General features: G+C 63.9%; 62 protein-coding genes and 1 tRNA gene (2 of these 63 cut by a window edge). 14 read left to right on the forward strand and 49 right to left on the reverse strand.

What is annotated here, in order from left to right:
• The 5 genes from msrQ to LO55_RS05240 all read right to left on the reverse strand — a co-directional run.
• Window positions 1-573, reverse strand: partial view of a protein-methionine-sulfoxide reductase heme-binding subunit MsrQ gene (gene msrQ, locus LO55_RS05220; protein ID WP_071360710.1) — the 5' portion only. The gene continues 51 nt to the left of window position 1, outside the view; only the first 573 of its 624 coding nucleotides appear in the window; it begins with the start codon at window positions 571-573; the stop codon falls past the left edge of the window.
• On the reverse strand, window positions 573-1,550 hold the full coding sequence (gene msrP, locus LO55_RS05225; protein WP_071360711.1) for a protein-methionine-sulfoxide reductase catalytic subunit MsrP: 978 nt from the start codon (window positions 1,548-1,550) through the stop codon (window positions 573-575). Before msrP ends, msrQ begins: the two co-directional genes overlap by 1 nt.
• Before the next feature lie 132 nt (window positions 1,551-1,682).
• A complete protein-coding gene (gene ccsB / locus LO55_RS05230; protein ID WP_071360712.1) occupies window positions 1,683-2,861 on the reverse strand; it encodes a c-type cytochrome biogenesis protein CcsB in 1,179 nt (392 codons plus the stop codon).
• A 24-nt stretch (window positions 2,862-2,885) separates the two neighbouring features.
• Complete coding sequence (locus tag LO55_RS05235; protein ID WP_071360713.1) at window positions 2,886-4,979, reverse strand: cytochrome c biogenesis protein ResB; 2,094 nt, start codon at window positions 4,977-4,979, stop codon at window positions 2,886-2,888.
• Window positions 4,980-5,098: 119 nt separating this feature from the next.
• Window positions 5,099-5,773 carry a c-type cytochrome gene (locus LO55_RS05240; protein ID WP_005663386.1) on the reverse strand — a complete coding sequence of 225 codons (675 nt, stop codon included), beginning with the start codon at window positions 5,771-5,773 and terminating at the stop codon, window positions 5,099-5,101.
• Window positions 5,774-5,916: 143 nt separating this feature from the next.
• On the opposite strand from LO55_RS05240, the gene yihA reads away from it, so the two are divergent.
• The gene (yihA, locus tag LO55_RS05245; protein ID WP_071360714.1) at window positions 5,917-6,672 is read left to right on the forward strand and encodes a ribosome biogenesis GTP-binding protein YihA/YsxC; all 756 of its coding nucleotides are present in this window, start codon (window positions 5,917-5,919) and stop codon (window positions 6,670-6,672) included.
• Window positions 6,673-6,691: 19 nt separating this feature from the next.
• Entirely contained in the window at window positions 6,692-7,699 is a 1,008-nt protein-coding gene (gene hemB, locus LO55_RS05250) for a porphobilinogen synthase (RefSeq protein ID WP_071360715.1), read from the forward strand.
• A 62-nt stretch (window positions 7,700-7,761) separates the two neighbouring features.
• Here the strand turns inward: hemB and LO55_RS05255 are convergent, their stop codons facing one another.
• The 5 genes from LO55_RS05255 to LO55_RS05275 all read right to left on the reverse strand — a co-directional run bounded on the left by LO55_RS05255 (window position 7,762) and on the right by LO55_RS05275 (window position 15,440).
• The gene (locus LO55_RS05255) at window positions 7,762-8,703 is read right to left on the reverse strand and encodes a hypothetical protein (protein WP_071360716.1); all 942 of its coding nucleotides are present in this window, start codon (window positions 8,701-8,703) and stop codon (window positions 7,762-7,764) included.
• 201 nt (window positions 8,704-8,904) lie between these two features.
• Window positions 8,905-12,039 carry an efflux RND transporter permease subunit gene (locus LO55_RS05260; protein WP_071360717.1) on the reverse strand — a complete coding sequence of 1,045 codons (3,135 nt, stop codon included), beginning with the start codon at window positions 12,037-12,039 and terminating at the stop codon, window positions 8,905-8,907.
• Window positions 12,036-13,214, reverse strand: a complete 1,179-nt coding sequence (locus LO55_RS05265; protein ID WP_071360718.1) for an efflux RND transporter periplasmic adaptor subunit — start codon at window positions 13,212-13,214, stop codon at window positions 12,036-12,038. The genes LO55_RS05260 and LO55_RS05265 overlap by 4 nt, the downstream gene beginning before the upstream one ends.
• A 130-nt stretch (window positions 13,215-13,344) precedes the next feature.
• Window positions 13,345-14,715, reverse strand: coding sequence for an ATP-binding protein (locus LO55_RS05270; RefSeq protein WP_071360719.1), 1,371 nt, complete (start codon window positions 14,713-14,715; stop codon window positions 13,345-13,347).
• Window positions 14,712-15,440, reverse strand: a complete 729-nt coding sequence (locus LO55_RS05275) for a response regulator (protein ID WP_005663395.1) — start codon at window positions 15,438-15,440, stop codon at window positions 14,712-14,714. The genes LO55_RS05270 and LO55_RS05275 overlap by 4 nt, the downstream gene beginning before the upstream one ends.
• Window positions 15,441-15,636: 196 nt before the next feature.
• On the opposite strand from LO55_RS05275, the gene LO55_RS05280 reads away from it, so the two are divergent.
• On the forward strand, window positions 15,637-16,170 hold the full coding sequence (locus LO55_RS05280) for a Spy/CpxP family protein refolding chaperone (protein WP_005663397.1): 534 nt from the start codon (window positions 15,637-15,639) through the stop codon (window positions 16,168-16,170).
• Window positions 16,171-16,209: 39 nt separating this feature from the next.
• On the opposite strand, the gene dsbD is transcribed toward LO55_RS05280, so the two are convergent.
• The 30 genes from dsbD to LO55_RS05425 form a co-directional block, all read right to left on the reverse strand.
• Window positions 16,210-18,033, reverse strand: a complete 1,824-nt coding sequence (gene dsbD / locus LO55_RS05285) for a protein-disulfide reductase DsbD (protein WP_071360720.1) — start codon at window positions 18,031-18,033, stop codon at window positions 16,210-16,212.
• 127 nt (window positions 18,034-18,160) lie between these two features.
• Window positions 18,161-18,556: a 50S ribosomal protein L17 gene (rplQ, locus tag LO55_RS05290; RefSeq protein WP_005663400.1), complete on the reverse strand. Its 396-nt coding sequence runs from the start codon at window positions 18,554-18,556 to the stop codon at window positions 18,161-18,163.
• A 118-nt stretch (window positions 18,557-18,674) separates the two neighbouring features.
• Window positions 18,675-19,652: a DNA-directed RNA polymerase subunit alpha gene (locus LO55_RS05295; protein WP_005663401.1), complete on the reverse strand. Its 978-nt coding sequence runs from the start codon at window positions 19,650-19,652 to the stop codon at window positions 18,675-18,677.
• Between the two features lie 247 nt (window positions 19,653-19,899).
• Window positions 19,900-20,523: a 30S ribosomal protein S4 gene (gene rpsD, locus LO55_RS05300; protein ID WP_005663403.1), complete on the reverse strand. Its 624-nt coding sequence runs from the start codon at window positions 20,521-20,523 to the stop codon at window positions 19,900-19,902.
• Between the two features lie 260 nt (window positions 20,524-20,783).
• Entirely contained in the window at window positions 20,784-21,188 is a 405-nt protein-coding gene (gene rpsK, locus LO55_RS05305; RefSeq protein ID WP_005663404.1) for a 30S ribosomal protein S11, read from the reverse strand.
• Window positions 21,189-21,202: 14 nt separating this feature from the next.
• Window positions 21,203-21,568: a 30S ribosomal protein S13 gene (gene rpsM / locus LO55_RS05310; protein WP_005663405.1), complete on the reverse strand. Its 366-nt coding sequence runs from the start codon at window positions 21,566-21,568 to the stop codon at window positions 21,203-21,205.
• Window positions 21,569-21,582: 14 nt separating this feature from the next.
• On the reverse strand, window positions 21,583-21,696 hold the full coding sequence (gene rpmJ / locus LO55_RS25690) for a 50S ribosomal protein L36 (protein WP_005663407.1): 114 nt from the start codon (window positions 21,694-21,696) through the stop codon (window positions 21,583-21,585).
• A gap of 37 nt (window positions 21,697-21,733) precedes the next feature.
• Window positions 21,734-21,952 carry a translation initiation factor IF-1 gene (infA, locus tag LO55_RS05315; RefSeq protein WP_005663428.1) on the reverse strand — a complete coding sequence of 73 codons (219 nt, stop codon included), beginning with the start codon at window positions 21,950-21,952 and terminating at the stop codon, window positions 21,734-21,736.
• A 21-nt stretch (window positions 21,953-21,973) separates the two neighbouring features.
• Window positions 21,974-23,308 carry a preprotein translocase subunit SecY gene (secY, locus tag LO55_RS05320; RefSeq protein ID WP_005663430.1) on the reverse strand — a complete coding sequence of 445 codons (1,335 nt, stop codon included), beginning with the start codon at window positions 23,306-23,308 and terminating at the stop codon, window positions 21,974-21,976.
• 28 nt (window positions 23,309-23,336) lie between these two features.
• Window positions 23,337-23,768 carry a 50S ribosomal protein L15 gene (gene rplO, locus LO55_RS05325; protein WP_005663434.1) on the reverse strand — a complete coding sequence of 144 codons (432 nt, stop codon included), beginning with the start codon at window positions 23,766-23,768 and terminating at the stop codon, window positions 23,337-23,339.
• Window positions 23,769-23,796: 28 nt separating this feature from the next.
• The gene (gene rpmD, locus LO55_RS05330; protein ID WP_005663436.1) at window positions 23,797-23,976 is read right to left on the reverse strand and encodes a 50S ribosomal protein L30; all 180 of its coding nucleotides are present in this window, start codon (window positions 23,974-23,976) and stop codon (window positions 23,797-23,799) included.
• Window positions 23,977-23,987: 11 nt separating this feature from the next.
• On the reverse strand, window positions 23,988-24,506 hold the full coding sequence (gene rpsE, locus LO55_RS05335) for a 30S ribosomal protein S5 (RefSeq protein ID WP_005663437.1): 519 nt from the start codon (window positions 24,504-24,506) through the stop codon (window positions 23,988-23,990).
• Between the two features lie 12 nt (window positions 24,507-24,518).
• Window positions 24,519-24,881, reverse strand: a complete 363-nt coding sequence (gene rplR, locus LO55_RS05340; RefSeq protein ID WP_005663438.1) for a 50S ribosomal protein L18 — start codon at window positions 24,879-24,881, stop codon at window positions 24,519-24,521.
• Window positions 24,882-24,892: 11 nt separating this feature from the next.
• On the reverse strand, window positions 24,893-25,426 hold the full coding sequence (rplF, locus tag LO55_RS05345; RefSeq protein ID WP_005663440.1) for a 50S ribosomal protein L6: 534 nt from the start codon (window positions 25,424-25,426) through the stop codon (window positions 24,893-24,895).
• Between the two features lie 10 nt (window positions 25,427-25,436).
• A complete protein-coding gene (rpsH, locus tag LO55_RS05350) occupies window positions 25,437-25,832 on the reverse strand; it encodes a 30S ribosomal protein S8 (RefSeq protein ID WP_005663442.1) in 396 nt (131 codons plus the stop codon).
• A gap of 14 nt (window positions 25,833-25,846) precedes the next feature.
• Window positions 25,847-26,152 carry a 30S ribosomal protein S14 gene (gene rpsN, locus LO55_RS05355; RefSeq protein WP_005663444.1) on the reverse strand — a complete coding sequence of 102 codons (306 nt, stop codon included), beginning with the start codon at window positions 26,150-26,152 and terminating at the stop codon, window positions 25,847-25,849.
• A 4-nt stretch (window positions 26,153-26,156) separates the two neighbouring features.
• Window positions 26,157-26,696, reverse strand: a complete 540-nt coding sequence (gene rplE, locus LO55_RS05360) for a 50S ribosomal protein L5 (RefSeq protein WP_005663447.1) — start codon at window positions 26,694-26,696, stop codon at window positions 26,157-26,159.
• A gap of 6 nt (window positions 26,697-26,702) precedes the next feature.
• Window positions 26,703-27,017 carry a 50S ribosomal protein L24 gene (rplX, locus tag LO55_RS05365; protein ID WP_005663448.1) on the reverse strand — a complete coding sequence of 105 codons (315 nt, stop codon included), beginning with the start codon at window positions 27,015-27,017 and terminating at the stop codon, window positions 26,703-26,705.
• A 9-nt stretch (window positions 27,018-27,026) separates the two neighbouring features.
• The gene (rplN, locus tag LO55_RS05370; protein ID WP_005663451.1) at window positions 27,027-27,395 is read right to left on the reverse strand and encodes a 50S ribosomal protein L14; all 369 of its coding nucleotides are present in this window, start codon (window positions 27,393-27,395) and stop codon (window positions 27,027-27,029) included.
• Window positions 27,396-27,633: 238 nt separating this feature from the next.
• Window positions 27,634-27,906, reverse strand: a complete 273-nt coding sequence (gene rpsQ, locus LO55_RS05375; protein ID WP_005663453.1) for a 30S ribosomal protein S17 — start codon at window positions 27,904-27,906, stop codon at window positions 27,634-27,636.
• Window positions 27,903-28,094, reverse strand: coding sequence for a 50S ribosomal protein L29 (gene rpmC / locus LO55_RS05380; protein ID WP_005663455.1), 192 nt, complete (start codon window positions 28,092-28,094; stop codon window positions 27,903-27,905). The genes rpsQ and rpmC overlap by 4 nt, the downstream gene beginning before the upstream one ends.
• A gap of 12 nt (window positions 28,095-28,106) precedes the next feature.
• Complete coding sequence (gene rplP, locus LO55_RS05385; RefSeq protein WP_005663456.1) at window positions 28,107-28,526, reverse strand: 50S ribosomal protein L16; 420 nt, start codon at window positions 28,524-28,526, stop codon at window positions 28,107-28,109.
• A 2-nt stretch (window positions 28,527-28,528) separates the two neighbouring features.
• On the reverse strand, window positions 28,529-29,326 hold the full coding sequence (rpsC, locus tag LO55_RS05390; protein ID WP_005663458.1) for a 30S ribosomal protein S3: 798 nt from the start codon (window positions 29,324-29,326) through the stop codon (window positions 28,529-28,531).
• A gap of 11 nt (window positions 29,327-29,337) precedes the next feature.
• The gene (gene rplV / locus LO55_RS05395) at window positions 29,338-29,670 is read right to left on the reverse strand and encodes a 50S ribosomal protein L22 (RefSeq protein WP_174348348.1); all 333 of its coding nucleotides are present in this window, start codon (window positions 29,668-29,670) and stop codon (window positions 29,338-29,340) included.
• Window positions 29,667-29,942, reverse strand: coding sequence for a 30S ribosomal protein S19 (gene rpsS / locus LO55_RS05400; protein ID WP_005663463.1), 276 nt, complete (start codon window positions 29,940-29,942; stop codon window positions 29,667-29,669). The genes rplV and rpsS overlap by 4 nt, the downstream gene beginning before the upstream one ends.
• Before the next feature lie 9 nt (window positions 29,943-29,951).
• The gene (gene rplB, locus LO55_RS05405; RefSeq protein ID WP_071360721.1) at window positions 29,952-30,779 is read right to left on the reverse strand and encodes a 50S ribosomal protein L2; all 828 of its coding nucleotides are present in this window, start codon (window positions 30,777-30,779) and stop codon (window positions 29,952-29,954) included.
• A complete protein-coding gene (gene rplW, locus LO55_RS05410; RefSeq protein ID WP_005663466.1) occupies window positions 30,779-31,096 on the reverse strand; it encodes a 50S ribosomal protein L23 in 318 nt (105 codons plus the stop codon). Before rplW ends, rplB begins: the two co-directional genes overlap by 1 nt.
• A complete protein-coding gene (gene rplD / locus LO55_RS05415) occupies window positions 31,093-31,713 on the reverse strand; it encodes a 50S ribosomal protein L4 (RefSeq protein ID WP_005663467.1) in 621 nt (206 codons plus the stop codon). Before rplD ends, rplW begins: the two co-directional genes overlap by 4 nt.
• 2 nt (window positions 31,714-31,715) lie before the next feature.
• A complete protein-coding gene (gene rplC / locus LO55_RS05420; RefSeq protein WP_005663469.1) occupies window positions 31,716-32,372 on the reverse strand; it encodes a 50S ribosomal protein L3 in 657 nt (218 codons plus the stop codon).
• A 274-nt stretch (window positions 32,373-32,646) separates the two neighbouring features.
• A tRNA-Val gene (locus LO55_RS05425) sits at window positions 32,647-32,723 on the reverse strand.
• 405 nt (window positions 32,724-33,128) lie between these two features.
• On the opposite strand from LO55_RS05425, the gene ggpS reads away from it, so the two are divergent.
• The 3 genes from ggpS to LO55_RS05440 are packed head-to-tail and all read left to right on the forward strand — an operon-like array spanning window position 33,129 to window position 37,528.
• Window positions 33,129-35,447, forward strand: coding sequence for a glucosylglycerol-phosphate synthase (gene ggpS / locus LO55_RS05430; protein WP_143054456.1), 2,319 nt, complete (start codon window positions 33,129-33,131; stop codon window positions 35,445-35,447).
• 36 nt (window positions 35,448-35,483) lie between these two features.
• The gene (locus tag LO55_RS05435) at window positions 35,484-36,614 is read left to right on the forward strand and encodes a mechanosensitive ion channel family protein (RefSeq protein ID WP_229410080.1); all 1,131 of its coding nucleotides are present in this window, start codon (window positions 35,484-35,486) and stop codon (window positions 36,612-36,614) included.
• Window positions 36,615-36,649: 35 nt separating this feature from the next.
• Entirely contained in the window at window positions 36,650-37,528 is an 879-nt protein-coding gene (locus LO55_RS05440) for an AraC family transcriptional regulator (protein ID WP_071360722.1), read from the forward strand.
• Window position 37,529: 1 nt separating this feature from the next.
• Here LO55_RS05440 and LO55_RS05445 read toward each other — a convergent pair whose 3' ends face one another.
• Complete coding sequence (locus LO55_RS05445) at window positions 37,530-38,285, reverse strand: SDR family NAD(P)-dependent oxidoreductase (RefSeq protein ID WP_071360723.1); 756 nt, start codon at window positions 38,283-38,285, stop codon at window positions 37,530-37,532.
• A gap of 288 nt (window positions 38,286-38,573) precedes the next feature.
• Between LO55_RS05445 and LO55_RS05450 the strand changes: the two genes are divergently transcribed.
• The 7 genes from LO55_RS05450 (at window position 38,574) to LO55_RS05480 (ending at window position 45,505) form a co-directional block, all read left to right on the forward strand.
• Window positions 38,574-39,149 carry a TerD family protein gene (locus LO55_RS05450; protein ID WP_071360724.1) on the forward strand — a complete coding sequence of 192 codons (576 nt, stop codon included), beginning with the start codon at window positions 38,574-38,576 and terminating at the stop codon, window positions 39,147-39,149.
• Window positions 39,150-39,242: 93 nt separating this feature from the next.
• Complete coding sequence (locus LO55_RS05455; protein WP_005663480.1) at window positions 39,243-40,262, forward strand: ATP-grasp domain-containing protein; 1,020 nt, start codon at window positions 39,243-39,245, stop codon at window positions 40,260-40,262.
• Window positions 40,259-41,446, forward strand: a complete 1,188-nt coding sequence (locus tag LO55_RS05460) for a phosphoribosyltransferase domain-containing protein (RefSeq protein ID WP_071360725.1) — start codon at window positions 40,259-40,261, stop codon at window positions 41,444-41,446. The genes LO55_RS05455 and LO55_RS05460 overlap by 4 nt, the downstream gene beginning before the upstream one ends.
• Window positions 41,424-42,188 carry a hypothetical protein gene (locus tag LO55_RS05465; RefSeq protein ID WP_071360726.1) on the forward strand — a complete coding sequence of 255 codons (765 nt, stop codon included), beginning with the start codon at window positions 41,424-41,426 and terminating at the stop codon, window positions 42,186-42,188. Before LO55_RS05460 ends, LO55_RS05465 begins: the two co-directional genes overlap by 23 nt.
• Window positions 42,185-43,282, forward strand: coding sequence for a cysteine protease StiP family protein (locus LO55_RS05470; RefSeq protein WP_071360727.1), 1,098 nt, complete (start codon window positions 42,185-42,187; stop codon window positions 43,280-43,282). Before LO55_RS05465 ends, LO55_RS05470 begins: the two co-directional genes overlap by 4 nt.
• The gene (locus LO55_RS05475) at window positions 43,275-44,189 is read left to right on the forward strand and encodes an HpcH/HpaI aldolase/citrate lyase family protein (RefSeq protein WP_071360728.1); all 915 of its coding nucleotides are present in this window, start codon (window positions 43,275-43,277) and stop codon (window positions 44,187-44,189) included. Before LO55_RS05470 ends, LO55_RS05475 begins: the two co-directional genes overlap by 8 nt.
• Entirely contained in the window at window positions 44,186-45,505 is a 1,320-nt protein-coding gene (locus LO55_RS05480) for a TerD family protein (protein ID WP_071360729.1), read from the forward strand. Before LO55_RS05475 ends, LO55_RS05480 begins: the two co-directional genes overlap by 4 nt.
• A gap of 19 nt (window positions 45,506-45,524) precedes the next feature.
• Here LO55_RS05480 and LO55_RS26200 read toward each other — a convergent pair whose 3' ends face one another.
• From LO55_RS26200 to LO55_RS05520, 8 genes are all read right to left on the reverse strand, one after another.
• A complete protein-coding gene (locus LO55_RS26200) occupies window positions 45,525-46,091 on the reverse strand; it encodes a hypothetical protein (RefSeq protein ID WP_143054457.1) in 567 nt (188 codons plus the stop codon).
• The gene (locus tag LO55_RS05490) at window positions 46,088-46,990 is read right to left on the reverse strand and encodes a hypothetical protein (protein ID WP_071360731.1); all 903 of its coding nucleotides are present in this window, start codon (window positions 46,988-46,990) and stop codon (window positions 46,088-46,090) included. Before LO55_RS05490 ends, LO55_RS26200 begins: the two co-directional genes overlap by 4 nt.
• Before the next feature lie 205 nt (window positions 46,991-47,195).
• Window positions 47,196-47,513: a 30S ribosomal protein S10 gene (rpsJ, locus tag LO55_RS05495; RefSeq protein WP_005663509.1), complete on the reverse strand. Its 318-nt coding sequence runs from the start codon at window positions 47,511-47,513 to the stop codon at window positions 47,196-47,198.
• A 192-nt stretch (window positions 47,514-47,705) separates the two neighbouring features.
• Window positions 47,706-48,896, reverse strand: a complete 1,191-nt coding sequence (tuf, locus tag LO55_RS05500) for an elongation factor Tu (protein ID WP_005663511.1) — start codon at window positions 48,894-48,896, stop codon at window positions 47,706-47,708.
• Window positions 48,897-48,970: 74 nt separating this feature from the next.
• The gene (fusA, locus tag LO55_RS05505; protein WP_005663513.1) at window positions 48,971-51,076 is read right to left on the reverse strand and encodes an elongation factor G; all 2,106 of its coding nucleotides are present in this window, start codon (window positions 51,074-51,076) and stop codon (window positions 48,971-48,973) included.
• Between the two features lie 129 nt (window positions 51,077-51,205).
• Window positions 51,206-51,676, reverse strand: coding sequence for a 30S ribosomal protein S7 (gene rpsG, locus LO55_RS05510; protein WP_005663516.1), 471 nt, complete (start codon window positions 51,674-51,676; stop codon window positions 51,206-51,208).
• A gap of 137 nt (window positions 51,677-51,813) precedes the next feature.
• Window positions 51,814-52,197, reverse strand: coding sequence for a 30S ribosomal protein S12 (gene rpsL, locus LO55_RS05515; protein ID WP_005663517.1), 384 nt, complete (start codon window positions 52,195-52,197; stop codon window positions 51,814-51,816).
• Between the two features lie 320 nt (window positions 52,198-52,517).
• A complete protein-coding gene (locus tag LO55_RS05520; RefSeq protein ID WP_005663519.1) occupies window positions 52,518-53,399 on the reverse strand; it encodes a LysR family transcriptional regulator in 882 nt (293 codons plus the stop codon).
• A 103-nt stretch (window positions 53,400-53,502) separates the two neighbouring features.
• On the opposite strand from LO55_RS05520, the gene metE reads away from it, so the two are divergent.
• A protein-coding gene (metE, locus tag LO55_RS05525) for a 5-methyltetrahydropteroyltriglutamate--homocysteine S-methyltransferase (protein WP_071363691.1) crosses the window boundary here: on the forward strand, window positions 53,503-54,516 show its 5' portion. 1,278 nt of this gene lie beyond the right edge of the window; the window shows 1,014 of its 2,292 coding nt (coding positions 1-1,014); its start codon is at window positions 53,503-53,505; its stop codon lies off the right edge, out of view.

A 54,516-nucleotide genomic window follows, 5' to 3' on the forward strand; every position in this document is an offset into this window, starting at 1 on the left:
GCCCAGCAGCAGCGCCATGATCGCCCCGAACAGGATCGGCTGCGCGAAGTCGCTCTTGCCCTCTTTCATCCACCAGTAGTGCAGGATCGCCAGCGGACCGATCGCGTAGATCAGCCGGTGCAGCCATTGCCAGCGCTTGCCGCCCAGGCGCTTGATCATCGCATTGGTCGATGTGGCCGCCAGTGGGATCAGGAGCACGAAGGCGATGAAGCCGACCAGGATGAACGGCCGTTTCACCACGTCGGCCAGCATCGCCGACACGTCGAAGAAATGGTCGAACCACAGGAAGGCGATGAAGTGCACCAGCGCATAGAAGAAGGTGAACAGCCCGACCATGCGCCGCAGCTTCACCAGCCAGTTCCAGCCCGTCAGGCGCCGCAGCGGCGTGACCGCCAGCGTGATGCACAGGAAGTACAGCGCCCATTCGCCGCTGATGCCGGTGATTTCCGCCAGCGGATCGGTGAAGGCGCCGGTGGCGGTTCCCCACACCAGGCGCGCGAAAGGCAGCAGCGAGAGGATAAAAACGGCCGTTTTTACCCACCCGACCTGTTGATTGGAAAGCTGCAGCGCCATCAGTAATAGCGCTTCAGGTCCATGCCCGTGTACAGCGAGGCGACCTGGTCATAGCCGTTGAACATCAGCGTCTTGCGCTTCGGCTGGAACAGGCCGGTCTCGCCGATGCGACGTTCGCTCGCCTGCGACCAGCGCGGATGGTCGACGTTCGGATTCACGTTCGAATAGAAACCGTATTCGCGCGGCGCAGAATCGTTCCAGGCGGTGCCCGGCTGGCGACTCACCAGGCGGATGCGCACGATCGACTTGGCCGACTTGAAACCGTATTTCCAGGGCACGACCAGGCGCACCGGCGCGCCGTTCTGGTTCGGCAGCACCTGGCCGTACATGCCCATCGTGAGCATGGTCAGCGGATGCATGGCTTCGTCGATGCGCAAGCCTTCCACGTAGGGCCAGTCGAGCACGCCGCTCCTCAGGCCCGGCATCTGCTTGCGGTCAGCCAGGGTGGTGAATTCGACGAACTTCGCGTTGCCGGTCGGCTCGACCTGCTTGAGCAGGTTCGACAGCGAATAACCGACCCAGGGAATGACCATCGACCAGCCTTCGACGCAGCGCAGGCGGTAGATGCGTTCCTCGAGCGGGGCCAGCTTGAGCAGGCTGTCGATGTCGAGCGTGAGCGGCTTGTTGACCTCGCCCTCGATGCGCACGGTCCAGGGCCGGGTGCGCAGGGTGTGCGCGTTCTCGGCCGGATCGCCCTTGTCGAGGCCGAACTCATAGAAATTGTTGTAGCCGGCGGCGTCCTTGAACGGGGTCTGCTTCTCGTCGGTGGACAGCGCCACGTTGGCGCGCGCCGCCAGTTTCTGACCAGCGGTCTGGGCGAAGGCGTCGCGGTTGGCCATCTCCCACATGCCGCTGCCGACCGCCGCCGTGGCGGCCATGCGGGCAATAAATTGGCGCCGCCCGGTATAGACCTCTTGCGGCGTGATTTCGGACGGGAACGGAAGATCGAGTCCGTTGGGATGACGTTTGAACAGCATGGCTGGCCTCGGGAACTGGTGTTTTGCTTACATTACACGAAGTTCCCTTAAGCCAGCGTTAGGGTGGACGGCTACGCCGTCCACGCGGTGATGATTGGCCGCCCGGTCATCCGGCACGCGCACGGAGCCGGTTTACAGCTCGCCGTACGAGTGCAAGCCCGACAGGAACATGTTCACGCCCAGGAAGGCGAAGGTGGTCACCAGCAAGCCCACCAGCGCCCACCAGGCCGCCACGCGGCCGCGCAGGCCGGTCATCAGGCGCATGTGCAGCCAGGCCGCGTAGTTGAGCCAGACGATCAGGGCCCAGGTCTCTTTCGGGTCCCACGACCAGTAGCCGCCCCAGGCCTCGGCCGCCCACAGGGCGCCCAGGATGGTGGCGACGGTGAAGAAGGCGAAGCCGACCGAGATCGACTTGTACATCACGTCGTCCAGCACCTCCAGCGGCGGCAGGCGGTCGGCCAGGATGCCGTGCGACTTGAGCAGGTAAGCGGTGCCGACCATCGCCGCCAGGGCGAAGGTGCCGTAGCCGATGAAGTTGGCCGGGACGTGGATCTTCATCCACCAGCTCTGCAGCGCCGGGACCAGCGGCTGGATCTGGGCGGCGTCGCGCGACACCGTGTACCACAGCAGGAAGGCGACCGCGGCGCCGATGATCAGCATCACGAACGGGCCCAGCTGGCGAGTGGCGTAGTGTTCTTCGTAGTACAGGTGGAACAGCGCGGTGATGATCGCGAACAGGATGAACACTTCGTACAGGTTCGACACCGGGATGTGGCCCACGTCCGGCCCGATCAGGTAGCTTTCGTACCAGCGCACCATCATGCCGACCGAGCCGATCACGACCGCGGCCCAGCACAGGTTGGCGCCGACGCCGCCGCCGAACTTGCCGCGGCTGAACAGGCCGACCCAGTAGAACACGGTCGAGAACATGAACAGCGCGCTCATCCACAGGATGGCCGAGCCGCTCGACAGCATGTATTTCAGGAAGAACTTCTGCTCGGCCGCCGCCAGGTTGCCGTCATACATCGAGATCGCGGCCAGCGACAGCACGCCGACCAGCGGCACCAGCCAGCGCATCGGCTTCCAGTACCAGCCCAGCGCCGCGAATACCGGCGCGGTACAGATCAGGATGATTTCTTCATAGATGTCCATGAAATGGCCGTATTGGACCTGGGCGTACAGGGCTCCCGCCAGCAGCGCGATGCCGTACAGCCAGTCGGCCGCGGTCAGGCGGCGGAAGTAGCCGACCTTTTCCTGGTATTTGTCGGTCGAGCGCGCCGGGGCGCTATTTTTCGTTTGGGACAGTTCCATCATTTTCTCCAGATCGTCGCCAGCTTACGCCGGTTGCGGCAGCTTGACCGACAGCTCTTCGTATTCACGCTCGAAATCGAGCGTCTTGCGCTGGGTGCTCATCGCCATCAGGGCCTCGGCCCCGCCATCGACGTCGCGCACCCAGATCCAGACGCGCCGCTCGCGGATGTAGAACATCGCGAACACGCCCAGCGTCAGCAGCAGGCAGCCGAAGTAGACCACATTCTTGCCCGGCGAGCGAGTCATCTGCAGCACCGACGCCTTTACTTCGGTGAAATCGTCCAGCTGCAAATAGACCGGGGCGCCGTACAGGAAGCTGTCCGACAAGGCATTGGTGGCCAGTTGCAGGAAGCGGCCGTTGGCGTCGGTCGGCTCCGCCGCGGCATCGCCGTTCTTTTCGCGCGCCACCTGCCACAATTCCCACAGCGCGCCGTTGAGCATCTTCATGAAGATGCCGGCCGCCTTTTCCTGCTCGGCCTGCGGAATCTGTTCCAGGAAGCGGGCCACGCCGACGAAACCGCCGCGGCCGTCGCTGCCTGCGAAGATGTCGAGCGTGCGCGCGGCCGAGTCCTTCAGCTGGCCGGCCAGCGCGCCGCCGCCGCGCTGCTCGGCGCTCAGCGCGCGGCTGGCGTAGCGGCTGGCCGCCTCCTGGCGCGCGGCCGGATCGGACAGCGCCGCGCGCAGGCGCATCCAGTCGCCCACGCCGTGGCGCTCGTCGGACGGGATGCGCAGGAAGCTGAAGTTCTCGGACGGATTCGAGCGCACGCCGGCCAGGTAGACCTGGGCGCCTTCGAGGGTCAGCGGCTGCATGTAGTTCATGTATTCGCGCGCCTGGCCGGTGTGGTCGCGCAGCTTGTACTGCACGCTGGGGCCGACGTTTTTCAGGTCCTTGTTGGCGTCCGGGTCGGCCGCCGCGCCGGAGGCCTTGCCCAGCGTGGCCGACAGCTGCGCATTAAAGCCGACGTTCTTGCCCACCGCGCGCGCGTCGTTGCCCTGGGCGACGTTCTCGACGTTGAAGGGACGGAAGCCCGACCACTCGACGGCATAGGTATCCTTGCCGAAGGTGAGCTCGGTCGCGCCATTGACTTCGCCTTCGATCGGGAAGCTGGCCGCGCTGGCGCCCGTCATCGGGAAGCCGGTCAGCCTGAGCTTGCTGCCGCCATCGTCAAAGCTCGACTGGTAGACGGCGATGCCCTTGTAGATCAGCGGATGGTTGACCTTGATCGTCGACTCGAACTTGTGGCCGTTTTCCAGGTCGTGCACCACGACGTCGCTGGCGAACAGCTTGGGCATGCCGGTCGAATAGAACTCGATGTGGAATTTCTTGAGCTCGATCCCGAACGGCAATTCCTGCACCAGCACGCCGGACGGCTGGTTCAGGATCGCGGTATGGCTGGTCTGGCCCTCGGCGATCGCGGTATTGCCGCGGAAGCTGGGATTGCTGGTGCTCAGGCGATGCTGGGCCGGGATCTCGGCGATCACGCCGCTGCCGGTGAACGGCGTCTTGCCAAAGAACCATTGTTGGACACGCACGGGGAGTTCCGAATCCAGCATGCCGCCCAGCAGGATCACGATGATCGAGGTGTGGGCGAAGATATAGCCGAACTTGTTGCCGGCGCCCTTCTTGGCCGAGACCAGGACAGCGCCTTCCTTCTCGACGAGTTTGGTGGCATAGCCGGCGTGGCGCAGGCGCAACGCGCTCTGCTCGGCCAGCGCGGCGCGCGACAGCGGCGCCTGCCAGTCGGCCTTGTGGTGGAAATTGCGCAGCGATTCGACACGCACGTTCTCGCGCCAGCTGCGCATATCGCGCAACATCTTCGGCGTGTTGCGCACCACGCACAGCGCGGTCGAGACGATCAGCACCACCAGGATGACCAGGAACCACCAGCTCGAATAGACGTTGTACAGGCCGAGCTTGTCGAAGATCTCGAACCAGAACGGCCCGAACTGGTTCACGTAATTGGGCATCGGCTCGTTCTGCTTGAGCACGGTGCCAATGACGGAGGCGATGGAGATGATGGTGAGCAGGCTGATCGCGAAGCGCATCGAGGAGATCAGCTCGACCGCCTCGGCCAGCCAGGGGCGGCGGGTATTCAGTTCAATTCCGGTGGTGCTCATACTCTACAACTTTCATCCTGCGCGAAAGCGGGTCCGCGCGTGGAAAAAAGGGCGTCAGCTCGACGCTGCCGCCCTCTTCCGTTCATCTCATGCTCATGCGTAGCGCTAAAGCAACACTCTTAGCGTAAGCCGGCGATATAGTCTGCCACTGCACGCATCTCTTCCGGCGACATCCGTTGCGACAGCACCGTCATCTGCGGGCTGTTGGCGCGGGTGCCGGTCTTGAATGCTTCCAGCTGGGCCGTGGTGTAATCCTGGTGCTGGCCAGCCAGGCGCGGGTATTGCGCCGGGATGCCGTTGGCAGTGGCGCCATGACAGCTGGCGCAGGCAGCCACGCCTTTTTCCGCAATGCCGCCGCGATAGATCTTGCGGCCCAGCTCGACGGTTTCCTTGTTCTTCGCCGCGCCGGGCTTGTGCGCCTGCGTCGCGAGCCAGGCTGCGATATCCTTCTTCTCCTGCTCCGTCAGCATCTTGGCATAGGTCGTCATGATCGGCTGCTGGCGGTGCGCGGTCGTGAAGTCGACCAGCTGCTTGTGGGTATACGTCGCGAACTGGCCCGACAGTTTCGGATTGATCGCGATCGTCGAATTGCCGGCCGCGCCGTGGCAGGACAGGCAGGACGGCAGGCCGCGCGCGGCGTCGCCCGCTTCGTACAGGGCGCCACCTTTGGCTGGATCGGCTTTGACCGCTGGCGCGGTTGCGGCGGACGCCGCCATCGCCGCCGGTAGTCCCCCAAAAACAGTCAGCGAAGTAACCAACAGTGTTTTAAGCAAGGGGGACGTCAACCGATTCATAACTGGCACCTTATAAAGTCAAGATTGAAAGTTCAGTGCAGCGCTTTGATCTACCCGCCAGTGGGCGGAGCAGCAATCAACCCCTTATTGTACAATAGCTTTGTTTCCCCAACGCCATTTCATGGCCCTTAATCCCTCTCCCAATGTCCAGATTATGGCAAGCCCGGTTCTTCACGACCGTTAACCAGTTGCGCGATTTGCCAGGCACGCAAGTACCGGAAATCGCCTTCGCCGGGCGCTCGAACGCCGGCAAATCCACAGCGATCAATATCCTGACCAACCAGAAGGGTCTGGCGTTCGCGTCCAAGACGCCTGGCCGTACCCAGCACATCAATTACTTCTCGATCGGCGGCGCCCACGTGGGCCAGCACCGCAAGGATGCGGTCCGGGTCGACGAGATCGAAGCGCTGCTGGTCGACCTGCCGGGCTACGGCTATGCCGAAGTCTCGGGCACCGCCAAGCTGCACTGGCAGAAGCTGCTGGGCGACTACGTCCAGCGCCGCGACCAGCTGGCGGCGCTCATCCTGATCATGGATTCTCGCCGCCCGTTCACCGACCTCGACGTCCAGATGCTGGAGTGGTTCGCCCCGACCGGCAAGCCGATCCACTGCATCCTGACCAAGGCCGACAAGCTCAACCGCAACGAGTCGACCAATGCCCTGCGCGAAGCGCGCGCCGTGCTCGACAGCTATGTCGACGAGGAAGGCAATGGCTTCCCGTTCACGGTGCAACTGTTCTCGGCGCTCAAGCGCATCGGCATCGAGGAAGCGGACGCGAAGATCCTGGAACTGGCCGGACTCAGCGGCAGCGAGGACGAATACGAGGAAGAAGTAGAGGAAGACACCGGCAACGAAGAAAGTGCTGCGCCGTCGGCGGACGACGATAACCCTGCCGCCTGATTTTGCAAGGACGATCAAGATGACCATTATTACCTCCGCCTATCCGGCGGCCCGCCCGCGCCGCATGCGGCGCGACCCATTCTCGCGCGCCATGATGCGCGAAAACACCATCACCGCCGCCGACCTGATCTACCCGGTCTTCGTGCTCGAAGGCCAGGACCAGCGCCAGCAGGTGGCGTCGATGCCGGGCGTCGAACGCGTCTCGCTCGACCTGCTGCTGAAAGTCGCCGAAGAATGCGTTTCGCTCGGCATCCCGGCCATGGCGCTGTTCCCGCTGGTCGACCAGTCGGTCAAGACCTATGACGGCATCGAGGCGACCAACCCGGACGGGCTGGTGCCGCGCGTGGTGCGCGAACTGAAGAAGAACTTCCCGGAACTGGGCGTGATCAGCGACATCGCGCTCGACCCGTACACGACCCACGGCCAGGACGGCCTGCCGGACGAGAACGGCTACATCGTCAACGAAAAGACGATCGAGATGCTGGTGAAGCAGGCGCTCACCCACGCCGAGGCCGGCGTGGACATCGTGGCGCCGTCGGACATGATGGACGGCCGCATTGGCGCCATCCGCCAGGCATTCGAAGCGCAGGGCCACATCCACACCCGCATCATGGCCTATTCGGCCAAGTATGCATCCGCCTTCTACGGTCCGTTCCGCGACGCCGTGGGTTCCAGCGCCAACCTGGGCAAGGCCGACAAGAACACCTACCAGATGGACCCGGCCAACAGCGACGAGGCCCTGCGCGAAGTGGCGCTCGACCTGGCCGAAGGCGCCGACATGGTGATGGTCAAGCCGGGCATGCCCTACCTGGACGTGGTGCGCCGTGTGAAGGACGAGTTCAAGGTGCCGACCTTCGCCTACCAGGTCAGCGGCGAGTACGCGATGCTCAAGGCCGCCGCGCTGAATGGCTGGCTCGATCACGACAAGGTCATGATGGAGTCGATGATGGCCTTTAAACGCGCCGGCGCCGATGGCGTGCTGACGTATTTTGCGCTGGATATCGCGCGCAAGCTGAAGGCGGGCTGATCGCGCCGCGCGCATGAAAAAACCGTGCCGAGGCACGGTTTTTTGTTGGCGTCGACAATGCGTCAGCGTCCCGGCACCGGCCTGTAATCCGGGAACATCTCCTTGTACAGGAAGGTCATCAGCTGATCCGTATCCTGCGGCCTCGCACTGAGCTTCACCACGCGCCCCAGGCGGTGGGAATCCCACTCGAAATCGCCCTTCTTCTCGCGCCGGATCAGCTCGATCATCTTCTTGATGACGGCGGTCTCGATGTCGCGCTCGCTGCCCTGCTCCACCGTCACCGCCGTCAGCCAGCGCCGCTTGAAGCTCGGGTTCCAGCCGCGGAACTTGAGGTCCATGGTGTTGAAGGTCTTGTTCGAGACCGAGAAGATGCCGCCCGTCTCGTTGCTGTCGTCGGTGCCGCGGCCATTGATGGCGGCGATGTTCGCCAGCGCATTGCGGGTGCCGCGCGCGGCGTCGCTTTCCTCGGCCGGCACTTCGGCGCCGGTCGGGGCGCCGCGGCGCTCGCGCTGGGCCTTCACGTAGGCCGCCATGTCCATGTCGGGCGGGACTTCGGTGGGTGGCTGCTGGCGCTGCGGTTGCGGCGGCGCCGGCGGCGCGGGACGCTCGTCGGGCACCGTGATGGTGTCCGGCAGGCGCTGGACGATGATGCGCTCCTGCTCCACGCGCGGCACCGGCGGCGCCGGCAGGGGACGCGGCGTCGGCCGCGGCGCGGCCTCGACGGGTGAGGTTTCCTGCAATGGCGCCACATAGACCACCTGGCTGTCGCCCTGGTCTTCCGAGGCCGGCCGCGCCGTGCGCTGGTCCTGCTCCTTCGGTTCATAGAACCACAGCAGCACCAGCAACAGGTGGACGGCGATCGTGCCCGCCACGCCGAAGCGGTTCGGCTTCTTGCGCCCGTAGGCTAGCCCCAGCCCATAGCGCGGCCCCGTCGGCGGCAGTGGCTGCCCGCAATGGGAACACACTTCGCTGTCCTGGTCGTAGGTGTGGGAATGGTCACGCAAGATCGATCGATTTCCTGGAAGCCACGTCTAAAAAAACGGCAGAGAGCCGCAGTCTAACCGTTTTGCGGCGCCGACGCACCACGCGCGATGCCCGGGTGCCCTGTCCAGGCCGTTGATGGTTGTTACCAAATGTTTCCGGCCGCCAGTATCAGACAATGAATGTTCCGATACTGGCGGCCGGTCGGCGCACATGGTTGCCGGTCAGGCCGGGTGCACGGGGTGGGCCGGCGTGGCCGGAGGCGCCACGTGATGCTGGTCGGCCCTGGCGATCTGCTCGTCGGTCAACGGGCCGGTGCCGCTGTAGCGGTCCAGGTACAGGTAGATCACCGGGGTGATGTACAGGGTGATGACTTGCGAGAAGATCAGGCCGCCGCACACCGCCAGGCCCAGCGGCTGGCGCAGCTCGGCGCCGGCGCCGATGCCCAGCGCGATCGGCAGCGCGCCCATCAGCGCCGCCAGGGTCGTCATCAGGATCGGGCGGAAGCGCAGGATACAGGCCTCGCGGATCGCCTCTTGCGGACTCATGCCCAGGTTGCGCTGGGCGTCGAGCGCGAAGTCGATCATCATGATCGCGTTCTTCTTGACGATGCCGATCAGCATCAGGATGCCGATCATGGCGATCAGGGTCAGGTCCTTGTCGAAGAACCACAAGGTGATCAGCGCCCCGACGGCCGCCGACGGCAGGCCGGCCAGGATGGTCAGCGGGTGGATATAGCTCTCGTACAGCACGCCCAGCAACACGTAGATGACGCCGACCGCGGCGATGATCAGGATCAGCTGGCTCGATTGCGTATCCTGGAACACGGCGGCGTCGCCGCCATAGGTCGCGATGACCGAGGCCGGCAGCTTCATGTCGCGCCCCAGCTCCTCGATGTGGGCGGTGGCGTCGCCCAGCGACACGCCCGGGGCCAGGTTGAACGACAGGGTGATCGCCTGCAACTGGCCCTGGTGGTTGACCTGCAGCGGGCCGACCGTGCGGCGCACCGAGGCGATGCTCGACAGCTTGACCAGCTCGCCGCTCTTGCTGCGCACCGAGACCCGCGACAGCGCTTCGTCGTAGTAGCGGTCGCTCGCGGCCGCTTCCAGGATCACGTAGTAGCTCGCCGCCGTCGAATAAATGGTCGAGACCTGGCGTTCGCCGAAGGAGGCGTACATCACGGTGCGGATGTCGTCCATTTCCACGCCCAGCAGCGCCGCCTTGTCGCGGTCGATGTCCACCGTCGCCTGCAGCGCCTTGTTCTGGGAATCGCTGTTGACGTCGCGGAAGCGCTCGTCCTTGCGCATGCCTTCCAGGAATTTCTCGGCCCAGCCGCCGATCTCGCCGCCCGACACGCTCTGCAGCGTGTACTGGTAGCGCGCCTTGCTCTGGCGCCCGCCCAGCTGCAGGTTCTGCTGCGGCGACATGAACACCTGCACGCCCGGCACGGCGCGGGTGGCCTTGCGCAGGTCGTCGATCACCAGGTCCATCGGCGGACGTTCGCCGCGGTCCTTCAGCACCAGGAACATGCGGCCGGTATTGCCGCCGCCGCTGAACGAGGTCGTGTCCTTCACATAGGGATTGGCGCGGATGATGTCGACCACCTTGCCCTGCAGCTCGGCCAGCGCCATCGACGACGTGTCTTCCGACGCTTCGACCATCACGCGGATCTGGCCGATGTCTTCTTCGGGGAAGAAGCCCTTCGGCATGGTGGAATACAGCACGCCGGTCAGCACGAAGGTGCCCAGCGCCAGCATCAGCACCACGAAACGGTGGCGCAGCGCCAGGTCCAGCGTGCGTCCATAGCCGTTGCGCACGCGCGTGAAGCCGGCTTCGAAGCGGCGGCCGATCCACGACATGTCCTTCGGGTCGACGTGGCCGCCATCCTTGAGCAGGCGCGAGCACAGCATCGGCACCAGGGTCAGCGAGATCAGGGCCGAGACCAGCACCGCCAGGCCGACGATCACGGCGAATTCGCGGAACAGCAGGCCGATCACGCCCGGCATGAAGAAGATCGGGATGAACACCGCCACCAGCGAGATCGAGATCGAGATGATGGTGAAGCCCACCTCGCGCGCGCCGATGAGGGCGGCCGCCATCGGCTTCTTGCCCATCTCCATATGGCGCACGATATTCTCGAGCACCACGATCGCGTCGTCGACCACCAGGCCGACCGCCAGCGTGATGCCGAGCAGCGAGATATTGTCCAGGCTGTAGCCGAGCCAGTACAGCAGCGACAGCGCGCCCAGCAGCGAGATCGGCACCGTCACCGCCGGGATGAAGGTGGCGGCGGCGCGGTGCAGGAACAGGAAGATCACCAGGATCACCAGCAGCACGGTGCCGCCGAGGGTCAGGTTGACGTCGTGGATCGCTTCGCGGATCGACAGCGAGCGGTCGTTCACCAGCTCGATCTTGATCGAGGCCGGCAGCTGTCCTTCGAAGCGCGGGATCAGCGCGCGCACCGCGTCGACCACCTGCACGGTGTTCGCGTTCGGCTGGCGCTGCACCATCAGCGAGATCGAGCGCTCACCGTTCAGGCTGCCCATGGCCTTGACCGACTGGTAGCTGTCCTGCACGTCGGCGATGTCCTTCAGGCGCACCGGCAGGCCGTCGCGGGTGGCGATGATCAGGTTGGCGAAGTCGGCCGCCCGCATCAGCTGGCCGCCGCCCTGGATGGTCAGCGCCTGGGTCGGGCCGTCGAGGATGCCCAGCGGCGTGTTCGAGTTGGCCGCGCGCAGCGCCGCCGCCAGCTCGTCCATCGAGATATTGCGGGCGTTCATCAGGTCGGAACGGGCGCGCACGCGCACGGCGAAGCGCTTGCCGCCGTTGATCGACACTTGCGAGACGCCCTGCACGGTCGAGATCGCCGGCGAGATCAGGTTTTCGGCGTAGTCGTTCAGCTCCGACAAGTCCATCGACGGCGAGGTCAGGTGCATGAACAGGATCGGGGCGTCGGCCGGGTTGACCTTGCGGTAGGACGGCATCTCGGTCATCTCGAGCGGCAGGCGGCGCTGGGCTACCAGCAGTGCCGCCTGGACGTCCACCGCCGCCTTGTCGACGTCGATCTCGTTGTCGAACTCCAGCACGATATTGGTGTCGCCCTGGGTGCTGGTCGAGGTGATCAGCTTGATGCCGGCGATGGTCGAGAACTGCTTCTCGAGCGGCAGCGCCACCGACGACGCCATCGTCTCGGGGCTGGCCCCGGCCAGGTTGGCGTAGACGTTGATGACCGGCGTGTTATAGCTGGGCAGCGCGGCGACCGGGATCTGCATGTACGACAGGATGCCAACCAGCACCAGGCTGAGCGACAGCAGCACCACCATCACCGGACGGCGGATACACAGTTCGGACAGATTCATGCCTGCTCGCCCTGCTTGGCGGCTGCCGGCTTGCCAGGCTGGCCCGCCACGCGCACCTTGCCACCCGGCCGCAGGTTCTGCTTGCCCTCGGTAATGACCCGCTCGTCGCCCTCGAGGCCGGTGACGGCCGCCTGGTCGCCGAAGGCGTAGACGCGCTGCACCGGCACCTGGCGCGCCGAGCTGCCTTCGCCCAGCACATAGACGAAGGTGCCGTTGGTCGCCGTGATGATGGCGGTCTGCGGGATCACCACCGCATTCTTCAGCGTTTGCACCACCACGTTGGCGGTCACGTACTGCCCCGGCCACAGGGAGGTGTCGCGGTTGGCGAACTCGCCCTTCACGCGGATGGTGCCGGCCTGCGGATCGACCGCGTTGTCGATGAAGCTCAGGCGGCCGACCACCGGCGCGTCTTTTTCCTTGCCGCTGCCCGGGTTGACCCGTACCTCGACGTTGCCCTGCTTCTGGGCCGCCAGCAGCGCGCCCAAGGTCGATTCCGGCAGGGTGAACGACACGTTGATCGGGTCGAGCTGGGTGATGGTGGTGAGCGAGGTGCTCATCTGCACCAGGGTGCCCGGGTGGACGTCGATGGCGCCGACCCGGCCCGTCATCGGCGCCCGGATCGTGGTGTAGCTGGCGCTCACGCGCGTGGCGCGGGCCGCCGCCTGGTTCGACTGCACCAGCGCGCGCTGGGCTTCGACCTGGCTGAGCAGGGAGTCGAGGGCACTCTGGGCCAGGAAGTTCTGCGCCACCAGTTCCTGGCTGCGCTTGTACTGGCGCTCGAGGTCGGCCAGGGTGGCCGAGTCGCGCGCCACCTGCGCTTCGGCGCGGGCGACGTTGGCCATGTCGGCGCGGTCGTCGAGCGAGAACATCAGCTGGCCTTCCTTGACGAACTGGCCTTCTCGGATATGCACTTCGCGGATCGTGGTGACGGTCTGCGGATGCAGGTTGACCGTTTTCATTGGTGTCACGGTGCCGTTGGCGAACAGTTCGACGCCGACGTCACGCCGCTCGGGCGCGACCACGTTGACGGTCACCGGCGGCTGGCCGCCCGCGCCACCTGGCCCCTGGCCCGCTCCCGCCTCGGCCTTGGCATCGTTGCCCTGGCTCAGATACCAGCCGCCAGCCACGACCAGCGCCGCAATTCCGGCGATGACGCCGACATTCTTCTTTTTCATTCTCGTCCCTTGCCGCCCGTTGTCGGCGGCTCCATCATTGATCGTGGTGGCCCTGCGGCTCGCCCTGGATGAGGGCGCCGCATTGTCCCACAGTGTTGTTACGACTTCGTGTACTGCGCTTGTCTCTTCGCTATTTATTCACCAGTTTGTTCGGGTAGTAGGCCGGCAGCATCAAGGTCACTTCCAGCCCGCCTTCCGGGTGGTTGGTCAGGGTGATGCTGCCGCCGTGCTGCTCGGTGATGTTGCGCGCGATCGTCAATCCCAGGCCGGTGCCGCCCGATTCGCGCGAACGCGAGGTCTCGACCCGGTAGAACGGGTCGAACACCCGTCCCAGTTCGCTCCTCGGGATGCCCGGGCCGCTGTCGCGGATGCGCACCCGCGCCGTGCCGTTGACGCGGTCGACGCAGACGCGCGCATCGCGGCCGTACTTGACCGCGTTGTCGATCAGGTTGCCCAGGCAGCGGCGCAGGTCGAGCGGCCGGCCCAGCACCGCCATCGTGGCCTTGCCCTCCAGCGTGACATCCTGGCCGGCGTCGCTGGCGTCGGCGCACACCGCTTCCAGCAGCGAATCGAGGTCCAGCATCTGCATCGCCTCGGTGGTGTCCATGCTGCGCGCCAGCACCAGGCCTTCGCGCACCATTTCCTGCATGGCCGACAGGTCGCCGATCAGGCGTTCCTGCAGCTCGCCGTCGGACACTTTTTCGAGCCGCAGGCGCATGCGCGTGAGCGGCGTCTGCAGGTCGTGGGTGATCGCGGCCAGCATCTGCGTGCGCTGGAAGATGTACTGGCGGATGCGCGCCTGCATCGCGTTGAAGGCGGCGCTGGCCTGGCGGATCTCGCTGGCGCCGGTGAGGTCGAGCGGCGGACGGTTGATGTCCTGGCCCAGGTCTTGCGCGGCCTGGGCCAGCTGCTTGAACGGGCGGGTGGTCATGCGCGCCACCAGGTAGGCCAGCACGGCGATGCTGACCATGAACAGGGCGACCAGCGCGCGCAGGTCGAGGTCGCTTGGCGTGGACGGGCGTGGCGGCAGCACCGACAGGTGCAGCTCGGCGCCGTCGCGCAGATGCACGTTGAGCGATTCGCAGGCGCCGCTGTATCGCATGCTGAGCAGCCCGTACATCATGGGCAGGGGCGGCGCACCGTCGCAGGCGGCCGGACGCGCGGAGACCGATTCGACCCGGTAGCCCTTGCCCAGACGCGCGGCCAGCGACTTCGCGAACGGGGTGGCCGGCGCTGCCGCCGGAATCGTATCGCTGACCTGGAGCTCGAGTCCGGGGCGGTTGGCCACGTCGAGATAGATCGAGCGCGCCTCGGCCGGCACGATCTCGGTGGCCATGACGAGCTGCTCGGCGCGTTCCAGCAGGTGCTGCTCGCGCTGGCGTTCCCAGTCGCGCAGGCGCTGGTAGTCGGCCGCCAGCTGGGTCAGCGCGGCCGAGATCCACACGCCCAGCAGCAGCGTCAGGAACACCCGTCCCGTCATCGACCCGAAGAAATCCTTCACGCCGCCGGCTCCACCGTCACCTGGCCGGCCAGCACGTAGCCGCCGTTGCGGACCGTCTTGATGATCTGGGGCATGCGCGCATCCTCGCCCAGCTTCTGGCGCAGGCGGCTGATCTGGATGTCGATCGAGCGGTCGAACGGGTCGGCGTCGCGGCCCTGCGTGAGGTTGAGCAGCTGGTCGCGGTTCAGCACGCGGTTGGGATGCTCGAGGAACACGCGCAGCAGGCGGAATTCGGCGCCCGACAGCATGATCACGATGCCGTCCGGGTTGAGCAGGTGGCGCGCGGTGAGGTCGAGCGTCCAGCCCGAGAAACGCATCTGCTGCACGTTCTCGGACGGCGTGTTGGACGGCATGGCGTGCGAGCGGCGCAGCACGCTGCGGATGCGCGCCAGCAGTTCGCGCGGCTCGAAGGGCTTGGGCAGGTAGTCGTCGGCGCCCATCTCGAGGCCGAGGATGCGGTCCAGCGGCTCGTTGCGGGCGGTCAGCATGATGACCGGCAGGGTCGAGGTGGCGCGCAGCTTGCGGCACAGCGTCAGGCCGTCGTCGCCGGGCATGTTCAGGTCGAGCACGATGAGGTCGGGGCGGGTTTCTTCGAGCGCCTTCCACATCGCGTTGCCGTCGGCGGCGGCCAGCGTCCGGTAGCCGTTCGACTCGAGGTAGTCGGCCAGCAGGGTCCGGATGTCGCGGTCATCGTCGACGATCAGAATCGTAGAGGGAGTATCCATAACCTCAATTATCCGAGTTTATGACAAGCCCGGAGGAGCATTTTGTATCGCTGTGTATAAGCGAATAGGCCCGAAACATATTGATACAATGTACGAGACAGGGGAAACCCCACGGTTACAGTTTGTGCGCAAGATGGGAACCGTGCAGCGAGCGTTTCGGATGCACGTCAACCAGACACTCACAAAAGGAAGAACCATGAATACCCTCCGCAAGAACCTCGTGATCGCCCTCACCGCTGCCGGCCTGTTCGGCGCCACGATCGGCGCCCAGGCCCAGACCGCCGCCCCTGCCGAAGGCCGTCCAGCCTTGACCGCCGAGCAACGCCTGGCCAAGAAGGCCGAGTGGCAGGCCAAGGCCGGCGAGCGCCGCGCGAAGATGGAACAGAAGCGCGCCGAACGCCAGGCCAAGCTGCGCGATGCGCTCAAGCTGAATGCGCAGCAGCAGCCGGCCTGGGACGCCTTCGTCGCCAGCCAGGCGCCGCAGAAGAAGGGTGAACGCGCCGGACGTGGCGACCGCGCCGCCTGGGCCAGCCTGAGCGCCCCGCAACGCATGGAAAAGCAGATCGCGATGCAGAAGGAACGCACCGCGCGCATGGAAGCGCGTCTTGGCGCCCTGAACAGCTTCTATGCCCAGCTGACGCCGGAACAGCGCAAGACCTTCGATGAGCAGGCCAAGCACCGCAAGGGCCCGCGCCATCATGGTCACCACGGCCACCGCGCGAACGCGTAAGCGTGACAGATCCCAAGGTTGGCGGCGACGCCGCCAACCTTACCGCTGCAGCCGCTGCAGCGAGGCCAGGAACTTCTCCGCATTCTGGAAGCCGATCACCCGGCTGTCCGCGATTTCCTTCCCCTGTCCATCGAACAGGATGATGCCCGGCGGCCCGAACAGGCCGAAGCGCTTGAGCATGGCCTTGTCGTCGGCATCGTTGGCCGTCACGTCCACCTGCAGCAGCACGGTATCGGCGAGCTTTTGCTGCACGGCCGGGTCGACGAAGGTGAACTTTTCCATCTCCTTGCACGACACGCACCAGTCGGCATAAAAATCGAGCATCACGGTCTTGCCGGCGTTGGCGGCCAGCGCGGCGTCGAGCTGGTCCACGGTCTTGATGCGGGTGAACGCCAGGCCGTGGTTCTGCGGCGCGCCACCGAGGTGCGCCAGCGGCGCCCAGGCATCGCGCCCGCCGCTGGCGAGGCCAACCAGCTGGGTCGTCCCCAGCACCGCGAACGCCGCGCCGAAGGCCATCGCCGCCCAGTGACGGGTATGGCGCAGCAGATAGAAGCCATACCCCAGCAGCAGCGCCGCCCACAGCAGCATCTGGGCCAGGCCCGGAAGCACCGGCGACACGAGCCAGATCGCCATCGCCAGCATCAGCACGCCGAACAGGCGCTTCACCGATTCCATCCACGGCCCCACGCGCGGCAGCAGCGAGCCGGCCGACAGGCCCACCAGCAGCAGCGGGATGCTCATCCCCACCGCCATCGAGAACAGCGCCGCGCCGCCGATGAAGACGTCGCGCGTCTGGCTGATGTAGACCAGGGCGCCGGCCAGCGGCGCCGCCACGCAAGGCCCCACGATCAGGGCCGAAATGGCGCCCATGACGAACACCCCGAGCAGCTTGCCGCCCTGCTGGCTGTTGGATGCCTGCGTCAACCGGGTCTGCAAGGTGTTAGGCAGTTGTAACTGATAGAAACCGAACATCGACAGCGACATGGCCACGATCAGCAGCGCGAAGGCGCCCAGCACCCAGGGATTCTGCAGCGCCGCGGCCAGGCCTTCGCCGGCCAGGCCGGCGGCGATGCCGAGCAGGGTGTAGACGATCGCCATCCCCAGCGCATACGCCAGCGACAGTACGAAGCCGCGCGAACGGCTCACGTGCCTGCCCTCGCCCACGATGATCGAGGACAGGATCGGCACCATCGGCAGCACGCACGGGGTGAACGCCAGGCCCAGGCCGAGCAGGATGAAGGCCGGCACGATGGCCAGCAGGCTGCCGCCGCCGAGGATGCCGGCGATGGTCGACAGGTCCGATTGCGGTGCGGCGGGCGCCGCTGCCAGCGTATCGGCCAGGGGCGCGGACGCCGGCGTCGACATGCCGCCCAGCGCCGCGCCGCCCCCGATCGGCAGGCCGGACGCGGGCTGCGCGCCGCCGGCGCCGAGATTCACGCTGTGCTCCTGCGGCGGATAGCACAGGCCGGCGTCGGCGCAGCCCTGGCTGATGGCCGTCAGGGTGAACGGGCCGGTGCCCTCGACCGGGATGCGGATCGTCAGGGTGCCGGTATGGGTCTCCAGGTCCTTCTCGAAAGTCGGATCGTACTTCACCTTGCCCTGCGGGACCTGCGGCTCGCCCAGCGTGACGCCGGCGCCGCTGGCCTTGAAGGCGAAGCGCTCGCGGTACATGTAGTAGGCGGGCGCGATGACGTAGGTGATCTCGGCGGTCTGCGGATCCGCCATGCGCGCTTCAAAACGGAAGGCGACGGCGGGGTCGAGGAAGTCCTGCCCGGCGCGGGCGGGCAGCGCGGTGAACAGGGAAAGGACGGCGAACAGCGTCAGGCAGGCCTGCAGCAGGCGGCGGGCGGAAAATCGAACCATGGTATCTCGTGGAAAGTTACTGCACCGGGCATGGTACACCGCTTGCCCGCTTCGCGCCGGAACTCATCCTTGGCACGGGCGAAAAAAAACCAGGCGCGAGGCCTGGTCTTTTCAAGTCGACAGTCGATTACTCGGCGGTCGGTGCTTCTTCAGCCGAAGTGACTTCTGGACGGTCCAGCAGTTCGACGTAAGCCATTGGTGCATTGTCGCCAACGCGGAAGCCCATCTTCAGGATACGCAGGTAGCCGCCGTTGCGGTTTGCGTAGCGAGGACCCAGTTCAGCGAACAGCTTCTGGACCATTTCGCGGTCGCGCAGGCGAGCGAAGGCCAGGCGCTTGTTTGCCAGGGTGTCGGTCTTGCCCAGGGTCAGGATCGGTTCGATGACGCGACGCAGTTCCTTGGCTTTCGGGACGGTGGTCTTGATGGCTTCGTGACGCAGCAGCGAAACAGTCATGTTGCGCAGCATTGCCAGACGGTGGGACGAGGTACGGTTCAGTTTACGAAGGCCGTGACGGTGACGCATGGTATTTCCTTTCGGGTGTTTTCAAATCCAGTTCTTCGATCGTTCGTGCAAGCACGTCCGCGGACCGGTTCAGGGTTAAATCCGCCCGGACATCATGCCCAGGCGGGGTACGACAAAATTATTTTTCGAGACCGGCTGGTGGCCAGTTTTCGAGTTTCATGCCCAGGGTCAAGCCACGCGAAGCAAGGACTTCCTTGATTTCGTTGAGCGACTTGCGGCCCAGGTTCGGCGTCTTGAGCAGTTCGTTTTCCGAACGCTGGATCAGGTCGCCGATGTAGTAGATGTTTTCTGCTTTCAGGCAGTTGGCCGAACGGACGGTCAGTTCCAGGTCGTCGACCGGGCGCAGCAGGATCGGATCGACCAGCGGTGCGCGCGATGGCGCTTCGGCGGCGGCTTCGGTGCCTTCCAGGGCGGCGAACACGTTCAGCTGGTCGACCAGCACGCGGGCCGACTGGCGGATCGCTTCTTCCGGGGTGATGACGCCGTTGGTCTCGATGTTGATGATCAGCTTGTCCAGGTCGGTACGCTGTTCGACACGGGCCGATTCCACGGCGTACGACACGCGGCGCACTGGCGAGAACGATGCGTCCAGGATGATGCGGCCGATGGTCTTGTTGGTGTCTTCCGACAGGCGACGGACGTTGCCCGGCACGTAGCCGCGGCCCTTCTCGACCTTGATCTGCATGTCCAGCTTGCCGCCTGCGGTCAGGTGGGCGATGACATGGTCAGGGTTGATCAGTTCGACGTCGTGCGGCAGGTCGATGTCCGAAGCCAGGACGGCGCCTTCGCCTTCCTTCTTCAGGGTCAGGGTGACGGAATCGCGGTTGTGGACCTTGAAGACCACGCCCTTCAGGTTCAGCAGCAGGTCGACGACGTCTTCCTGCACGCCATCCAGCGACGAGTATTCATGCACGACACCAGCGATCGTCACTTCGGTCGGCGCATAGCCCACCATCGACGACAGCAGGACGCGACGCAGTGCGTTGCCGAGGGTGTGGCCATAGCCACGCTCGAACGGCTCCATCACGACTTTCGCGTGGCCGGCGCCCAGTGCTTCGACATCGATGATACGTGGCTTCAACAAACTATTTTGCATGAATGAGTCCTTTTCAATACCCTCGGCTCGTTACACCGATAAGGCTGATGGCTTTAAAGAGAACGCCTGCATCAGCAGGCGGTAAAACGAATCCAGTGCGACGGGAGTGATCGGGAGCCGAAGCCCGCTGCGGAGCCAACCCGGGGTTGCTGCATCCGCACCGCCACTCCCGTCGTTTCCGCACGGGCCTGGACGGCCCGGCGGAGAAGACGAAAAGGGAACGGCATAGCCGCTCCCCTCCCATCCATTAACGCGAGTACAGTTCGACGATCAGCGCTTCGTTGACGTCAGCAGCGATTTCGTTACGCTCTGGGAACGAACGGAAGGTGCCTTCCAGCTTCTTCGCGTCGACCGAGACCCAGCTCGGGAAACCGACTTGTTCGGCCAGCGACAGCGCTTCAGCGATACGCACTTGCTTCTTGGCTTTTTCACGAACAGCGATCACGTCGCCGGTCTTGACCTGGTACGAAGCGATGTTCACGACGTTGCCGTTCACGGTGAAGGCCTTGTGGCTCACCAGCTGGCGTGCTTCGGCGCGGGTCGAGCCGAAGCCCATGCGGTAAGCGACGTTGTCCAGACGCGATTCCAGCAGCTTCAGCAGGGTTTCGCCGGTGTTGCCCTTGCGACGGTTCGCTTCAGCGAAGTAGCGGCGGAACTGACGTTCCAGCACGCCGTAGATACGCTTGACCTTCTGCTTTTCGCGCAGCTGGTTGCCGTAGTCCGAGGTGCGGGCACCCGACTTGACGCCGTGCTGGCCTGGCTTGACGTCCAGTTTGCACTTCGAATCGAGCGAGCGACGTGCGCTCTTCAGGAACAGGTCGGTGCCTTCACGGCGCGACAGTTTTGCTTTTGGTCCGATATAACGTGCCACGTTAGATTTCCTTTAATATTTGATCACGCCCCAGAGATGCACATGCACCCAGGCGCTAGTCCAGCTCTGCAGTTGATAGCAACTCAGGCCGGACGTGGCTTACAACAGCGCCCGCCATCAAGATGGCAGGCGACAAGAGCCGGGCAGTATAACCCATTTCTGGGCAACTGCACCGGCGATCTTTTAAACACAACGGGGCGTGCGCCCCGTGCGTCGTGTTCAAGACACGGATCGGGCGGAGAACCGCCCTATTCGATGTCTTAGATACGGCGACGCTTCGGCGGACGGCAGCCGTTGTGTGGAACTGGGGTGACGTCCTGGATCTCGGTGATCTTGATGCCGAGGTTGTTCAGAGCGCGCACAGCCGATTCACGGCCTGGGCCTGGGCCCTTGATGCGCACTTCCAGGTTTTTCACGCCCGATTCCTGAGCGACCTTGCCTGCAGCTTCGGCAGCGACCTGAGCCGCGAACGGGGTCGATTTGCGCGAACCCTTGAAGCCGGCGCCGCCGGAGGTTGCCCACGACAGAGCATTGCCCTGACGGTCGGTGATGGTGATGATCGTGTTGTTGAACGAGGCGTGCACGTGGGCGATGCCCTCGGCAACGTTCTTCTTCACTTTCTTGCGCACGCGTGCTGCTGCTGCGCTGCTTTGTTGCTTGGCCATGGTCGGTTCCTAGATTATTTCTTGAGCGATTGAGCTGCCTTGCGCGGACCTTTACGGGTACGAGCATTGGTGCGGGTACGCTGACCGCGGACCGGCAGGCCCTTACGGTGACGCATGCCGCGGTAGCAACCCAGGTCCATCAGACGCTTGATGTTCATGGACAGTTCGCGGCGCAGGTCGCCTTCCACGACAAACTTGCCGACTTCGTCGCGCAGTTTCTCGAGTTCGTTATCGTCCAGGTCCTTGACCTTCTTGTTGGTCGCGATACCGGTTGCGTCGCAGATCTTCTGCGAACGCGGACGGCCAATACCGTAGATAGCCGTCAGGCCGATAACGGTGTGCTGATGATTTGGGATGTTAACCCCTGCAATACGTGCCATTCGTTATTCCTCGATTAACCTTGACGCTGCTTGTGACGCGGCTCGACGCAGATCACACGGACCACGCCTTTGCGCTTGATGATCTTGCAGTTGCGGCAGATCCGCTTGACTGAAGCGTTAACTTTCATTTTGCACTCTCTTCGGTTCGTTTACTTGATGATGTTTTTACTTGGTGCGGAACACGATGCGGGCCCGGGACAGGTCATACGGAGTCAACTCCACCGTCACCTTGTCACCCGGGAGGATGCGGATATAGTTCATCCGCATTTTACCCGAGATATGCCCCAGGACCACATGTCCGTTTTCCAGCTTCACGCGGAACGTCGCGTTTGGGAGATTCTCCAGAATCTCCCCCTGCATTTGGATGACGTCGTCTTTTGCCATTCGCTCTATGCACTCCCCCGCTTATCGCGTAGGAACTCCACCCTTGAAGTTAGCCTTACGCAGCAGGGAATCATATTGCTGCGACATGACGTAGTTCTGCACTTGTGCCATGAAGTCCATCGTCACCACCACGATGATCAGGAGCGACGTGCCACCGAAGTAGAAGGGAACCTTCCACTGGGCGGTCATGAACTCCGGCACCAGGCACACCAGGGTGATATAGACTGCACCGGCCAGGGTCAGGCGCATCAGGATCTTGTCGATGTAGCGTGCGGTCTGCTCACCCGGACGGATGCCCGGAACAAACGCGCCGCTCTTCTTCAAGTTGTCCGCCGTCTCCTTGCTGTTGAATACCAGCGCGGTGTAGAAGAAGCAGAAGAATACGATCGCCACCGCATACAGCAACGCGTGGATTGGCTCGCCTGGCGCCATCGACGCCGCCAGATCCTTCAGGAACCCGATCACGGGGCCGCTGGAATCCTTGCCGCGCGTGAACCAGTCGACAATCGTCGCCGGGAACAGAATGATCGACGAAGCGAAGATCGGCGGGATCACGCCTGCCATGTTCAGCTTCAAGGGCAGATGGCTGGTTTGGCCACCGTAGATCTTGTTGCCGACTTGACGCTTGGCGTAATTGACCAGGATCTTGCGCTGTCCGCGTTCCACGAACACCACCGCATACGTCACCGCAGCCACCAGGACCACGATCAGGATGGCCGAGAAGCTGCCGATCGAGCCGTTCGAGACCAGGGTGAACAAGCCGCCCAGGGCCGAAGGCAGACCTGCTGCGATACCGGCAAAGATGATGATCGAAATGCCGTTGCCAAGACCACGCTCGGTGATCTGCTCGCCCAGCCACATGAGGAACATGGTGCCGGTCAGGAGGGTAACGACGGTCACGAAGCGGAAGCCGAGACCAGGGTCGATGACCAGGCCAGGCTGCGCCTCGAGCGCGACTGCGATGCCGAACGCCTGGAACAACGCCAGTGCCACCGTGAAGTAACGGGTGTACTGGGTGATCTTGCGGCGGCCGGCCTCGCCCTCTTTCTTCAACGCCTCGAGTTGCGGCGAGACGATCGATGCAAGCTGCATGATGATCGAAGCCGAAATGTAAGGCATGATGCCGAGCGCGAACACGGTAAAGCGGGACAAGGCGCCACCCGAGAACATGTTGAACATGCCCAGGATGCCGCCCTCGTTCTGCTTGAACAGCGCAGCGAGCTGCACCGGGTCAATCCCGGGAACCGGGATATGAGCACCGATGCGGTACACGACCAATGCGCCAAGCAAAAACCACAGCCGGCCCCAGGGGAATCCGGAAGCGGCGCTTTTACCAAGTTGTGAATTAGTCGCCAATTTTTGCTCCGATCAGGCAGCGGCCGCTTTACGCGACCGAGCCGCCAGCTGCTTCGATCGCTGCTTTCGCGCCAGCGGTCGCTTTCAGGCCCTTGAGGTTCACCGCTTTGGTGATCTCGCCGGACAGGATGACGCGCACGTCGCGTGCCACGACCGGCAGGATGCCTGCCTGCTTGAGCACCAGGATGTCGACGTCGCCGACAGCCAGGTTGTTCAGGTCGGACAGACGAACTTCAGCCTTGAAGGTCGCGTTCAGCGATTTGAAGCCGCGCTTCGGCAGACGGCGCTGCAGAGGCATCTGACCGCCTTCGAAGCCGACTTTGTGGAAGCCGCCCGAACGCGATTTCTGACCCTTGTGACCACGGCCGGCGGTCTTGCCCAGGCCGGAGCCGATGCCGCGACCGACGCGACGCTTGGCGTGTTTAGCGCCTTCGGCTGGTTGAATGGTATTGAGTTCCATTGATTTCTCCGTTCGCAAACCCGAGGGCTTACGAAACAACTTTCACGAGGTACGCGACTTTGTTGATCATGCCACGCACGGCTGGGGTGTCTTGCAGCTCGGAGACCGAGTTGACGCGACGCAGGCCCAGGCCACGCACGGTGGCGCGGTGGTCTTGACGGGTACCGATCAGGCCCTTGACGAGCTGAACTTTAACGGTGTTTGCCATGTGAGTTCTCCTTAACCGACGATGTCTTCGACCGACTTGCCGCGCTTGGCAGCGATGTCAGCCGCGGTGCTCATCTTCGACAGGCCGTCGAGGGTTGCGCGCACCAGGTTGTAAGGATTCGACGAACCGGTCGACTTGGCGACCACGTCGGTCACGCCCATCACTTCGAAGATAGCGCGCATTGCGCCACCAGCGATCACGCCGGTACCAGGCTTGGCTGGCATCATCATGACGCGCGAGGCGCCGTGACGACCGGACACGGTGTGGTGCAGGGTACCGTTCTTGAGTGGCACCTTGATCAGGTTGCGGCGGGCTTCTTCCATCGCTTTTTGCACGCCGACAGGAACTTCCTTCGATTTGCCCTTGCCCATGCCGATGCGGCCATCGCCGTCACCGACAACGGTCAGCGCTGCAAAACCCATGATACGACCACCCTTGACCACTTTGGTCACGCGGTTGATCGCGATCATTTTTTCGCGCATGCCATCATCCGGCTTGTCGCTTGCCATTTTCGCTTGCATTTTTGCCATGACGATTCTTCCTTAGAACTTCAGACCGGCTTCGCGCGCGGCTTCCGCCAGCGCCTTCACACGGCCGTGGTAACGGAAACCCGAGCGATCGAACGCAACTTCGGTGATTCCTGCTTTCAGTGCTTTTTCTGCGACGCGCTTGCCAACCAGAGCGGCTGCAGCAGCGTTGCCGCCGGCGCCGGTCTTGCCAGCCAGTTCGGCGCGCACTTCCGCTTCCAGGGTCGAAGCCGACACCAGTACTTTTGCGTCCGGGCTGATCAGGTTCGCGTAGATGTGCAGGTTGGTGCGGTGAACCGACAGGCGGTTCACGCCCAGCTGGGCGATCTTGATGCGGGTCTGACGGCCACGACGCAGACGGGATTGTTTCTTGTCCATGTCTGCTCCGATTATTTCTTCTTGGTTTCTTTAAGCTTGACCACTTCGTCCGAATAACGGACGCCCTTGCCCTTGTAAGGCTCAGGAGCGCGGTAAGCGCGAACTTCGGCGGCAACCTGGCCAACCTTCTGGCGATCGATACCCTTGATCACGATTTCGGTCGGGGTCGGGGTCACTGCGGTGACGCCTTCGGGCATCGCGTGCAGGACCGGGTGCGAGAAGCCCAGCGACAGGTTCAGGGCGTTGCCCTGCACTGCTGCCTTGTAGCCCACGCCGACCAGGTTCAGCTTCTTCTCGAAGCCCTTGGTGACGCCGGTGACCATGTTGTTGACCAGGGCGCGCAGGGTGCCCGACATGGCGTTCGATTCACGCGACTCGTCGATCACGTCGAAGGTCAGCGTGCCATTGTTGTTTTCCACTTTGACCAGGCCGTTCAGGGCTTGGGTCAGGGTGCCCAGCGGGCCCTTGACGGTGATCGACGACGCGTTGATCGCGACTTCGGCACCGGCAGGGACGGCGATTGGCATCTTAGCTACTCGAGACATCGTCTACTCCTTAAGCCACGTAGCAAATCACTTCGCCACCGACGCCGGTAGCACGTGCTTTGCGGTCAGTCATGACGCCTTGCGGGGTCGAGACGATAGCCACGCCCAGGCCGTTCATGACGGTTGGGATCTCGTCTTTGCCCTTGTAGATACGCAGGCCAGGACGGGAAACGCGCTCGAGGCGCTCGATGACCGGACGGCCGGTGTAATACTTCAAACCGATTTTCAGTTCCGCTTTGCCGCCTTCGGACGACACTGCGAAATCTTCAATGTAACCCTCGTCCTTCAGGACGTTGGCAATGGCAACCTTGACTTTCGACGACGGCATTGCGACCGAGGTTTTCTGAACAACTTGTGCGTTGCGAATGCGGGTCAGCATATCGGCGATAGGATCGCTCATACTCATTGCTTATTCTCCTATTACCAGCTAGCTTTGGTCATACCCGGAATTTCGCCCTTCATGGCGAATTCGCGGAGTTTGGTACGGGCCAGACCGAATTTACGGAAAGTGCCACGTGGACGGCCGGTCATGGCGCAGCGGTTACGCTGGCGGGTCGGGGCCGAGTTGCGCGGCAGAGCCTGCAGCTTCAGGCGCGCTTCGTAACGTTCTTCTTCCGACTTCGACTGGTCGTCGATGATTGCTTTCAGAGCGGCACGCTTCGCGGCGAATTTCTCCACCAGGTCTGCACGCTTTTGTTCGCGGTTAATCAGTGCAAGTTTTGCCATGCTCTTAGTTCCTGAACGGGAATTTGAAGGCGGCGAGCAGCGCTTTGGCTTCTTCGTCGGTCTTAGCGGTCGTGGTGATCGAGATGTTCATGCCACGCAGCGCATCGATCTTGTCGTAGTCGATCTCTGGGAAGATGATCTGCTCTTTGACACCGATGTTGTAGTTGCCGCGGCCATCGAACGATTTGCCGCTCACGCCACGGAAGTCACGCACGCGCGGCAGGGCCACGGTGATGAAACGGTCCAGGAATTCGTACATGCGGGCGCCGCGCAGGGTCACCATCGTGCCGATCGGGTAGCCTTCGCGGATCTTGAAACCTGCGATTGCCTTGCGAGCCTTGGTCACGACTGGCTTCTGGCCAGCGATCTTGGTCAGGTCGCCGGTAGCGTGCTCGATGATCTTCTTGTCGGCGACTGCTTCCGACAGACCCATGTTCAGGGTGATCTTGGTCAGGCGCGGCACTTCCATCACCGACTTGTAACCGAATTTTTCGGTCAGTTCGGCGACGACTTTGTCTTTGTAAATTGCTTGGAGACGGGCCATTTCTTATTACCCTTTCACTACTTCGCCGTTCGACTTGAAGACGCGGACTTTCTTGCCGTCCTGGTCTTTGAAGCCAACGCGATCTGCCTTGCCGGTCGCAGCGTTGAACAGCGCGACGTTCGACACGTGAATCGGCATAGTCTTGTCGACGATACCACCAGTAACACCGGTCATCGGGTTCGGCTTGGTCGCTTTCTTAGCGACGTTGACGCCTTCGACGATGACGTGTTCAGCGTCTACACGCTTCTGAACGACGCCACGCTTGCCCTTGTCCTTACCGGTCAGAACGATGACTTCGTCGTTTTTACGAATCTTATCCATGTCGAATCCTTACAGAACTTCAGGTGCCAGCGACACGATCTTCATGAACTTCTCGGTACGCAGCTCGCGCGTCACCGGTCCGAAGATACGGGTACCGATCGGCTCCAGCTTGGCGTTCAGCAGGACAGCGGCATTGCCGTCGAACTTGACCAGGGAACCATCCTGGCGGCGCACACCTTTAGCGGTACGCACAACCACGGCATTGTAAATTTCACCCTTTTTGACGCGACCACGTGGGGCAGCGACTTTCACGGTGACCTTGATGATGTCGCCAATGCTCGCGTAACGGCGCTTCGAGCCGCCCAACACCTTGATGCACAGAACTTCCTTGGCACCGGTGTTGTCGGCTACTTCGAGCCGGCTTTCGGTTTGAATCATAGTATTTTCTTTCCCAACTTAAGCCGTAGAAAACCCCACGGAAACCCATGGGCCTGCGGTCAGTCTTGGTCCCGCCGTGCCGCCCCTGCTGGAGCACCACGATTGGGTGATTGGACTTTCCAATAACGCATTCGTTACAGGCCGCACTTGCCGAGGGGACAAACTGCGGCAACACATGAACGAAGCCCGCTAGTATCTCAGATACCAGCGGGCCACGCAAGACAAATTTTCTAGATACTTACAGTACCTGTGCGACTTGCAACACTTTGGTCACAGTCCACGCTTTCGTCTTCGAGATCGGGCGACCTTCTGCGATCTCGACGGTGTCACCGATTTTCGCTTCGTTCGCTTCGTCGTGCGCGTGATACTTGTTCGAGCGCACGATGATCTTGCCGTACAGCGGGTGCTTGACGTGACGTTCGATCAGCACGGTCACCGTCTTGTCCATTTTGTCGGACACGACTTTGCCGACCAGCGTACGCTTCAGCGCCGTTTTAGTGGTGTCGTTCATTTGGCTTCCTTCTGGTTCATCACAGTCTTCACACGCGCGATATCGCGACGTACTTTCTTGAGCTGCGCGGTGTTACCGAGCTGCTGGGTAGCGACTTGCATGCGCAGACCGAACTGGGCCTTCAGCAGCTCGTTCAGCTCCTTCTGCAGCGCTTCCTGGTCTTTGCCGCGGAGTTCCGATGCTTTCATATTCAACTCCTGTTATTGGCCAACTTGGCGCACCACGAAGGTGGTAGCCAGTGGCAGTTTGGCAGCGGCCAGGCGGAACGCTTCGCGCGCCAGTTCTTCAGCGACGCCGTCCATCTCGTACAGGACTTTGCCTGGCTGGATTTCAGCGACGTAGTACTCTGGGTTACCCTTACCGTTACCCATACGGACTTCGGCCGGCTTGTTCGAAATCGGCTTGTCCGGGAAGATACGGATCCAGATACGACCGCCACGCTTGATGTGACGGGTCATGGCACGACGAGCCGCTTCGATCTGGCGTGCGGTGATACGGCCGCGGGCAACTGCCTTCAGGCCGAATTCGCCGAACGACACAGCGGTGCCGCGGGTGTGCGAAATGCCGGTGTTACGGCCTTTCTGCTCTTTACGATATTTCCTGCGCGATGGCTGCAGCATGCTTATTCTCCTGCTTTCTCAGCTGCCGGCTTGGCAGCGGCGCGGCGGCCCGCTGGAGCGGCACCTGGCTTCGCGCCTGGACGTGGACGGCTGCCTGGCTTGCCGTCGTCACGACGTGGGCCGCGTGGCTTCTTCTCGTCCGGCGGGGTGTCGATCACAGGTGCTTCGCCCGTTGGGGAGCGGTCGCCCTTGTAGACCCAGACCTTGACGCCGATGATGCCGTAGGTGGTCGATGCTTCGCTGGTGCCGTAGTCGATATCGGCGCGCAGGGTGTGCAGAGGCACACGGCCTTCGCGGTACCATTCGGTACGTGCGATTTCGATGCCGTTCAGGCGGCCCGACGACATGATCTTGATGCCGACGGCGCCCAGGCGCATGGCGTTTTGCATCGCGCGCTTCATGGCGCGACGGAACATGATGCGCTTTTCGAGCTGCTGCGAGATCGAATCGGCGATCAGCTGCGAATCGATTTCCGGCTTGCGGATCTCTTCGATATTGACGTGCACAGGCACGCCCATGATCTTCGTCAGCGACGACTTCAGCACTTCGATGTCTTCGCCTTTTTTACCGATCACGACACCAGGACGCGACGAGTAAATGGTGAAGCGTGCGTTCTTGGCAGGACGCTCGATGACGATGCGGCCGACCGAAGCGTTCTTCAGCTTCTTCTTCAGGAAAGCGCGTGCTTCCAGGTCTTCCTTCAGCATGTCGGCGAAATTGCCGTTGCCAGCGTACCAGCGCGATGCCCAGTTACGGGTGACCGCCAGGCGGAAGCCGGTTGGGTGGATTTTCTGACCCATCGTGTGACTCCTTAGTTACCGACAGTCACGTAGATGTGACAGGATTGTTTCGAAATACGATCGCCGCGGCCCTTCGCACGTGCGGTGAAGCGCTTCAGGATCGGGCCCTTTTCGACGTAGATCTGGGTGACTTTCAGCTCGTCGATGTCCGCGCCATCGTTGTGTTCCGCGTTGGCGATCGCCGACTCGAGAACCTTCTTGATGATGGTCGCGCCCTTTTTCGGGCTGAATTGCAGAATGTTGAGTGCAGCGTCAACTTTCTTGCCACGGATCAGGTCGGCGACCAGACGGCCTTTTTGTTCCGACAGGCGCACGCCTTTGAGGATTGCTTTAGTTTCCATTATCGTTTCGCCTTCTTGTCAGCGGCGTGGCCCTTGAACGTACGGGTCAGCGCGAATTCGCCGAGCTTGTGGCCGACCATGTTCTCCGACACGTACACAGGCACGTGCACTTTGCCGTTGTGGACGGCGATCGTCAGACCGATGAAGTCCGGGGTGATCGTCGAGCGGCGCGACCAGGTTTTGACTGGCTTCTTGTCTTTGGTCGCTTGCGCGGCTTCGACTTTTTTCACCAGGTGGGCGTCAATGAACGGCCCTTTTTTCAATGAACGAGTCATGATTTATCCTTATTTCTTGCCGCGACGCGAGACGATCATCGACGAAGTGCGCTTGTTCGAACGCGTCTTCTTGCCCTTGGTCTGCTGGCCCCATGGCGACACTGGATGACGACCAGCTGCCGTACGACCTTCACCACCACCGTGCGGGTGATCGATCGGGTTCATGACCACACCGCGGACGGTAGGACGAACACCGCGCCAGCGCATCGCGCCAGCCTTACCGATCTTGCGCAGGCTGTGCTCGGCGTTGCCGACTTCACCCACGGTTGCACGGCACTCGATGTGCACGCGACGGACTTCACCCGAGCGCAGGCGAACCTGGGCGTAGGTGCCTTCACGGGCCATCAGCACGACGCCGGCGCCGGCGGTACGGGCCATCTGGGCGCCCTTACCTGGCAGCATTTCGACGCAGTTCATCACGGTACCGACCGGGATGTTGCGGATTGGCAGGCAGTTACCGGCCTTGATCGGCGCTTCCGAGCCGTTCATGACGGTGTCACCGACCGACAGACCCTTGGTGGCGATGATGTACTGACGCTCGCCGTCCGCGTAGCACAGCAGTGCGATGTGCGCGGTACGGTTCGGGTCGTATTCGATACGCTCGACCTTGGCAGGAATGCCGTCCTTCTGGCGCTTGAAGTCGACCAGACGGTAGTGCTGCTTGTGACCACCGCCCTTGTGGCGGGTGGTGATGTGACCGTTGTTGTTACGGCCGGCGGTTTTCGATTTCTTTTCAACCAGGGCTGCGAGCGGACGGCCTTTGTACAGGCCTTCGGTCACAACTTTCACCATGCCGCGACGGCCTGGGGAGGTTGGCTTCATCTTAACGAGTGCCATTATTTAGCCTCCTCGACAAAATTGATTTCCTGGCCTGGCTTCAGGCACACGAAAGCACGCTTGGTGTGGTTGCGACGGCCGGTGAAACGACCCGAACGCTTTTGCTTGCCTTCGCGGTTCACGGTTTGCACCGATTCCACTTCGACCTTGAACAGCAGTTCGACGGCAGCCTTGATTTCTGGCTTGGTCGCGTCAGGCAGGACCTTGAACACGATCTGCTCGTTCTTTTCCGCGACGAAGGTAGCCTTCTCGGAAATGATCGGAGCCAGCAGCACCTTCATCAGGCGCTCTTCGCTGAATTTGATTGCGGCGCTCATGCGTACATCTCCTCGATCTTGGCCAGAGCAGCTTTCGTGACCAGGACTTTTTTGTAGAACACCAGCGACATCGGATCAGCGTGCTTCGGCTCGACGACCAGCACGTGCGGCAGGTTGCGCGATGCCAGTTCCAGGTTCTCGTCGATGGTGTCGGTGATCACCAGGACCGATTCCAGACCCATGGTCTGCAGTTTTTGCGACAGCAGCTTGGTCTTTGGAGCTTCGATCGACAGGTTCTCGACCACGTTCAGGCGGCCTTCGCGAGCCAGTTGCGAGAAGATCGAGCAGATACCTGCACGGAACATCTTCTTGTTAACTTTGTGCGAGAAGTTCTCGTCCGGGGTGTTCGGGAAGATGCGACCACCGCCGCGCCACAGTGGCGACGACGACATACCAGCACGAGCGCGGCCGGTGCCTTTCTGGCGCCATGGCTTCTTGGTCGTGTGGTGGACTTCTTCACGGTCCTTCTGCTTGCGGTTGCCGCTACGTGCGTTGGCAGCGTAGGCGACGACGATCTGGTGGATCAGGGCTTCGTTGTATTCACGACCGAACACTTCGTCGGTTGCTGCAACGTTGGCGCCAGCTTGACCTTGCTCATTCAGGAGCTTCAGTTCCATGCTTACGCTCCTTTCTTGGCTTTGGTTTTGACAGCAGGCTTGACGACCACTTGGCCGTTCTTCGCGCCAGGCACGGCACCTTTGACCAGCAGCAGCTGGCGGTCGGCGTCGATGCGAGCGATTTCCAGGTTCTGGGTGGTGACGGTAACGTCGCCCAGGTGACCGGTCATGCGCTTGCCCGGGAACACGCGGCCTGGATCCTGGGCCATACCGATCGAGCCAGGAACATTGTGCGAACGCGAGTTACCGTGGGTAGCACGGCCCGAAGCGAAGTTGTAACGCTTGATGGTACCGGCGTAGCCCTTACCGATCGAGGTGCCTTGCACGTCGATTTTCTGGCCCACTTCGAACATCGAAGCATCGATGGTGTCGCCGGCTTTGAGTTCAGCGGCTTTGGTGGAATCGATGCGGAATTCTTTCAGCATCGTACCGGCTTCGACGCCAGCTTTGGCGTAGTGACCGGCGGCGGCCTTGTTCACGCGGGAAGCGCGACGTTGACCGAAGACGACCTGAACTGCGGTGTAGCCATCAGTTTCAGGGGTTTTGACTTGTGCGACACGGTTGTTCGACACGTCCAGCACGGTGACAGGGATCGAATCGCCGTCATCCGTGAAGATACGCATCATGCCAACCTTGCGACCGAGGAGGCCCAGGCTCATTTTTTCTCCATTCCCACCTACGATTGGGCGGGGGTAGTTGAACTACTAAAAAATATGGGTCAAAAAAGACAGACCCATACCGAAGCCGGCTAGTATAGCGCGCAAAAGGCTTCGGCGCAACAGGAAAAATCGGAGTCAAGACCGGCCTGTTGCGCTTTTCGCAGTAACTGGAGAAAGAAGAATCCGCTCTAGCTGAGCGGCACAGAAAAGGCACACCGCTGCGCCTTTTCTCTACAGGCTACGACCATTGCTGGGAGCCTGCGATCTGGAAGTCTGGTGGGCGGTGCAGGATTCGAACCTGCGACCCCTTGGATGTCGACCAAGTATTCTAACCAGCTGAACTAACCGCCCGGGGAGCCGAATTATAAGTGCCGGGCTTAAAGTTTTGCAATAGCTTTTTTCGCGTGCCCGTCAATTTCTGTGCGCCTCGTCCGCGGTCGCACCGGGACGGCGAGGCGAATCGCGGGTTGAAGATGCCGCCCCGAAATGCTATTGTACAAATGTTTTCCGAGGGTCGACCGCGTCGCGCGCACCTGGCGCACGTGATTTTCCGGCATCCATGCCGGCGCTGTCCGCCCTCTTCCGCCTGGCGGTTCCCAATGTGTCGAACGCGCATTCCTACAGAAGAGAGCGCAGCTTGTCGCATCCCGCCTTTCTCCGGCCCGCGCGCCTCCCCGGCGAGCATCGCGGGCCCAGACCCGGTCCGCCACCCAACCCATGGCTCATGGGCGGACGCATCGCTGCAAAGGATGAAGAATGACTGTCATTGAAACACGCCACTGGCCGCGCCAGCTCGATCCCTCACGCCTGGTGCTGGCTACCGACCTCGACGGTACGCTGCTGGCCGGCACCCATGAGGCGCGGCGCCGCATCCGCGAACTGTTTTCCGGCGCCCTGCCGGAAGCAACACTGGTGTTCGTCACCGGCCGCGGCCTGGAAACCGTCATTCCGCTGCTGTCCGACCCAACGGTGCCGCGCCCCCATTACATCATCGCCGACGTCGGCGCCACCATCGTCGACGCCGACCTGCGCCCGGTCGAACCGCTGGCGCACGAGATCGCGGCGCGCTGGCCGGGCAGCCAGGCGGTATTGAAAGCGCTGGCCGATTTCCCGGAGCTGGTGCGCCAGTCGGTGCCGCAGGAACGCCGCGTTTCCTTCTACGCCACCGAGGAGGCCCTGACGCCTGAGCTCCGGAATGCCGTCGACGCCCTCGGCTGCGACCTGCTGTTCTCGGCCGGCCGCTACCTGGACGTGCTGCCGCGCGGCGTCGGCAAGGGCGTCGCGGTGCGCCGCCTGGCCGAAGTCGCCGGTTTCGATCCAGCCCATATCGTGGTGGCGGGCGACACCCTGAACGACCTGTCGATGTTCGAGGCGGGCTTTCGCGGCGTGGTGGTCGGCGCCGCCGAACCGGCGCTGGTGCAGGCGGTGCGCAAGATGCCGCGCGTGGTGGTGGCCGACGCTGCCGGCTGCGGCGGCATCCTGCAGGCCTTCGGCCGCCACGGCCTGCGCCTGGACGGCGACGCCGTGGCGCATGACGCGACCTCCTATGGCGAGGCCGAGCTGGTGATGGTCTACCACCGCCTGCCCTATGACGAAGTGGTGGAAGGCGGCGTCACCTACCAGCGCCGCCCGAAAAGCCCGAACGGCATCATGCCGACCCTGCTCAGCTTTTTCGCCGGCGGGCGCAAGGGCTCGTGGGTCGCCTGGTCGCAGCAGGCCAGCCGGACGCCGGGCGGATTCATCCCGCACGTGGCCGTCGACGCCCAGCGCTACCCGCAACTCAAGGCGGCCCGGATTCCGCTGACGGCGGACGACATCGACCAGTTCTACAAGAAGTTCTCGAAAGAGGCGTTCTGGCCGATCATCTTCTCCTTCCCCGATAAGGCCGAATTCCGCCAGGACCACTGGGAGCGCTTCCTGGAAGTCAACCGCCTGTTCGCCGAGCAGACCGCGCGCGAGGCGGCGCCCGGCGCCACCGCCTGGATCCACGACTACAACCTGTGGATGGTGCCGGCCTTCCTGCGCCCGCTGCGCCCGGACCTGACGATCGCCTTCTTCCACCACACCGCCTTCCCGTCGTCCGACGTGTTCAACATCCTGCCATGGAGGAACGACATCATCGGCAGCCTGCTGCAGTGCGACTACGTGGGCTTCCACATCCCACGCTACGTCGAGAACTTCGTCGACGCCGCGCGCTCCTGCGCGCCGGTCGAGGTGCTGGACGCGGTGCCGTGCGCGCCGCGCTACCTGACCTTCGGCTGCGCGCTGGGCGTGGACCGCATGCACAGCGCGCTCGAAGTGGGCGGACGCCGGGTCACGCTGGGCGCCCATCCGGTGGGCACCAACGCCGGCCTGATCGACGACCTGGTCAGGAGCGACGACATCCAGCGCCAGATCGCCGAATGGGACGAGTACCTGGATGGCCGCACCGGGATCATCTCGATCGAGCGCCTCGACTACGTCAAGGGCTCGCTGGAAAAGCTGCAGGCCTACGAGCGCATGCTCGAACAGCACCCCGAGCTGCTGGGCAAGGTCATGCTCATCAACATCATCACGCCGGCGGCGTCCGGCATGGAGATCTACGACAGCCTGCGCGAGGAACTGGACCGCACCGTGGGCCGCATCAATGGCCGCTTCTCGACCCTGGACTGGGTGCCGGTGCGCTACTTCTACCGCTCGCTGCCGTTCGAGGAGGTCGTGGCCCACTACGCCGCCTGCGACGTCGCCTGGATCACGCCGCTGCGCGACGGCCTGAACCTGGTGGCCAAGGAGTACGTCGCCACCCGCCACGCCGCCGGCCGTCCGGGCACGCTGGTGCTGTCCGAATTCGCCGGCGCCGCCGTCGAGCTGCACGGCGCGCTGCTGGTGAACCCGTATGACAGGAACGCGATGAGCGCGACGCTCTACCACGCGCTGACCATGGGCGCCGATGAAGTGGCCTACCGCTCCGGCCGCATGGCCGCGATCGTGCGCGACCGCGACGTGGCGCGCTGGGGCGACGACTTCCTGGCCGCATTGGCCGCCCTGCCGTCATCCGGGCACGACGACGCCCAGGAAGAGCGCTCCGCCGCCTGAAGCTTGAACATTGAATGAAAGGGAAATGAAACCGTGATGGAATACGTCATCCTCAAGAATCCGGTCGCCGACTGGCTGGTCGCGCTGGTCGTGGTCGCGGCCGTGGCGGCCGGGCTGGACGCCGTCAAATCGATCCTGGCGCGGCGCCTGGCGGCGCTTGCCGCGCGCACCGACGCCAAGTGGGACGACATCGCGGTCGCCGCGCTGCGCTCGACCAAGCTGCTGGTGCTGATCATCGTCGGCGTCTACGCCGGCGCCAGCTTCCTGGCGCTGCCGGACAAGGCGCAGCTGTTCATCGGCCGCGTCACCATCACCGCGGTGCTGATCCAGGTCGCGATCTGGGGCGACCGCGCGCTGCGCACCTGGCTGGTGGCGACCCGCGCCCAGCGCAACGAAGACCCGGACCGCATCACCTCCTCGGCCGCCATCGCCTTCCTGGTGCGGGTGGCGCTGTGGGCGGTGGTGGCCCTGATGGTGCTGGACAACCTGGGCGTGAACATCACCACCCTGGTGGCCAGCCTGGGGATCGGCGGCATCGCCATCGCGCTGGCGGTGCAGAGCATCCTGGGCGACCTGTTCGCCTCGCTCTCCATCGTGCTCGACAAACCGTTCGTGGTGGGCGACTTCATCATCGTCGACAAGATGCTGGGCACGGTCGAGAAGATCGGCCTGAAGACCACCCGCGTGCGCAGCCTCTCCGGCGAGCAGATCGTGTTTTCCAATAACGACCTGCTCAAGAGCCGCATCCAGAACCTGCGCCGCATGGAGTCGCGCCGCGTCGTGTTCCAGTTCGGGGTGTCGCACCTGACGCCGGCGACCCTGCTGCGTGGCTTGCCGGAGATGGTGCAGCAGATCGTCGCGGCCCAGCCGCAGGTGCGCTTCGACCGCGCCCACCTGGCCGGCATCGCGGCGCCGGTGTTCAACTACGAGGTGGTGTACTACGTCGACAACACCGACTACACCGTGTACATGAACGTGCAGCAGGAGATCTACCTGAGCATCCTCGCCGGGCTCGAGGAACGCGGCGTGTCGCTGGCCCTGCCGGTGCAGCTGGTGCGGCTGGCGCGCGAGCCGGCGCATACCGCGTCGGAAGCGGCGCCGGCCCAGGTCGGCGCCATGCGCGACAGCGTCATGCGCGACAGCGACGACGCGGCCCGGGCCGCGTAGTTCCCAAGCCGGCGCAGTCGGGCTACCATGGCGGCATGGACACCATGCTTCTCGATGCGGTACGCCGCTTCGCCGACGACCATGCCGACGCCGACGGCGTGGCGCACACTCCCATCCCTGGCCTGGTGGCGATCCGCCAGGCCGGGCGGACGGAACTGAGCTACCAGATCCAGCGCCCCCTGGCCTGCCTGGTCCTACAGGGAAGCAAGCATGTCGCCATGGGCGCGCAGTCGTTCACCTTCGAGGCCGGCGATTCGCTGCTGGTCATGGCCGACGTGCCCACCTCCAGCCAGGTGACCCGGGCCAGCGCCGCGGCGCCCTATTATTCGCTGGTGCTGGACCTCGATCCCGCCGTGATCGCCGGACTGGCGACCGAGATGGCGGAGGTGGAAGAAGCCGACGACCGGCCGGTGCGCGGCGAGGCCACCGACAACCACGTACGCGATGCCGCCCTGCGGCTCATGCGCCTGCTCGAGCGGCCGGCCTCGATCCCGGTGCTGCAGCACGCGTTGATCCGCGAATTCCACTACTGGCTGCTTCTGGGACGCCACGGCGCCGCGATCCGCCGCCTCGGCCTGCCCGACAGCCATGTGCGGCGCGTGGCGCGCGCGGTCGCCGTCCTGCGCCGCGACTATGCGCGGCGGCTGCCGGTCGAGGAACTGGCGGCCCTGGCCGGCATGAGTCCCTCGTCCTTCCACCACCACTTCCGCGCGGTGACCTCGCTGACGCCGCGGCAGTTCCAGAAGCAGCTGCGCCTGATCGAGGCGCGCCGCCTGATGCTGGCCGAGGGCGCCAGCGCCAGCCACGCCGCGCATAGCGTGGGCTATGAAAGCGTGCAGCATTTCACGCGCGAGTATGGGCGCATGTTCGGGCTGCCGCCGGTGCGCGAAGTGAAACGCCTGCAGGCCGCTTGAATCAGATCACCTGGCCACCCGACACCTCGATGCGCTGGCCGTTGATCCAACGGTTTTCGTCCCCCAGCAGGCTCGCGATCATGGGGCCGATATCGTCCGGCACGCCGACCCGCCCGAGCGCCGTCATGCCGGCGAAGACGCCGTTCAGGTCCGGCGTGTCGCGCACCGCGCCGCCCAGGAAATCGGTCTCGATCGCGCCCGGCGCCACCGTGTTGACGGCGATTCCGCGGCTGCCCAGTTCCTTCGCCAGGTAGACGCTCAATACCTCGACCGCCCCCTTCACCGCCGCGTAGGCGCCGAAGCCGGGGAAGGAAACACGGGTCAGTCCGCTCGACAGGTTGACGATGCGCCCGCCGTCGGCCAGCAGCGGCAGCAGGGCCTGGGTCAGGAAGAACACGCCCTTGAAGTGGACGTCGACCAGGCGGTCGAACTGCGCCTGCGTGGTGTCGGCGATGGCCGCCATGTCGCCGTGGCCGGCATTGTTGACCAGGTGGTCGAAGCTGTCGCGGCCCCAGGTGTCGCGCAGGCTTGCGCGCAGCAGGTCCGCAAAGTTCGCGAAACCGCCCATATTGCCGACGTCGAGCGGCAGCGCCAGCGCCTGGCGCCCCATGGCGCGGATCTGGTCAACCACGGCCTGGGCCTCCTGCTCGCGGCTCTGGTAAGTGATGACGACGTCGCCGCCCTTCCGCGCGATGTGCAGCGCGGTGTTGCGGCCCAGGCCGCGGCTGGCGCCGGTGACGAGTGCGATCTTGCTCATGGTGTGCTCCTTCAGGTGGGGTGGAAGAGCACCCAGTATCGGGTTCGGGCATGCTCTCCCGTTGCCGGAAGCTGGCCTCTTTTTGCCTGATACTCCAAATCCGCAAATGTGACATTCCGGGGCGCAGGACGGGCGTAAGTACGTACATCCGTCTATGAAAGATGTTGAAATTCAAGCGCTCCGGCCCCATGTACAATTGATCAATTACCGCCTATATTGGCGGATGCATCCCTGATGGCGACGGCGGCATCGTCGTCCATTTCATCCCTCAACGGAAAAGGAGTTCGCATGGCAATCAGTCTGCAAAAAGGCGGCAACGTCAACCTGAGCAAGGAAGCACCGGGCCTGACCAAGGTCATCATCGGCCTGGGCTGGGATCCACGCTCGACCGACGGTTCCGCCTTCGACCTGGACGGCAGCGCTTTCCTGCTGAAGACCGACGCCAAGGTACGCGGCGACACCGACTTCATCTTCTACAACAACCTGAAATCGAGCGACGGCTCGGTGGTCCACACGGGCGACAACACCACCGGCCAGGGCGACGGCGACGACGAGAAGCTGACCGTCGACCTGGCGCGCGTGCCGGCCGACATCGACAAGATCTCGTTCTGCGTCACCATCCACGACGCCGACGCGCGCCGCCAGAACTTCGGCCAGGTGGGCAAGGCCTATATCCGCTGCCTGAACGCCGCCGGCGAAGCCGAGATCGCACGCTACGACCTGTCCGAGGACAGCTCGACCGAAACCGCGATGATCTTCGGCGAACTGTACCGCGCCGGCAGCGAATGGAAGTTCCGCGCCGTCGGCCAGGGCTTCAAGGGCGGCCTCGGTCCGCTGGCACGCTCGTTCGGCGTCAACGTCTAAGAGTTTCACAGGGAGCTTCCCTGACGGCCCGCGCCGCCTGGCGCGGGCCCGCAACGCCACGCCAGTGGCCGATCATCCATCAAGAGAGTCCACATGCGCGTCTGGTACAACAGGACGTTTTCGTCCGTGAATGCGGCGATCAAGCTGATCCGCGAGGCCGATACCGAAGGCCGTTTCACCATCATCCACAGCAACGCCAACCGCCATGCGCCGGCCGCGCGCCTGGCCCATGAATTCCACGTCGAGCCGACCGGCCTGAAAGGCGACGCCTATGTCGACTGGTGCCTCGCCTTCTGCCGCGACCACAGGATCGACATCTTCGTGCCGGGCCGCGAAGCCACCCTGCTCGCCGCCGAGCATGCGCGCTTCGCCGACATCAAGACCCGCGTGCTCAGCGCCGCCCCGCCGGCGCAGCTGAAACGCATCCACGACAAGGCCGATTTCTATGCCGCGACGGTGCTGCCGGACGCGCCGGTGGCGGCCTTCCGCCCCTTCGCGACCCTGGAGCAGTTCGACGCCGCCTATGCCGAACTGCGCCCGCACCATGCGAAGCTGTGCGTCAAGCCGGCGCACGGCATCTATGGCCTGGGCTTCGCCATCGTCGACGAAGAGCGCAGCAGCGCCGCGCTGCTGATCAAAGGCGTGGAGTACCACATCGGCTACCAGGACCTGCGCCGCGGGCTGGGAGAGCTGGAGACTTTCAACACCATGCTGCTGATGGAGTTCCTGGATGGCCCCGAATACAGCGTCGACTGCGTGGGCGACCATGGGCGCCTGGTCACGGGCGTGGTGCGCCGCAAGCTGCCGCAAGCCGGCAGCGGCCAGCTGATCGACATGCGCCAGGACATCCTGGATGCGACGACGCGCCTGGCCGCCGACTACCAGCTCAATGGCGTGTTCAACGTCCAGTTCCGCGAGGGCGGCGGCCGCCCGCGCCTGCTGGAGATCAATCCGCGCATGTCGGGCGGGATCGGCATGGCCTGCCTGGCCGGCCCCAACCTGCCCTATATCGCGCTGCGCGGCTTCGCCGAGGGCTACGATGGCCTCGAGATTCCCGCGCCGCGCCACGGCATGCGGGTGGCCGAAGTCAGCGTCGCGACGGAGCTGGCATGAACGCGCCGCTCCCAACGCCTGTCCAGCGTATCGAGCTCCCGACCGGGACACTCGACCTGCGCATCGATAGCGGCGCATCCGAACTCGACGCCCTGCTCGGCTTTGCCGCGCGCGCCAACGCCAAGCGCGGCTTCCTGTTCCTCAGCAAGGTGCTGGGCAAGCACTGGCCGGCGCAACCGGTCGACATGCTGATGGTGCACGAGCGCCTGGCCGCATTGGCGCCGCAGCTCAAAGGCGCGGTCCAGGGTCCGGTGCTGTTCATCGCCATGGCGGAAACCGCGATCGGCTTGGGCCAGGGCGTGTTCGAAGCCTGGCTGCGCGCCCATCCGGGCCAACAGGCGCTGTTCCTGCACACCACCCGCTACCGGGTCGGCGATGGTCCGCTGATCGAATTTGAGGAAGCGCACAGCCACGCGCCGCGCCAGTTCCTGCACGCGCCGGTCGAGCCCGAGCTGCACGCTCTGCTGCTGGCCGCGCGCACCCTGGTGCTGGTCGACGACGAAGCCAGCACCGGCAATACCTTCGTCAACCTGGCCGCCGCCTGCCGCCGCCTGAATCCGGGCCTGGAGCGGGTGCACCTGGCCACCATCACCAATTTCATGGGCCGCGCCGCGACCGACGCGCTGGACGCCCGCTTCGGCATGCCGGTGACGAGCGGCGCGCTGGTCGAGGGCGAATTCAGCTTCGCGCAAGGAGCGCTGCCGCCCGACCAGGGCGTGGCGCAGCGCTATGCGGAAGACGCCGACCGCGGCGCCAGCCCCGCCTTCGGCCGTCTCGGCACAGCGCGGGCATTGCGGGCGCCGGAGCGACTGGCGGCGCGCCTGGCCGGCGAGTTCGCGCCCGGCAGCCGGGTGCTGGTGCTGGGCACCGGCGAGTTCATGCACGTCTCGACCCTGTTCGGCGCCGCCTTGCAGCGCCATGGCGTCGACGTGGCGGTGCAGTCGACCACGCGCTCGCCGATCCTCACCTGGGGCGCGGTGAGCCATGCCTTGACCTTCCCCGACAACTACGGCGAAGGCATCGCGAATTACCTGTACAACGTCGCGCCCGGCCAGTACGAGCACGTGCTGGTCTGCCACGAGACCGCGCCCGGCCCCGCGCTGTTCCAGCTGGCCAGCCAGCTGAACGCGCGGCTATTCCACTTCCAGTCCGAGGACCACGTTGAAGAAGTTCCTGTTCGCTGACCTGGACGACACGCTGTTCCAGACCTTCGGCAAATGCGGCGCGCACCGGGACACCCCGGGCGCCCTGGAGCCGGCCGCCTATTACAAGGACGGCAGCATCTGTTCCTATACCACGCCTTCGCAGCGCTCGTTCCTGGCGCTGCTGCAGGACGGGATGACGATGATCCCGACCACCGCGCGCGACCTCGACGGCTTGCGCCGGGTGTCGCTGCCGTTCGACAGCTACGCCGTCATCAATTATGGCGGCGTGGTGCTCGAGCCGGGCGGCGCGCTCGACCAGCCCTGGCTGGACGGTATGCGCACGGCGATGCATGCCGCGCTGCCCGGCCTGCAAGAGCTGGCCGCCCACATCGACGACCATGGGAAGCGCAGCGGCTATGGCGGTCGCGCGCGCATGATCGAGGATTTCGGCACTCCATTCTTCCTGGTGGTGAAGGATCCGGACAAACAGGCCGAACGCCTGGCGCCGCTCGAGGAAGACGTGGTGCGCCCCTGGATCGCCGACGGCGACCGCGATTACTTCATCCACCGCAACGGCAACAACCTGGCCATCCTGCCCAAGGCGCTCGACAAGGCCAACGCGGTGGCCCACATCACCCAACGCCTGAAGCGCGAATTCGGCGAGATCGTCACCTTCGGCATGGGCGACAGCCGCTCGGACGCGCGCTTCATGGCCGCCTGCGACTACGCCATCATCCCGCGCGGCACCCAGCTCGCCGGCATCACCGTGGGGGCGCTGTGAGCGACTGGGAAGACTTCTCCGGCAGCTACCGCAAGGGCGAGGTCAGCTTCCTGCTGCGCCGCCTGCCGCAGGAGGGCTTCGTCGACGTCGCCGAGAAGGAAGCGCTGATCCAGAGCGGCCGGCGCCACTACAGCCAGATGCTGTCGCCCGAGTCGGCGCCGTCGGCGCGCTACATGGCGCTGTTCGACGAGGCCTGCCGCGCCAACAACGCGCGCATGGCGCGCGACTGCCTGCGCCTGGCCCGCCTGATCGCCGCGCGCCCGCTGCACCGGCTGGCGCTGGTGTCGCTGGCGCGCGCCGGCACCCCGGTCGGGGTGGTCGTCGCCCGCCTGCTGCGCGAGCTGTTCGGACGCGACGCCGTGCACTACTCGGTGTCGATCGTGCGCGATCGCGGCATCGACGCCGCCGCCCTGCGCCACATCCTGGCGCATGGGCACCAGCCCGATTCCATCGTCTTCCTCGACGGCTGGACCGGCAAGGGCGTGATCGCGCGCGAGCTGGCCGGCTCGATCGAGGTGTTCAACGTGCGTCACGGCACCCATATCGACGCCGGCCTGCACGTGCTGTCCGACCTGGCCGGCGCTAGCGCCTGCGCCGCCTCGTGCGACGACTACCTGATCCCGTCGAGCATCCTGAACGCCACGGTGTCGGGCCTGGTGAGCCGCACGGTGATGAGCGAGGACATGCGCGCCGACGACTTCCACGGCTGCGTGTTCTACGACCAGTTCGCGGCGGTGGACCGCTCGCAGGCGTTCGCCGACGAGCTGGTGGCGCTGGCGCTGGCGCAATCCGACACGCTGCCGCGCGCGGAAGCGATCGACGCCGCGGCGGCGCGCGAACGCTCGCAGAACTACATCGGCGCGGCGATGCGGCGCTACGGCGTCGCCGACGTCAACCTGGTCAAGCCCGGCATCGGCGAAGCCACGCGCGTGCTGCTGCGCCGCGTGCCGCGCCTGCTCGTGCTGCGCGACCCTGGCGCCGCCGAAGTGGCGCACCTGGCCGTGCTGGCCGAAGAAAAACGGGTGCCGGTCGAGATCGACCCGCACCTGCCCTATCACGCAGTATCCCTGATCAGGAGTGCATCGGATGGCTAAATCCCTGGGCGCGTCGCTGTACGTGCCGGCCAATCACAAGAACCTGACCGCGATCGCCAATGGCGAGCGCCTGCCGCACGCGCGCTCGCTGATCTTCTGCACCGAGGATTCGATCGCCGACCGGGAGCTCAGCTGGTCGCTGTTCAACCTGTCGGTGGTGCTGGCGAACATGCGCCTGGACGTGGCGGCCGACCGCTTCGTGCGGGTGCGCAATCCCGAAGTGCTGGCGCGCGTGCTGGCCATGCCCGGCGCCGAGAAGCTCACCGGCTTCGTGCTGCCCAAGATCACGCGCCACAACTTCGACAGCTATTTCAAGCTGGTGCGCCACACCGGACATATGTTGATGCCGACCCTGGAGACGGCCGAGGCCTTCGACGACGGCGAAATGCAGGGCCTGCGCGCCGCCCTGGAGGCGCCGGGCGTGCGCCACCGCATCCTGGCGCTGCGCATCGGCGGCAACGACCTGCTGGCCCTGCTCGGCCTGCGCCGCCCGCGCGGCATGACCCTGTACCGCACGCCGCTCGGGCCGGTGATCTCGCGCCTGGTGACGACCTTCCGGCCCTACGGCTTCATGCTGACCGCGCCGGTGTTCGAATACCTCGACCTGCCCGAACTGCTGGACCAGGAAGTGATCGAAGACCTGGCCCACGGCATGGTCGGCAAGACCGCGATCCATCCTACCCAGATCGCGGCGATCGAGCAGCACTTCAAGGTGACGCCGCAAGACCTGGCGGTGGCGCGCGCCATCCTCGACGCCTCGAGCCCGGCGGTGTTCCGCATGGACGACGCGATGCAGGAAGTCGCCACCCACCGCGCCTGGGCCGAGCGCACCCTCGAACAATCGCGCCTGTTCGGCTCGCGCGCCGAACTGGGCCACAAACCATTCCTGGAAGGAGAACCCTCATGACTACATTTGGACGCGGACAGAAGGGCAAGCTGGCCGACCTCGGCACCGGCCATGTCTTCGATGTCGACGTCGAGATCGCCGCCAACGGCGCCTCGGTCGACGTATCCTGCTTTGGCCTGGACGCCAACGACAAGCTGTCGGACGACCGCTACATGGTGTTCTACAACCAGCTGGCCAGCCCCGAAGGCGCGGTGCGCCTGGACCTGAGCGGCGCTCGCGCGCGCTTTGCGCTGAACCTCGACCTGTTGCCCAGCTCAATCACGAAACTCGTGTTCGTGGCGGCGATCGACGGCGCGGCCACCATGCGCACGCTGGGCGCCAGCTCACTGTCGCTGGGCAGCGCCGTGCGCTTCCCATGGTCGGGCGCCGACTTCGGCGACGAGAAGGCCCTGATCGTGGCCGAACTCTATCGCCGTGACAGCCTGTGGCGCTTCGGCGCCGTCGGCCAGGGCTTCAATGGCGGCCTGTCGGCGCTGCTCAAGCACTTCGGCGGCGCCGAGGCGGGTTCGCCGGCGCCGGCCGCACCCGCGCCTGCTCCTGCTCCTGCTCCTGCTCCTGCTCCTGCGCCCAAGCCGGCGGTCTCGCTGTCCAAGGTCACGCTCGACAAGCGCGGCGACAAGGTCTCGCTCGACAAGCGTCCCGGCGGCGGCTACGGCCGCATCCACGTCAACCTGAACTGGAACCAGGCCGCCATCGCGCCGCCGCCGGCCTCGCCGCCGCCGCCCTCCTCGGCCGCGCGCGGCGGCGGCTTCCTCGACCGCCTCACCAGCATGGCGGGCGACCTCGCGAACAAGGCCGGCGAGATGGCCAACAAGGCCGGCGCGGCGCGCAAGGGCCGCAGCGGCATCGACCTCGATCTCGGCTGCATGTACGAGCTGGCCGACGGCCGTCGCGGCCTGGTGCAGGCGCTGGGCAACACCTTCGGCGACTACGAGCGCGAACCCTTCATCCAGCTCGATGCCGACGACCGCACCGGCGCCGCCGCGAATGGCGAGAACCTGTTCATCAACGGCGAACGCTTCGACAAGATCAAGCGCGCGGTGATCTTTTCCTTCATCTACGAAGGCGCGGCCAACTGGGGCGTGACCAATGGCGTGGTGACGGTGACGGCGCCGGGCCAGGCGCCGGTCGAAGTGAAACTCGACGGCGGCGACCGCCAGATCATGTGCGCGATCGCGCTGATCGAGAACCGCGGCGGCAACCTGGTGATCACCAAGCTGGCCGAGTACTTCCAGCAGCAGGGCATGACCAGCGCGCACGAGCTGATGGACCGGCACTACGGCTTCGGCATGCGCTGGAAGACGGGCAGCAAGTAAACCCGTTACGGCAGGGCTGCTACCACTTGCAGCCCTTGTCCGTGATCGTCTCGATGGCGAGCGGCACCAGCAACAGCAGGTTGACCATCGTCCGGCCCTCGGCATACTTGGTCTGGCAGTCAGGGCGCTTCGCCCTGCGCACCGCGCGCGACAGGTCGCTGTCGTCGCTGGCGCGCATCTGTTCGGATTCGCGCAGGCTTTGCAGCGCGGTCGGCGCCCGCGCGCTTTCCACTTGCCGCGCCGCGGCGCGCAACGACTCCATATCGAACGTCCGGGCCGACGGCGCCTGCGGAACCTGGGCCGCCTCCATCGTCTCGGGCATGACGGCAGCCGGGGCCGCTGGCGCTGCGATTTCCACGGCGGGCGCGCTTACCCGTCCCGGTCGGCGCGGCGGCGGCGCCGTGACCGGGGACGGCGCGGACGCTGCTGAGGGCACTGGCGGCGGAGCCGGAATGAAAACAACCGCGACATAATCGACCGGCGCCTCCGCGTAGCGCGCATCGGGCGTTTCCGCAAAGCGCAGCAGCGCAAGCACGAACAGGAGATGCGCCAGCGCGACCAGCGCGCCGGAGACGCCCCGCGTCAAGCGTCGTCCCGCCGGCGAAGCCGCGCCGCCAGCAGTTCGGGGCGGTCGAGATACAGGAACACGTAACGCGGCAGGCGCTTCCTCGCTTGCCAGTGCAGGATATCGATGCGCGCGTCGTCGGCGAGCACCAGCACGCAGTTCGGCTTGTCGAACGGCGTGACCAGCAGCGTGTCCCGGCTCGCCACCCCATGGCGCCGGCGCCAGATCGGCAGCGGCGCATCGACCCTCTCCAGGCGCGCGACCGCCGCCAGCGGCAGCACGCCTTCTACCCTGGCTCCCACGCTCAGGTACAGCGCATCGTCCGTCATGACATGGCGCCCTGCCCCGATATGCCAGCGGTCGCCGAGCACCCAAGCCAGCGTGTACAGCACCGCCACGGCGCCGAGGACGTGCAGCAGGGCCAGCTTGCCGGCATCCTCGACGAACAGGTTCAGCAGCAGGACGTGCACCGGCAGTTCGAGCAACAGGCTGACGAAGACGACGGCGGTGGCGGTGCCGTAGGCGCCGCGTTCCAGGTAGGTCAGCGCGACGCCGTCCGGCAGCGTGCACGCAGCGGTTTGCCGCCGCAGGCGCCTGAAGCAGCCGATCCACAGCAGGCGGTCGAGCCGGAGCATCCCCACTAGTTCCGGCGGCAGCAGCGCCGTTACCCGCGCATGCCACGGGGCTTGCGCGGCATGCGCGCTGCGCAGGCGCTGCCAGGCGTCCGGCGCGTGGGCGATGTCCTTTGCCGCCAGCAGCACCAGGGGCAGCGCCAGGCCGAGGCTGCGCAGGAAGGGCCTGGCGGCATCAGGCGCGAGCGCCTTGACGACGGAGACGATGAAGAGCGAGGCCAGGCCCCAGCCCGCGAGATCGCGCCAGGAGGTGGCGCGTAAGGTGGCGGCGATTGAATGCGGCTGCATGGATCGGCAATCGGGTGGATGAACCGTTCGATTACAGCATGTGCCGGGAAGATGGACAACGGTTGGCGGACGCCGTGGCGCAGATCATGCACCCGGCATGATCTGCTGGCGCAGGCGCCGCAAATGACAAGGGCCGGATCCCCGCGAACGGTCGATCCGGCCCTTGCAGCGCTGGCGGAGGCATCCGCCGGCACTTGATTTTGTATTACTGCAGCTTGATTTCGACGTCGACGCCAGCTGGCAGGTCCAGCTTCATCAGTGCGTCAACGGTCTTGTCGGTCGGGTCCACGATGTCCATCAGACGCTGGTGCGTACGGATTTCGAACTGGTCGCGCGAGGTCTTGTTCACGTGTGGGGAACGCAGCACGTCGAAACGCTGGATGCGGGTCGGCAGTGGGACTGGGCCCTTGACGACGGCGCCGGTGCGCTTGGCGGTGTCGACGATTTCCAGTGCGGACTGGTCGATCAGCTTGTAGTCGAACGCTTTCAGGCGGATACGGATTTTCTGGTTTGGAGCGGACATGCTAATTCCTTTAAAAGAACGTTCCGGCTTGCTGCCGGCAATGTGGTAAAGGTACTTCGGTACTGCTCAAGAGGCGGGAGTATATCATCGTTCCCGCTCAAACAGATGGGGACAGACCAAAAAGTCTGTCCCCATCGTTGTGCTGGCAAGACGCTCCGAAGAGCGCCCTACCTGCGATCAAGGCCTGATGAATTAGGCGATGATTTTTGCCACGACGCCGGCGCCGACGGTACGGCCACCTTCGCGGATTGCGAAGCGCAGACCTTCTTCCATCGCGATCGGAGCGATCAGCTTGACGGTGATCGAGACGTTGTCGCCTGGCATGACCATTTCTTTGTCTGCTGGCAGTTCGATCGAACCGGTCACGTCAGTCGTACGGAAGTAGAACTGAGGACGATAGTTGTTGAAGAACGGGGTGTGACGGCCGCCTTCGTCTTTCGACAGGACGTAGATCTCACCGGTGAAGTTGCTGTGTGGCTTGATCGAGCCTGGCTTTGCCAGAACCTGACCACGCTGCACGTCTTCACGCTTGGTGCCGCGCAGCAGCAGACCGACGTTGTCGCCAGCTTGACCTTGATCCAGCAGCTTGCGGAACATTTCCACGCCGGTGCAGGTGGTCTTGACGGTGTCAACGATACCGACGATTTCGATTTCTTCGCCGACTTTGATCACGCCGCGCTCGACACGACCGGTCACGACGGTGCCGCGGCCCGAGATCGAGAACACGTCTTCGACTGGCATCAGGAAGGCGCCGTCAACAGCACGTTCCGGGGTTGGGATGTAGGTGTCCAGGGCTTCTGCCAGACGGGCGATGCACTCTTCGCCCATTTCGCCTGGCTGGCCTTCCAGCGCCATACGTGCCGAACCCTTGATGATTGGCAGGTCGTCGCCTGGGAACTCGTACTTCGACAGCAGTTCGCGGACTTCCATTTCGACCAGTTCCAGCAGTTCTGCGTCGTCGACCAGGTCGCACTTGTTCAGGAACACGATGATGTATGGAACGCCAACCTGACGCGCCAGCAGGATGTGCTCGCGGGTCTGTGGCATTGGGCCGTCAGCGGCCGAGCACACCAGGATCGCGCCGTCCATCTGCGCAGCACCGGTAATCATGTTCTTGATGTAGTCGGCGTGGCCTGGGCAGTCAACGTGAGCGTAGTGACGGTTTTCGGTTTCGTACTCGACGTGCGCGGTGTTGATGGTGATGCCGCGTGCTTTTTCTTCTGGAGCCGCGTCGATCTGGTCGTAGGCCTTGGCTTCGCCGCCGAATTTCTTCGACAGGACGGTAGCGATTGCAGCCGTCAGGGTGGTTTTACCGTGGTCAACGTGACCGATGGTGCCGACGTTGACGTGCGGCTTGGTCCGTTCGAATTTACCTTTTGCCATTTCCTAATTCCTTTAAGAGAAACGATATATTTGTTTAACTGGAGGGATGGGACGTCCCATCCCTCCATTATCTATTACTTGGACTTCGCGGTGACGATGGCGTCAATCACGTGCTTCGGAGCTTCCGAATAGTGCTTGAATTCCATCGTGTAGGTCGCGCGGCCCTGGGTCGCCGAACGCAGCGAGGTCGAGTAACCGAACATTTCCGACAGCGGGACTTCGGCCTTGATGATCTTGCCGCCGCCGCCTGGGATTTCGTCCATGCCCTGGACCATACCGCGACGCGACGACAGGTCACCCATCACCGAGCCAGCGTAGTCTTCAGGCGTTTCCACTTCCACGGCCATCATCGGCTCGAGGATGACCGGATTCGCTTTACGGCAGCCTTCCTTGAACGCCATCGAGCCCGCCATGCGGAACGCGTTTTCGTTCGAGTCGACGTCGTGGTACGAACCGAAGGTCAGGGTGACTTTGACGTCGACCACTGGGTAACCAGCCAGCACGCCGGTGGTCAGGGTTTCGCGCACACCTTTTTCGACTGCAGGGATGTATTCGCGTGGAACCACACCGCCCTTGATCGCGTCGATGAACTCGAAGCCCTTGCCTGGCTCTTGCGGCTCGATCGACAGGACTGCGTGACCGTACTGACCACGACCGCCCGACTGCTTGACGAACTTGCCTTCGACGTCGGTGACTGCCTTGCGGATGGTTTCGCGGTATGCAACCTGTGGCTTGCCGACGGTCGCTTCCACGTTGAACTCACGCTTCATGCGGTCAACGATAATTTCCAGGTGCAGCTCGCCCATACCACCGATGATGGTCTGGCCCGATTCTTCGTCGGTACGCACGCGGAACGATGGGTCTTCCTGTGCCAGGCGGTTCAGCGCCAGGCCCATTTTTTCCTGGTCGGCCTTGGTTTTCGGCTCGACTGCCTGTTGAATCACAGGCTCAGGGAAGACCATCTTTTCCAGGGTGATGACAGCCGAAGGATCGCACAGGGTTTCGCCCGTGGTCGCTTCTTTCAGGCCGACCGCAGCGGCGATGTCGCCGGCGCGCACTTCCTTGATTTCTTCGCGCTGGTTGGCGTGCATCTGCAGAATACGACCCAGGCGTTCTTTCTTGCCCTTGACCGGGTTGTAGACGGTGTCGCCCGAATTGACCATGCCCGAGTAGACGCGGAAGAAGATCAGCTGGCCGACGAACGGGTCGGTCATGATCTTGAATGCCAGCGCCGAGAATTTCTCGTTGTCGTCAGCTTTACGGGTGACCGGCTGGTCGTCTTCATCGGTACCGGCGACTGGTGGGATGTCCACTGGCGACGGCAGGTATTCGATGACGGCGTCCAGCATTGCCTGCACACCCTTGTTCTTGAACGCGGTACCGCACATCATCGGAACGATTTCCGACGCGATGGTGCGCTGGCGCAGGGCGGTCTTGATCTCTGCTTCCGACAGATCGCCTTCTTCCAGGTACTTGTTCATCAGCTCTTCGCTGGCTTCAGCAGCGGTCTCGACCAGCTTCTCGCGCCATTCGTTGGCTTGATCGACCAGTTCCGCAGGGATGTCGCGGTAGTCGAACTTCATGCCTTGCGAAGCGTCGTCCCAGATGATTGCTTTCATCTTGACCAGGTCGACCACGCCCAGGAAGTTCTCTTCCGCGCCGATCGGGATCTGCAGAGGGATCGGGTTTGCCTTCAGGCGAGCGCGCATCTGCTCGTAGACCTTGAAGAAGTTCGCGCCGGTACGGTCCATCTTGTTGACGAAGGCCAGACGTGGAACTTTGTACTTGTTAGCCTGACGCCACACGGTTTCCGACTGTGGCTGCACGCCGCCGACTGCGCAGTAAACCATGCAGGCGCCGTCGAGCACGCGCATCGAGCGTTCGACTTCAATGGTGAAGTCAACGTGGCCCGGGGTGTCGATGATGTTGATGTGGTGAGGCTCGAAGTTACCGGCCATACCTTTCCAGAAGCAGGTCGTCGCTGCCGAGGTAATGGTAATGCCGCGCTCTTGCTCTTGCTCCATCCAGTCCATCGTCGCTGCGCCATCGTGCACTTCGCCGATCTTGTGGTTGACGCCCGTGTAGAACAGGACGCGTTCGGTGGTGGTGGTTTTACCAGCATCGATGTGAGCCGAAATACCGATATTGCGGTAGCGCTCGATGGGGGTCTTGCGTGCCATAATTTTTCCTAAATCTTTGAATGGACAAAACCGAGCATCATCTTGATGATCAAAATGAGCCCGGCCTGAACAACAGATACTGCAGGGGCATATTCAGGAGAAAAATCCCCCTGCGGTCTGCCCATTTTTTTAGAAGCGGAAGTGCGAGAACGCCTTGTTCGCTTCTGCCATGCGGTGGACTTCGTCACGACGCTTCATTGCGCCGCCGCGGCCTTCAGCCGCTTCCATCAGTTCACCACCCAGACGTTGCGGCATGGATTTTTCGCTGCGCTTGTTTGCGGCTTCGCGCAACCAACGCATGGACAGCGCCATACGACGAACCGGACGAACTTCCACTGGCACCTGGTAGTTGGCGCCACCGACACGGCGGGACTTGACTTCCACCAGCGGTTTAGCGTTGTTGATCGCGGTCGTGAACACTTCCAGCGGGTCTTTGCCCGACTTGGATTGAATGTGTTCGAATGCACCGTAGATGATGTTTTCTGCAACCGACTTCTTGCCGGACAGCATCAGAACGTTGACGAATTTGGCGACATCGGTATTGCCGAATTTTGGATCCGGCAGGATCTCGCGCTTGGGTACTTCACGACGACGTGGCATTTCAATTCCTTCCTGTCTTCAGTTGAGTGCGGATTCCACACTCGCGAAAGGCCCTCATGACCCTTCACTTACTCGGCCTTGCGGCCGGCTCAACTTATCTAATTAATGTGACGTGTCGATGACACGCACCTCGAAGATTACTTCTTCGCAGCCTTGGCACGCTTGGCGCCGTACTTCGAGCGCGCTTGCTTACGGTCTTTGACGCCCTGGGTATCCAGTGCACCGCGAACCATGTGGTAACGCACACCTGGCAAGTCTTTCACACGACCGCCGCGCAGCAGCACGACACTGTGTTCTTGCAGGTTGTGGCCTTCACCGCCGATGTACGAAATGACTTCGAAACCGTTGGTCAGACGCACTTTAGCGACTTTACGAAGTGCCGAGTTCGGCTTCTTCGGGGTGGTGGTGTACACACGGGTGCACACGCCACGTTTTTGCGGGCAGTTTTCCAGTGCCGGCGACTTGCTCTTCACAACCGCGGCTTCACGCGGCTTGCGAATCAATTGATTGATGGTTGGCATCGTTCCTAATCCAACTAAATTGCTGCTACGTTGACGACCCGGGACGGCAAAAGGAGCCGGCCCGGGGACTAAAACCTAGTCCCGTAAGAATTGACAGCGCAGGCGCGGAAAGCCACTCGACGAAAGGAGCGGCTGCGAATGCGTATACGATGTGCAGAATAAAAACGAGAACTCGCGAATATACGCTGAATGTGACGGCGGGTCAACCGATTTGCCACTCCGCTCAGCTCGCCTGGGCGAGCGGGCCGGTAAACCGTGGTGAATGTAGCATCACCGCGACGGGACTGCCCCATGACGGTGCAAAACGTGCCTGCGGGCACTCATGCTTGACGCGCGATCTCCACGAACGCTTCCAGGTAGGCGGTGCCGGCATCCACTTCGCGCGTGCCCAGGAAGATCTGCTTGAACACCCCTTCGTGCCCCAGCCGCACCGGCGCTACCGCCATCCTTCCTGCATACTCGTCCACCAGCCAGCGCGGCAGCGCCGCCACGCCGCGGCCGCTGGCCACCATCTGCAGCATGATGTCGGTGGTCTCGATGGTCTTGCGCTGGCGCGGCGCGCAGCCGGCCGGCAGGAAGAACTGGTTGTAGATGTCGAGCCGCTCGACGTCGACCGGATAGGTGATCAACACGTCGTCGGACAGGTCGGCCGGCTCGGCGTGGGAACGCCCGGCCAGCGGATGGCTGCTACCCACCACCAACACCTGCTCGTAGTCGAACACCGGCACGAAGCGCAGCCCCGGCTTGAACAGCGGGTCGGGCGTGACCAGCAGGTCGATCTCGTAGCCGTGCAGGGCCTTGAGGCCGCCGAACTGGAAGCGCTGCTTGACGTCGACGTCGACCTCGGGCCACGCGGCCAGGTAAGGATCCACCACTTTCAACAGCCACTGGTAGCAGGGATGGCACTCCATCCCGATGCGCAGGGTGCCGCGCTCGCCGCGCGCGTATTCATGCATCAGGCGCTCGGCATGCTCGAGCTGGGGCAGCACCCGTTCGGCCAGCGCCAACAGATAGCGCCCGGCCTGGGTCAGGCGCAGCGCCCGCCCCTCGCGCGTCCAGACCGGCGTGCCGAGCTGTTGCTCGAGCTTCTTCACCGTGTGGCTCAGGGCCGATTGCGTCAGGCACAGCACGTCGGCGGCGGCGGTCAGCGAGCCGCGCCGGTCGACCTCGCGGATCAGGGACAGGTGGATGCGTTCGATCATGTCACATGAGTAAAATTAATGGATGGATGAAATCATACCAATTTTATTCATGGATCAAGCGGCCTATCATGAACTCATCCATTCTTATCAGGCTGACTTCATCATGACGACTACCCACACCCTTGGCTTTCCGCGCATCGGCGCGCGCCGCGAACTGAAATTCGCCCTCGAACGGTTCTGGAAGGGCGAAGCCACGGCCCAGGAACTCGGCGCGCAGGCGGCAGCGCTGCGCCAGCGCCACTGGCAGCAGCAGGCCAGGCTCGATTTCGCCCCGGTCGGCGACTTTTCGCTGTACGACCAGGTGCTGGACATGAGCTTCACCCTCGGCAACGTGCCGGCGCGCGCGCATGCGCACCATGGCGATGCGCTCGACGCGTCGCTTCATTCTTATTTCCGGGTGGCGCGCGGCCGCAGCCAGGGCGATCACGACCACGCCTGCGGCGGCGTCCATGCCGGCGAAATGACCAAGTGGTTCGACACCAACTACCACTACATCGTCCCCGAATTCAGCGCCGACACCGGTTTCAGGCTCGACACCGCGCGCCTCGAAGAACAACTGGCCCAGGCGCGCACGCTGGGCGTGAAGGCCAAGCCGGTGATCATCGGCCCCCTCACCTATCTGTGGCTGGGCAAGGCCAAGGACGGCAGCGACCGGCTCGACCTGCTGCCCAAGCTCCTGCCGGTGTATGCCGAGCTGCTGGCCTGGTTCGTCACGCAAGGCATCGAATGGGTGCAGATCGACGAGCCGGCGCTGGTCACCGAGCTCGATGCGCGCTGGCAGGCCGCCTATGAGGGCGCCTACGACCTGCTCCAGCACAGCGGTGCCAAATTGCTGCTGGCGACCTATTTCGGCCGTCTGGAAGATAACCTGGCGCTGGCCTGCGCGCTGCCGGTGGACGGCCTGCACCTGGACGCGATCAATGCCCGCGCCGAGATCGCGCCGGTGATCGACGCCCTTGGCCCGGACAAGGTGCTGTCGCTGGGCGTGATCGACGGCCGCAATATCTGGAAGACCGACCTGCACGCCACATTGGAATGGCTCGAGCCGGTGCAGCGCCAGCTGGGCCAGCGCCTGTGGATCGCGCCATCGTGCTCGCTGCTGCACGTGCCGGTCGAC

This window comes from Massilia timonae (genome assembly GCF_001866515.1).
GTDB lineage: Bacteria > Pseudomonadota > Gammaproteobacteria > Burkholderiales > Burkholderiaceae_D > Telluria > Telluria timonae.

What these genes read in the sequence shown, in the direction of transcription:
- LO55_RS05280 (WP_005663397.1), top strand. Translation starts at nt 15,637, where the DNA reads ATGAATACCCTCCGCAAGAACCTCGTGATCGCCCTCACCGCTGCCGGC.
- LO55_RS05490 (WP_071360731.1), bottom strand. Translation starts at nt 46,990, where the DNA reads ATGCAGCCGCATTCAATCGCCGCCACCTTACGCGCCACCTCCTGGCGC.
- dsbD (WP_071360720.1), bottom strand. Translation starts at nt 18,033, where the DNA reads ATGGTTCGATTTTCCGCCCGCCGCCTGCTGCAGGCCTGCCTGACGCTG.
- rpsL (WP_005663517.1), bottom strand. Translation starts at nt 52,197, where the DNA reads ATGCCAACCATCAATCAATTGATTCGCAAGCCGCGTGAAGCCGCGGTT.
- LO55_RS05275 (WP_005663395.1), bottom strand. Translation starts at nt 15,440, where the DNA reads ATGGATACTCCCTCTACGATTCTGATCGTCGACGATGACCGCGACATC.
- ccsB (WP_071360712.1), bottom strand. Translation starts at nt 2,861, where the DNA reads ATGGAACTGTCCCAAACGAAAAATAGCGCCCCGGCGCGCTCGACCGAC.
- ggpS (WP_143054456.1), top strand. Translation starts at nt 33,129, where the DNA reads ATGACTGTCATTGAAACACGCCACTGGCCGCGCCAGCTCGATCCCTCA.
- LO55_RS05295 (WP_005663401.1), bottom strand. Translation starts at nt 19,652, where the DNA reads ATGCAAAATAGTTTGTTGAAGCCACGTATCATCGATGTCGAAGCACTG.
- rpsM (WP_005663405.1), bottom strand. Translation starts at nt 21,568, where the DNA reads ATGGCACGTATTGCAGGGGTTAACATCCCAAATCATCAGCACACCGTT.
- LO55_RS05450 (WP_071360724.1), top strand. Translation starts at nt 38,574, where the DNA reads ATGGCAATCAGTCTGCAAAAAGGCGGCAACGTCAACCTGAGCAAGGAA.
- LO55_RS05520 (WP_005663519.1), bottom strand. Translation starts at nt 53,399, where the DNA reads ATGATCGAACGCATCCACCTGTCCCTGATCCGCGAGGTCGACCGGCGC.
- rpsS (WP_005663463.1), bottom strand. Translation starts at nt 29,942, where the DNA reads ATGACTCGTTCATTGAAAAAAGGGCCGTTCATTGACGCCCACCTGGTG.
- rpsE (WP_005663437.1), bottom strand. Translation starts at nt 24,506, where the DNA reads ATGGCAAAAATGCAAGCGAAAATGGCAAGCGACAAGCCGGATGATGGC.
- LO55_RS05445 (WP_071360723.1), bottom strand. Translation starts at nt 38,285, where the DNA reads ATGAGCAAGATCGCACTCGTCACCGGCGCCAGCCGCGGCCTGGGCCGC.
- hemB (WP_071360715.1), top strand. Translation starts at nt 6,692, where the DNA reads ATGACCATTATTACCTCCGCCTATCCGGCGGCCCGCCCGCGCCGCATG.
- rpmD (WP_005663436.1), bottom strand. Translation starts at nt 23,976, where the DNA reads ATGGCAAACACCGTTAAAGTTCAGCTCGTCAAGGGCCTGATCGGTACC.
- rplB (WP_071360721.1), bottom strand. Translation starts at nt 30,779, where the DNA reads ATGGCACTCGTTAAGATGAAGCCAACCTCCCCAGGCCGTCGCGGCATG.
- LO55_RS05265 (WP_071360718.1), bottom strand. Translation starts at nt 13,214, where the DNA reads ATGAAAAAGAAGAATGTCGGCGTCATCGCCGGAATTGCGGCGCTGGTC.
- rplD (WP_005663467.1), bottom strand. Translation starts at nt 31,713, where the DNA reads ATGGAACTGAAGCTCCTGAATGAGCAAGGTCAAGCTGGCGCCAACGTT.
- LO55_RS05260 (WP_071360717.1), bottom strand. Translation starts at nt 12,039, where the DNA reads ATGAATCTGTCCGAACTGTGTATCCGCCGTCCGGTGATGGTGGTGCTG.
- infA (WP_005663428.1), bottom strand. Translation starts at nt 21,952, where the DNA reads ATGGCAAAAGACGACGTCATCCAAATGCAGGGGGAGATTCTGGAGAAT.
- LO55_RS05235 (WP_071360713.1), bottom strand. Translation starts at nt 4,979, where the DNA reads ATGAGCACCACCGGAATTGAACTGAATACCCGCCGCCCCTGGCTGGCC.
- rpsH (WP_005663442.1), bottom strand. Translation starts at nt 25,832, where the DNA reads ATGAGTATGAGCGATCCTATCGCCGATATGCTGACCCGCATTCGCAAC.
- LO55_RS05240 (WP_005663386.1), bottom strand. Translation starts at nt 5,773, where the DNA reads ATGAATCGGTTGACGTCCCCCTTGCTTAAAACACTGTTGGTTACTTCG.
- rplN (WP_005663451.1), bottom strand. Translation starts at nt 27,395, where the DNA reads ATGATTCAAACCGAAAGCCGGCTCGAAGTAGCCGACAACACCGGTGCC.
- LO55_RS05435 (WP_229410080.1), top strand. Translation starts at nt 35,484, where the DNA reads ATGGAATACGTCATCCTCAAGAATCCGGTCGCCGACTGGCTGGTCGCG.
- LO55_RS05440 (WP_071360722.1), top strand. Translation starts at nt 36,650, where the DNA reads ATGGACACCATGCTTCTCGATGCGGTACGCCGCTTCGCCGACGACCAT.
- rpsC (WP_005663458.1), bottom strand. Translation starts at nt 29,326, where the DNA reads ATGGGTCAGAAAATCCACCCAACCGGCTTCCGCCTGGCGGTCACCCGT.
- rpsQ (WP_005663453.1), bottom strand. Translation starts at nt 27,906, where the DNA reads ATGAACGACACCACTAAAACGGCGCTGAAGCGTACGCTGGTCGGCAAA.
- rplF (WP_005663440.1), bottom strand. Translation starts at nt 25,426, where the DNA reads ATGTCTCGAGTAGCTAAGATGCCAATCGCCGTCCCTGCCGGTGCCGAA.
- yihA (WP_071360714.1), top strand. Translation starts at nt 5,917, where the DNA reads ATGTCCAGATTATGGCAAGCCCGGTTCTTCACGACCGTTAACCAGTTG.
- rpsG (WP_005663516.1), bottom strand. Translation starts at nt 51,676, where the DNA reads ATGCCACGTCGTCGTGAAGTACCCAAGCGCGAGATCCTGCCGGATCCA.
- rplO (WP_005663434.1), bottom strand. Translation starts at nt 23,768, where the DNA reads ATGGAACTCAATACCATTCAACCAGCCGAAGGCGCTAAACACGCCAAG.
- LO55_RS05460 (WP_071360725.1), top strand. Translation starts at nt 40,259, where the DNA reads ATGAACGCGCCGCTCCCAACGCCTGTCCAGCGTATCGAGCTCCCGACC.
- msrP (WP_071360711.1), bottom strand. Translation starts at nt 1,550, where the DNA reads ATGCTGTTCAAACGTCATCCCAACGGACTCGATCTTCCGTTCCCGTCC.
- tuf (WP_005663511.1), bottom strand. Translation starts at nt 48,896, where the DNA reads ATGGCAAAAGGTAAATTCGAACGGACCAAGCCGCACGTCAACGTCGGC.
- rplX (WP_005663448.1), bottom strand. Translation starts at nt 27,017, where the DNA reads ATGGATAAGATTCGTAAAAACGACGAAGTCATCGTTCTGACCGGTAAG.
- rpmJ (WP_005663407.1), bottom strand. Translation starts at nt 21,696, where the DNA reads ATGAAAGTTAACGCTTCAGTCAAGCGGATCTGCCGCAACTGCAAGATC.
- LO55_RS05480 (WP_071360729.1), top strand. Translation starts at nt 44,186, where the DNA reads ATGACTACATTTGGACGCGGACAGAAGGGCAAGCTGGCCGACCTCGGC.
- rplR (WP_005663438.1), bottom strand. Translation starts at nt 24,881, where the DNA reads ATGGACAAGAAACAATCCCGTCTGCGTCGTGGCCGTCAGACCCGCATC.
- rpsK (WP_005663404.1), bottom strand. Translation starts at nt 21,188, where the DNA reads ATGGCCAAGCAACAAAGCAGCGCAGCAGCAGCACGCGTGCGCAAGAAA.
- rpsN (WP_005663444.1), bottom strand. Translation starts at nt 26,152, where the DNA reads ATGGCAAAACTTGCACTGATTAACCGCGAACAAAAGCGTGCAGACCTG.
- rpsJ (WP_005663509.1), bottom strand. Translation starts at nt 47,513, where the DNA reads ATGTCCGCTCCAAACCAGAAAATCCGTATCCGCCTGAAAGCGTTCGAC.
- rplW (WP_005663466.1), bottom strand. Translation starts at nt 31,096, where the DNA reads ATGAGCGCCGCAATCAAATTCAGCGAAGAGCGCCTGATGAAGGTGCTG.
- rplP (WP_005663456.1), bottom strand. Translation starts at nt 28,526, where the DNA reads ATGCTGCAGCCATCGCGCAGGAAATATCGTAAAGAGCAGAAAGGCCGT.
- fusA (WP_005663513.1), bottom strand. Translation starts at nt 51,076, where the DNA reads ATGGCACGCAAGACCCCCATCGAGCGCTACCGCAATATCGGTATTTCG.
- rplE (WP_005663447.1), bottom strand. Translation starts at nt 26,696, where the DNA reads ATGGCCCGTCTCCAAGCAATTTACAAAGACAAAGTCGTCGCCGAACTG.
- rpmC (WP_005663455.1), bottom strand. Translation starts at nt 28,094, where the DNA reads ATGAAAGCATCGGAACTCCGCGGCAAAGACCAGGAAGCGCTGCAGAAG.
- LO55_RS05475 (WP_071360728.1), top strand. Translation starts at nt 43,275, where the DNA reads ATGGCTAAATCCCTGGGCGCGTCGCTGTACGTGCCGGCCAATCACAAG.
- rplQ (WP_005663400.1), bottom strand. Translation starts at nt 18,556, where the DNA reads ATGCGTCACCGTCACGGCCTTCGTAAACTGAACCGTACCTCGTCCCAC.
- rplC (WP_005663469.1), bottom strand. Translation starts at nt 32,372, where the DNA reads ATGAGCCTGGGCCTCCTCGGTCGCAAGGTTGGCATGATGCGTATCTTC.
- LO55_RS05455 (WP_005663480.1), top strand. Translation starts at nt 39,243, where the DNA reads ATGCGCGTCTGGTACAACAGGACGTTTTCGTCCGTGAATGCGGCGATC.